The sequence below is a fragment of the Myxococcus guangdongensis genome, from assembly GCF_024198255.1.
Taxonomy (GTDB): domain Bacteria; phylum Myxococcota; class Myxococcia; order Myxococcales; family Myxococcaceae; genus Myxococcus; species Myxococcus guangdongensis.
Genome location: NZ_JAJVKW010000002.1, coordinates 115,344 through 171,502, shown reverse-complemented (window position 1 = coordinate 171,502; position 56,159 = coordinate 115,344). Strand labels below are relative to the sequence as shown.

Sequence of the window (56,159 nt, the reverse complement as noted above, 5' to 3'; positions counted from 1 at the left end):
TGGTGAAGGTGGCGCAGCTCCTGGCGCAGGTGGTGCGGAACTTCTGCGGGGACAGGTCGCCGGAGCCCGAGCGGATGAAGTCGATGGCGTTCTTCGCGTCCTCGGCGGCGATGATGAAGGCGCCGCCCGCGTAGCGCGCGGTGGTGAAGCGCGGGTTGGTGACGGTGTTGTTCAGCGTCACCGCCGTGAAGAAGGGCCGGGCCACCGTGGCGGTGGTGGTGAAGTTCTCGATGGCGGCGTTGGGATACACTCCGCTCGCGGGGAAGGTGGTGCCGTAGTTCACCGGCACCACGGGCTGCTCGGTGTTGTTGGTGACGGTGAAGTCGCAGCCGTCGTTCCACCGGTCGTCATTGGAGGGCGCCGGCGCGGTGTGACGGTTGGTGGGCACGCACCGGTTGGGCGACGCCTTCTGGTCGTTGATGGCCAGGTACACCGTCACCGGGTTGTTGGCGTTGAACTCGCCCGGCTGGTTCGCCTGGAGGATGCGCCACACCAGGCCGTACGCGGACAGCGAGCCGCAGCCCTGCTGGAACGTCGCGTTCTCGGGGATGATGAGCGAGCCGCGACTGAAGGTGACGAGGTCCGCCGCGGACGCGGGGAGCGCCAGCAGGACGGACATCGCGAGCAGCGCGCGACGCAGCGTGAGGGAGGGGGACCGAGCGCTCATGAGGGGGCTCCACCGGGGGGTGAGCTGACCCGAGGCAGGTCAGCGTGGCCACCCGACTGCACACCCTGTGCCCGTCACCGACGCACGCCTGCTCCCAGTGGCGCGCTGGAAACTTCTCCCCGTTCCTGAATGCTCGGGGGACATACGGCTATGAAAACTTTGCGACTCCGCAATCGCTTGCGTAGCCAGGCGCCCAGGAATCCCCGAGCTACCAGTCGCCCTTGCCTCGCAGGGACTTCTTCTCTGACGTGCGCTTCTTTCCTTCGAGTCTGCGTCGCTTCGCACCGGCGGAGGGGCGCGTGGGGCGGCGCACCTTGGGGACGATGGTGAGGGCCTTCAGGCCCTCGCGCAGCCGCTCCAGGGCCACGCCCTTGTTCTGCGTCTGGCTGCGCCGCTCGGTGGCGCTGACGGACAGCTCGGTGGCCGCGTGCGTGAGGCGCACGCCGCTGGCGGTGGTGTTGCGGTGTTGCCCGCCAGGACCGGAGGCGATGAAGTAATCCACCTCGCACGTCTTCAGCAGGGCCTCGTCGTCGAGCGCGAGGGCGTCTCGCGCGGCTTGTCGGCGGGTGGGTGAGGTCGTCGTGGTGGTCATGGCGTCTCTCGAAAGGTAGCCCTCGACGCCGGGGTCTTGCACCGACTGACTCGGCGCCCTCGCGCTCCCGGTCCCATCCCCGCCGCCCCCGTCCTCCAGCCAGCCGGGCGGGCTCTCGAGGTGAGAGGGTGATTGTGTCATTTTGATATGGGTCGAGGGCTTTGAGAGGCGTGCTCGAAGTGATTCCAACGGGTTACGGATTGGCCTGGCGGTTGCTCTAGGGAGTGCCAGACGCGGTAACCCAAGGAGACACGGACATGGCCCTCAAGACCTGGCAGTTGGACGCGGCGCACACGACGGTCGGCTTCATGGTTCGCCACATGGTGGTGGCGAAGGTGCACGGGCGCTTCACGAAGTTCGAGGGGAAGGTCGTGGTGAACGGGGACGACCTGTCGCAGGGCTCGGTGGAGGTGAAGATTGAAGCGGCGAGCATCGACACGGGCGTGGAGCAGCGCGACAACCACCTGCGCTCGCCGGACTTCTTCGACGCGGCGGCGTTCCCCAAGCTCATCTTCCGCAGCAAGCGCGTGCAGGACGCGGGCAAGGGGAACTACCGCGTGGTGGGTGACCTCACGATTCGCGACGTCACGCGCGAGGTGACGCTGGACACGGAGTTCCTGGGCAAGGTGAAGGACCCGTGGGGCAACGAGCGACTGGCCTTCCAGGCGAGCACCAGCATCGAGCGCAAGGACTTCGGGCTCTCGTGGAACCAGGCGCTGGAGGCAGGCGGGCTCCTGGTGGGTGAGCGTGTCGATATCACCCTGGACGTGCAGGCGGTGGCGGCGGCGGCGGAGCAGGCGGCGTGAAGCGGCATGCGGCGGGACGCCCGCTGACCCGCAGGTCCGTGACGGGCGGGCTGGTGGTCGGAGCCTCGGGCCTGGTGGGCGGTGGGCTCCTGTCGCGCCCCGCAACACGGGGCGGGGTTGATGCATCTGAGTTGCAACTCGAAGGGAAAGGGAGGCAGGCGATGATCTACGTTCGGAATGCAGAGGAGAGGGGCCATGCCAACCACGGCTGGCTGGACACGCATCACACGTTCTCGTTCGCGGACTACTACGACGAGGAGTTCATGGGGTTTCGCACGCTGCGGGTCATCAACGAGGACACCGTGGCGCCGCAGCGCGGTTTCGGGATGCACCCGCACCGGGACATGGAGATCATCACCTACGTGCTGGGCGGGAAGGTGGAGCACCGCGACAGCATGGGTACCCAGGCGGTCATCCAGCCGGGTGAGGTGCAGCGGATGAGCGCGGGGACGGGCGTGGTGCACAGCGAGATGAACAACTTCTCGGAGCCGCTGCACATGCTGCAGATCTGGATCCTCCCGAAGGAGAAGAACCTCAAGCCGGGCTACGAGCAGAAGGCGTTCGACGCGAAGGAGCGTCAGGGCCGCTTCCGGGTGGTGGCGTCGCCGGACGGGCGCGAGGGCTCGCTGACGGTGCACCAGGACCTGCTGCTGCACGGCACGCTGTTGGGCAAGGGCGAGTCCGCCGAGTACACGCTCGGGCCGGGGCGTCACGCCTGGGTGCAGGTGGCGCGGGGCTCGGGCACGCTGAACGGCGTGAAGGTGAAGGCGGGTGACGGCGTGGCGGTGTCGTCCGAGGACAAGCTGGTGCTCACCGCCGACGCGCCGGTGGAGGCGCTGCTGTTCGACATGGCCTGAGCGCGCGAGCGCTCGAGTCGCACCCGGGCCGGGTGGCGAGGACCTGCAAGAAGGTCCCTGCTCCCCGGCCCTCGTGCGTCCTGGGGCCTTCAGCGCATGTCGAGCGTGAGGCTCATCCTGGCCGTGCGCCCATCCTCGGCGGTGGCGACCACGGTGACGGCCACGGGGATGCGGGCGACGCTCGTCGTGGTGGCGATGAGGATGTTGGCGGACGCCTGGTCGCCGGCGACGACGACGGGCTGGGCGGTGATTCGCCGCGAGTCGGTCTCCAGGCTGAGCGTCAGCGGACCGGTGAAGCCCTCGGCGCGCGTGATCTGCACGGGCGTGAGCTCCGACTGGCCGACGAAGAGGGTCAGCTGCCGCTGCGCGAGGGCGATGGAGAAGTCGGGCTGGGTGACGGTGGTCGGCAGGACCACGACGTAGAGCTCGGCGCCGGAGGCCATGTCCTTGCCGGAGTCGGTCGCCAACAGCAGCGTGCGCTGGGCGCCGGTGACGGCGATGTCCTGGGCGACGTTGATGGTGACGGTCTGGGTGGTGACGCCCTCGCCCTCGGGGACGACGACCTCGGGCGTCATGGTGATGCCCTCGGGCGCGGACTCCATGTTCACGCGGAGCTCACCGGGTTGGTCGCCCACGCGGTTGAGCGTCAGCTCGAACTGGGTGGACTGGCCGGGCTCGAGGCTCACGGCCCAGGGCATGGTGAACTGGAGCCGGTAGTAGGGCGAGTTGCTGTTGCACGAGGCGGCGAGCAGACAGCCGAGGAGGAGGAGGCTTCGGCGGAGGACGGGCATCATGGGCGTGGTTCTCCCGGGAACGGCTCAGCATGAAACCGCCGCCCCCGTGGAGCAAGCCGCCCGGGTGGACAGCGTGCGCGGAGCGACATCGGCGGCGTGAAGGACGCAGGACATCCCAACGTCCGGGATTCAGGGGCATTCCTCGGCGAAATGTGGGGGTCGTAGACCTTCGGACGGGCCCGTCCGTTGATGGAGGGGAACGCGCGCGCAGCAGCCCCCTTTTCCCACGCAGACCCTTCCTCTGGAGTTCGCCATGGACCTTCCGTCCCTGTCGCGGGCCGTGCTGTCGGCCGCGCTCGCCCTCACCCTGTCTTCCACCCCCGCGCTGGCCGAGTCGCTTCCGAAGGCCGCGGTCACCTCGCCTGCTCCCCAACAGGGCGCCGTGGCTCCCAAGGTCCAGGACGTCGTGGCGCCCAAGGGCCAGGACAAGGTCGACGTGAAGGCGGCCCGGCCTGAAATCGAGGTGGTGTTCGTGCTGGACACCACGGGCTCGATGAGCGGCCTGTTGGAGGGGGCCAAGCAGAAGATCTACTCCATCGCATCGCGCATCGCGCAGGGCCGTCCCACGCCGCACCTGAAGGTCGGCCTGGTGGCGTACCGGGACGTCGGCGATGACTACGTGACGAAGCGCTTCGACCTGAGCGACGACCTGGACACGGTGTTCGCGAACCTGCGCCGCTTCGAGGCCGGTGGTGGGGGTGACACGCCCGAGCACGTGGGGCGCGGGTTGGGCGAGGCGGTGTCGAAGCTGTCGTGGAGCCAGGACCGCTCGGTGATGAAGGCCATCTTCCTGGTGGGGGATGCGCCTCCCGCGGCGCGCAACGACGACTGGGACTTCAAGCACTGGGCGCAGCGGGCGCGGGACAAGCACATCGTGGTGAACACGGTGCGGTGCGGCCTGGATGACGAGACGCAGAAGTCGTGGAAGTTCGTGTCGAAGCTGACGGACGGCACGTACGACTCCATCGACCAGTCCGGCGGCATGGTGGCGGTGGCCACGCCGTACGACGCGGAGCTGTCGAAGGTGAGCGCGGAGCTGGCGTCCAAGACGCTCTACACCGGCAAGGCGGCCGTTCAGGCGAAGAACAAGGAGCGGGCCAAGGCGATGGCGGAGCTGGCGCCGGAGGCCGCGTCGGAGCGCATCAGCTACCTGCGCAAGACGGCGGACAAGGGCTCGAGCGGAGCCGCCGCTCCGAGCAGCGCGCCCGTGGCGGTGGAGGGCGCGGTGGACCTGTTGGTCGCGCCGGATGCGCTCGCCCGGGTGAGCGCCGACGAGCTGCCCGATGAGCTCAAGGGCCTGGATGGCAAGGCGCGCGCGGCGAAGGTGAAGCAGCTGGGCGAGGAGAAGAAGGTCCTGGAGGCGAAGGCGTCCAAGCTGGCCGCGGAGCGCGACGCGTGGCTCGCGAAGAACCGCTCCGAGAAGGAGGACGCCTTCGACGCCAACGTGATGAAGGGCGTCAAGGCCCAGGCCGCGCGCCACGGCGTGACGTACTGAAGTCGAGGGAGGGCGGCCGAAGCGGGGGGCTTCGGCCGCTCTTCCACTACTCGCGCGTCACGGCCTGGAGGATGGCCTCGCGCCGCCGGTCCAACAGGCGCAGGGCCAGCGGGAGCGAGCCCCGGTAGATGAGCAGGTAGAGGACCGCGCACAGGGCGATCATCATCGCGGACTGCCAGGTGGGACCGTCCTTGCCGGCGAGCTTCAACGTCCAGCCGAAGGGCATGCACCCGATGCTGGCCGCGACGATGCCGAGCATCGACGCCGTCAGGGGCACCTTGTCGCGCCGCTTGAGGTTCGCGTGGAACTTCACCGGGAAGTACAGCGACAGGAAGTTGCCCGCGGCCAGCAGGATGGGCAGCACGCCCACCACCGCGGCGAGCGCGCATGCGATGTCCACCCACGCGCCGAAGCCGAAGTAGACCCGGTAGAACAGCGCCACCAGCACCGCCATCCCGAGCGCCGCCGCCGCCTGCACCCGGTTCTTCGCATGCAGCACCTCCGCCAGGTTCAGCGGCGCCGCGAGGAACGCCGCGAAGCCCTGCCCGTCATAGGCGAACGTGTTCTGCGAGAACGTGGACGCAATCACCACCGCGCCATAGATGCACAGGCCGCCCATCAACCACGTGTCCGCTGACGCACCCAGCAGGAACACGAACAAGTCCCGCCCGGAGAGCAGCTTCAGCAGGATGGCCAGGATGAAGGGCACCGACGCGAGCAGCCGCGCGCGCGGGTTTCTCCACAGGTCCAACGCCTCGCGCGTCACCAGCGTGGAGAAGCGCGTGCGCGTGCGCGCGAACGGGTTGCGGTCCTGTGAGTCCTTCGACTGCGGCCCCGCGCGCCCCGCCTGCCGGTGGAAGCGCATGAGCAGCGCGTACGCCACGCCCATGCCCAGCGCCGCGAAGAACAACAGGCCCACCGCCTCCGCCATCGCCACGCGCGGACGGAACCACGCCAGCTGCCCCAGGCCATCCCCGAAGAAGCCCGGAGGCACGCGCCCCAGCGCCACCGCCGCGTTGATGATGAGGCTCATGTCCAGCGCGTCCACGCCCTCGGTGCCCACCGCCGTCAGCCAGGACGTGTCGATGGGCGGGATGAACGACGCGGCCACCAGGAAGGCCAGCAGGCCGCCGCCCATGATCTCCGCGCTGCGCTTCTCCCGCAGCACGTTGATGACGGCGTACAGCGCCACCCGGCTCCACGCGGCGCACAACAGCGCGAACAGCACGTACAGCACCACCGCGAGCCACGGCGCCCACAGCCGGTTGACCGACGCGAAGCCCAGCGCGGCGCCGGTGAGCGGCGCGTAGAACACCAACGCGCGCGGCTCGAAGAGGCTGGCCACCGTGGACGCGATGAGCAGCCGGAACGGCGAGATGGGGAACGCCGCGTAGCGACTCAACTCCGAGTGGTCATCCACGCCCGCGGACAACAGCGGCCACGTCACCCAGACGGAGAAGGTGACGAAGCACAGCAGGTTGAGGATGAAGTACGGCCACACGTCGCTCCGGGCCACCGGGCCCAGCCGCATCAACCCGAAGAAGAACAGGCCGAAGAACACCGCCGGCGCGCTGGACGCGAGGAACGCGCCCACCGCGAGCAGCCGGCTCTTGCCCGGCCCCTGGTTCAGCCCGATGTCGAAGCGCAGCCCCCACAACAACAAGAGGTGCCGGAAGAAGCCCGGGACGGCGGGGCGGCTCATGCCGGCTCCCGCAGCGCGACGACGGGCGCGGGCGCCTCGCCATAGAAGGACAGGCGCGCGTTGCGCGAGGCCGGCACCGCGATGAGCTTCTCGAACACCGCCTCCAACGAGGGACAGTCGTAGCGCGACAGCAGCGACGACACCGTCCCCTGGTCCAGCATCCGCCCGCCCTGGATGATGCCCGCGTGCGTGGCCAGCCGCTCCGCGATTTCCAGCACGTGCGTGGTGAGCAGCAGCGTCACCCCGCGCCGGGACAGCTCGCGCAAGAGCTCCCGGATGACGCCCGCGGCAATCACGTCGATGCCCTCGAAGGGCTCGTCGAGCAGCACCAGCTCCGGCGCGTGGATCAACGCCGCGGCGATGGCGAGCCTGCGCCGCATGCCCTTGGAGTACTCGGCGACGAGCGCGCCCGCCTTGTACGTCAGCTCCGTCAGCTCCAGGAGCTCCGCCGCGCGCGAGGCCGCCTCGTCGCCCCCCAGGCCGTACATGCGCGCGCAGAAGGTGAGGTACTGCCGGCCCGTGAGCCGCTCGAAGAGGCTCAGCTCCTCGGGCACCACGCCCACCCGGCGCTTCACCTCCATGGGCTTGTGCACCGCGTCCACGCCCAGCATGCGGATGGTGCCCGCGTCGGGGCCGTAGACGCCCGTCAAGAGCGCGATGCTGGTGGACTTGCCCGCGCCGTTGGGGCCCAGGTACGCGTAGAAGGCCCCCTTGGGAATCTGGAGGTCCAGGCCGTTGAGCGCGGTGAAGGAACCGAAGCGCTTGACGAGTCCGCGCGCGTCGACGGCCAGTTCATCGGAAGGGGAGGGCGTCATGAAGTGGCGCCATCTCACCCGAGCCGGCACCCCGCCGACAACCCCACCTGGGGCCCGGATGCGTCAGTGCACGAACGTCATCTCCGGCATGCCGACGATCTGCTGCACCGTCTGGCGGACCTTGTCCAGGTCCACCGGCTTGGAGATGTAGCCGGCGGCGCCCACCAGCTCCGCCTCCCACTCGAAGCCGTAGCCGGAGATGATGATGATGGGCAACCCGCGAGCGCGCGGCATCTTCTTCAGCGCGTCGAGCAACCCCCAGCCACTCATCACCGGCATTCGCAGGTCGAGCAGCACGGCGGCGGGCATGTCGCCCTCGAGATGATCCAACGCCTCCCGGCCATTGGCGGCCTGGGCGGTTTGGTAACCCATCTCCTCGAGGGCATCGCAGATGAGCGTGCGGTGACTCGCGTCATCATCGACGACCAGGATGTGGGACATGGCAGGGCCTCAGAGGGGAGCTGCGGCGTCTCTAACCGCGGGATTCTATGGGCGGCAAGATGGGAACGGCTGCGGGATTCCGGAAGGGGGCGCTCGACTTTTCAACAGCCAACCACCCTCGGGGTGCACCCCTCCCGGCCCTGCGTCACTCGTGCCGCTTCTTCGTCACGTCCGCGTCGCCGGGTTCCTGGGAGGAGTCCGTGCGGCGCAGATACGTGTTGTGCGCGTAGCCCTGGCGCGACAGGCGCTGGGACTCGATGGCGTCCGCGACCTTGGTGCACACCTGGCTCAAGAGCCTCAAGGACTCCGCCAGCAACTTCTCGGCGTGGTCCTGGGCGTCGGCGTTCGCGATGGTGGTGCGCTCCTTGCGGAACAGCCCTGGCAACCTCATTCCTCCGAATCTAGGAGACCCCGACGCCTCGCGCCACCGCCCCAACGGGGCCCGGGCGCCGCGCGGGCCTCCAGGCCGGGCGCTGCTCCGCCCCTTAACGGGATTGACCGCCTGGCAAATTTACATTTTTGAGCAGTCACCGCGGACCTCGCTCGCCCGCACCCCCTGACTGTCGTGTAACCCACGGAAATCAAAGGCGCTTAACGAATTTTCAAGAGGGGGGATGACAGCGAGTTAATTGATCCTTACATTGCCCACGTTGCGTTGGACGCAAAGGAGCTGCGCATGGCTTACGACGGCGAGCTGGTGAAGATGCAGAACGGTCGCTGGGCGCGGTTCCAGCGGTGCCAGGTCTACCGCCCGGGCGTGGCGGACGCGGGTGAGACCATGGTGCTCATCGCGGTGGAGCTGGAGGAGCGCTACCAGCTCCTGCTCGACGGAGCGGCGGACTCGCTGGCCCAGTACCGCTACCAGGGCGTGCCCGTGCAGGTCCGGTTGGATCCGGAAGCGCAGGCCATCACCCTCCAGCCCGAAGTGGCTCCGTCCGCACCCGCGGTGCACTGACTCCCACGCTCCTCGTGAGCGCGGCGGAGCGGGTTTGACGGATTCACAACACAAGGGGCCTCGCGATTCACATCGCGGGGCCCTTTGAATTTACAGCCCCCGGCGTGACGCGTCAGCGGCCTTCCAGCCAACGTGAGTACGCCCCGAAGTCGTAGCCGCGTCCCAGGAAGTCGCGCACCAGGTCCGCGGCGTCCTCGGAGCCCCCGGGCGCCAGCACCTTGTCGCGGTATCTCCGGGCCGTCTCCACGTCCATCAGCCCGTGCGCCTCGAACGGGGTGAGCAGGTCCCGCGCGATGACGAGCGACCAGAGGTACGTGTAGTAGAGCGCCGAGTAGTCCCCGTCGAGCTGGGTGAAGGCCAGGTGGGCGTAGGTGCCGTCCACCGCGCGGAAGGGCAGGTAGCGCTCCTGGAGCGCCAGCACGCGCGCGGTGGTGTCGCTGCCACGGGGGTCTCCGTCGTGCAGGTGGAGGCTGACGGCGGCGTAGAAGAGCTGCTGGCGCACCCACAGCCCCTTGCCGAACGAGTCCGCGCGGCGCATGCGCGTGATGAGGTCCTCGGGCAGCGGCGCGCCCGTGTCCACGTGCCGGGCGAAGCGCCGCAGGGTCTCCACGCTCCACGCCCACTCCTCCAGCACCTGGGCGGGCGCCTCCACGAAGTCCACCTCCGTGCGCGTGCCGGACAGCCCCGCCCAGCGCGTGCGGCCTCCCAACAGGTGGTGCAGCAGGTGGCCGAACTCGTGGAAGAAGGTGCGCACCTCGGCGTGCTGCAGGAGCGCGGGGCGCGCGCCGGGGCGGGGGAAGTTGCACGTGAGCACGCCCTCGGGCAGCGCCTTGCCCGCGCGGCCCACGGCGAGGTCCCACTGCGCCGCGTGGGTGTACTTGCCCGGGCGCGGGTGCATGTCCAGGTAGAAGCGGCCCAGGCGCACCGCGCCCTCGTGCACGTCGTAGACCTCCACGTCCGGGTGCCACACGGGCGCGTCGAGCACCCGCCGGTAGGTGAGCCCGAAGAGGCGCGCGGTGAGGTCCAGCACGCCCTGTTTCACGCGCGTGTATTCGAAGTAGGGCCGCAGCTCGCGCGAGTCGAAGCGGAAGCGCTCGGCGCGCACCCGGTCCTCCAAAAAGGCCTGCTCCCAGGGCTCCACGCGCGTGGCCTCGGGCTCGTCGCGGCGCTTGCGCTCCAGCAGCGCGTCGTACTCCTCGCGCACGCGCCCGGTGACGGTGGTGGCCAGCGACTCGATGAAGTCCGCCGCCACGTCCTGGCGCTTCACCATCTTGTCCTCGGCCGCGTACGCCGCCCACGTCGGGTAGCCCAGCAGCGTCGCCAGCGCGTGGCGCGCCTGGAGCATGCGCGCGAGCGTCACCAGGTTGCGCGGGTGGCCCCGGCGCCGGCCCAGCCGCCACAGCGCCTCGCGCGTGGCCGTGTCCCGCGCATACGTCATGAACGGGCCCAGGTCCGACGTGTCCGTGCGCAGCCGCACCCGCCCGTCCGGACCCGGAGGGTGCGCGCGCACGTAGTCCTCCGGCAGGCCCGCGAGCGCCGAGGGCGCCACGTCCAGGTGCCGCACGTCCTCGTGGATGTGCCGGCTGAACTCCTGGCCCAGCAGGATGAGCTCCTCCTGCAGCTGTCGCACGCGCTCCCGCGTGGCCTCGTCGCGGTCCACCCCCGCGCGCTTGAAGCCGCGCAGCACCCGCGCCATCCAGTGCCGCGTCACCGCGTCCTGTCCCGCGAGCGTCAGCCCCGACAGCACGTCGTAGACGCGCCGGTCCAACGAGATGTCCGTGCGAACCCGCTCCACCGCCTGCTCACATCGCTCGGCGGCGGCGCGGAAGGCCGCGTCCGGATGCACGTTGGCGCCGATGCCCGAGCGCCCCACCACGTCATCGAGCAGCGCCATCGCGTCGTCGTATGTGGTGAGCACCGCCTCCTCGGGCGATGCGCGCATGGCCGGCGCCGTCAGCTTCGCCACCGCCGCGCGCGCCGTCTGGATGTCGCGCCGACATGCCTCCATGAACCGCGAGGGGCTGGCGGCGAGCAGCCGCCCCGCGTCCGGCACCAGCACGGCGCCTCGTGCGTCGCCCGCGCGGACAGGGCCCTGCCGGGACGGGCCCGTACAGCCCGCCAGCAGCAGCGCGACGACGATGACGAACCTGAAACGCAAAGGCCCTCCCGAACCAGCAAGTGTGGAAGCGGCTCGCGCCACCTGGGGGCAAACCCGTACCCGCTTTCGCAAAGAGGACGGATGGGAGTCCAGTTTGTTGCAAAATTTCAGTGAAATTGGAGCTATGCGGGCCAGCCCGGGCGGGCCTGGAGTGCCTGCGAGGGCCGCTCAGGGGGTGATTTGGAAGAAGCGGGCGGCGTTGTCGCGCGTGACACGGCGCACGAGGCGCTCGGACAGGCGGGCCTTGGACAGGAGGTTGGTGACGCGGGCCAGGCCGAGGATGTCGCCGGCGCCGTCGCCGGCGTCGGAGTTGAGCACCAGCCGCTCGCTGCCGAGCCTGCGCACGAGGATGACGGCGCGCTCGGCGACGAGCGCCTCCGGGTGCAGCGTCAGCCCGGCCCAGTGGCCCACCTCCAGGATGGTGCGCACGGTGCGCGCGCTGGCGTGGTCCACCAGCACGCGCGAGGGCAGCACGCCGGACTGGCGCAGCAGCGTGAGGATGCGGCGCGTGTGGCGCTCCTTGTCGGTGAGCGGCGTGTGCACCACGACGCGCAGCTTGAGGCGGCGTGCCAGGGCGAGCTGCTCGAGGAAGGCCTCTTCCTCCTCCTCGCCTCCGGCGTGCAGCCCCGTCTCGCCGAGCGCGACGACGCGGCCGCCCTGGAAGTAGTCGGGCAGCGCGGAGAGGACCTCCGACAGCCCGCGCCGGGGGATGCAGCGCGGGTGGACGCCCAGCGCGGCGTACGCGCGGATGCCCAGCTTCTCCAGCCGGGGGAGCTGCCGCTCGACGATGTCGTCGAAGTGGCGCAGCAGCGCCTTGGACGTGGGCTCCGGGAAGTGGTGCGCGACGACGAGCGCCCGCTCCACCCCGAAGAAGCGCATCGACTCGAGGTCCTGGTCGCTCAGGCCCTCGGGGTGCAGGTGCGCGTCGAAGATGGGGAGGGGCTCGGCCACGGCGTCAATCCTGTCCCAGGGAGACACCTTCGTTGCGAGGGTCGCTCGCGGCGAAGCGCAGCCCCGTCTTGGGGTCGACGAAGACGGCCTCCGCGTCGCCCCACTGCTCCACGCGGCGCACCTTGTGGCCCTTGGCCTCCAGCGCCGACAGCGTGGCGGGCTCCAGGCCCCAACGGTCCACCCACAGCTCATCCGGCAGGTACTGGTGATGCACCCGGCCCTCGTTCACCGCGCGCACCACGTCCATGCCGCCGTCCACCACGTTGCTGATGACCTGGATGACGGTGGTGGGGATGGTGGAGCCACCGGGACTGCCCACCGCGAGCATCACCTTCTTCGGGTCCTCCTTGGAGAACACCAGCGTGGGGGACATGGAGGACTGGGGCACCTTGCCGGGGTGTACGGCATTGGGCTCGCCGGTGACGAGGCCGTACGCGTTGGGCACGCCGGGCTGGGCTGCGAAGTCGTCCATCTCGTCGTTGAGCAGCACGCCGGTGCCCTTGGCCACCACGCACGAGCCGAAGCTGTAGTTCACCGTGGTGGTGAGCGCCACCGCGTTGCCCTGCTTGTCGACGATGGAGATGTGCGTGGTGTTCTTGCGCTCCGGCTCCGGCGTCAGCGTGGTGGGCTGGTCCGTCAGCGTGGAGCCCTGCTGCGTGCCCGCCGCCTGGGGCAGCAGCGCCAGGCTGGAGGTGGCCTTCTTCGGGTCGATGGAGCCCGCCAGGTCCGCGATGTGTCCCTGGGAGATGAGCCGCTGGGTGGGCACGTCCGCGAAGTCCGGGTCGCCCAGGTACTTGGCGCGGTCCACGTACGCGCGCCGCAGCGCCTCCACGTACAGGTGCACGCTGTCCGGCTCCCGCCACGTGAAGCCCTGGGGCTTGAGCTGCTCCAGCGCGCCCAAGACTTGGAGCACCGCCACCCCGCCCGCGCTCGGCGGCGGCATGGTGAGGATGCGGTGGCCGCGGTAGCTGCCCTCGAGCGCCTGACGCTCGCGCGTCTTGTACGACGACAGGTCGTCCAGCGTGACGATGCCGCCGCCCGCCTTCACCGTGTCCACGATGCCCTTGGCCACGCCGCCCGCGTAGAAGCCCTTGGCGCCGCTCTTCGACACCGTGGTCAGCGTGCGCGCCAGGTCCGTCTGGCGCACCAGGTGGCCCACCGGGGGGATGACGGCCTCGCCCTGCTCGTTCTTCGTCAGGAAGATGCGGCTGGCCTCCGGGTCCTTGCGCAGGCACTCCAGCCGGCCCTCCGCCATCGCGCGGTAGCGGGGCGTCACCCACAGCCCCTTCTTCGCCGCCTCGATGGCCGGCGCCAGCACCACGGCGCGGGGCAGCGTGCCGTGCTTCTCCAAGAGCTCCAGGTAGCCCGCCACCGCGCCCGGCACCGCGACGCTCAAGACGCCGTCCGTGGACAGCCCCGGCACCACCTTGCCGTCCTTGACGAACATGTCGCGCGTGGCCGCCTTGGGCGCCACCTCGCGGAAGTCCAGCACCCGCGTGGCGCCCGTCTTCGCGTCGTGCACCAGCGCGAACCCGCCGCCGCCCACGCCCGAGTGGTAGGGCCCCACGACGGCCGCCACGAAGGCCGCCGCCACCGCCGCGTCCACCGCGTTGCCGCCGCGCTCGAGCATCTTCAGCGCCGCCTGGCTCGCGGGCGGGTACGCCGTGGCCACCGCGCCACCCCGGTACGGCCGCGCCGCCTGGGCCACGCCCGCCACCAGCATCAGCACCACCAACGCCGCCGCCTCCAGCACCTTCGCGCACGTGCGCGGGGCCTGCTTCTCGAAGCTCGTGTCGTTCACGGAATCCACCCCTCCTCGGGGCGCCATCAATACCTTGTGGCTGGCATTCGTCGCAGGGGATGTGTTACCCGGCGGACACTCACCCACACCTTGGGACCGGGACTCGGGGGCGCCTGAGCGACTACACCTCTCCCGGTATGCACGAACTGTCCGCACCGGACCATGATTTCAACTCGGCAACATTTTTCCTCTTGGATTGTTCCTCCAGAGGGAGCATCCTTCCCCCATCATGAGCCGCGAGTGGGGGAGCACATGAGCGCACCGGTCATCCCAGACAAACAGCCCCGCCCCGGGTCTGTTCCGCCCTCCGGCCGGGTCACGCTCTTCCTCAAGCCCAGCTTCGGCATCACGGTGAAGAGCAACGCGCTCTGTGTCGCCGTGCAGGCAAAGCCCCGACCCGACAACACCTCGGAGACTTCGGAGCTTCGCCCGGTTGACGACTTGAATCCCGGTCCCTAATCCTCCGCCGCATGACAGCTCTGTCGGCGGTGGTGCTGTGTGCGGGCAAGGGCACGCGGATGAAGTCGAAGAAGGCCAAGGTCCTTCACGCCATCCTCGGAAAGCCCCTGTGTGCGTATCCCCTGAAGCGAGCGCTCGAGCTCGGTGCCACGTCGGTGGTGCCAGTGGTGGGCCATCAAGCAGAGAGCGTGGAGAAGGAGGTGCGCGCCCTGTTCCCGCAGGCGCCCCTCACCTTCGCGCTCCAGCGTGAGCAGCGGGGGACGGCGGACGCGGTGCGCTCCGCGGAAGAGGCCCTGAAGGGGTTCTCCGGGCGCGTGCTCATCCTCTACGGAGACGTGCCGTTGCTGCGCAAGGAGACCTTGGCGTCGCTCTTGTCCGCGCACGACGCGGCGGGCGGCGTGCTGGCGATGGTGACGACGGTACTGGAGGACCCCACCGGTTACGGGCGCGTGCTGCGCGAGGGGGGCCGGGTGACGCGGGTGGTGGAGCAGAAGGACGCCAGCCCCGAGCAGCGCGCGGTGAAGGAGTGCAACGCGGGCATCTACTCCGTCGACGCGGCCTTCCTCTGGAAGGCGCTGGCCGAAATCAAGCCGAACAACGCGCAGGGCGAGTACTACCTCACGGACCTGGTGGAGCTGGCCGCGAAGCAGGGGCCGGTGGGCACCGTCGTGGCGGACGCCACCGAGACGGCGGGGGTGAATGACAAGGTGGAGCTGGCGGCGCGGGCCAAGGTGCTCCAGCGGCGCATCAACGACGCGCACATGCGCGCGGGCGTCACGCTGCATGACCCGGACACCGCCTTCATCGAGGAGGACGTGGTGGTGGGCTCGGACACCGAGGTGGGCCCGGGTGTGTCGCTGACCTCGGGCAGCGTCATCGGCGAGGGCGTGGTGATTGGCCCCGGCTGCGTGGTGAGCGCCTCCACCGTGGCGGACGGCTCGGTGCTCAAGCCCTACTCCGTGCTGGAGGAGGCGAAGGTGGGGGTGCGGAACGTCATCGGCCCGTTCGCCCGCCTGCGCCCGGGAACGGAGCTGGCAGAGGACGTGCATCTGGGCAACTTCGTGGAAACGAAGAAGGCGCAGATCGGCAAGGGCAGCAAGGCCAACCACCTGACTTATCTGGGGGACGCCCGGATTGGCGCGGGCTGCAACATCGGCGCGGGCACCATCACCTGTAATTATGACGGGGTGAACAAGAGCCTGACGGAGCTGGGGGACGGGGTCTTCATCGGCTCCGACACACAGCTCGTGGCTCCGGTGCAGGTGGGCGATGGCGCCTATGTTGGTGCGGGCACCACGGTGACGAAAAACGTGCCTCCTGGGAGCCTCGCTGTGTCACGGGCGCCACAGGTGACGAAGGAGGGCTGGGTGGCGGCGAAGAAGGCGCGCCGCACGGCCAAGGGTGGTTGAGACAGGGCGTGGCTCTTGCTTGGGGGGCGGCCTGACAGCCGCTCCCGGAGATGTACGGGTATCCCTCGGTTTGCTCCGGCGGGCGTGGGCGTGAGAGAGAGGTCAGAACATGTGCGGGATTGTTGGTTACGTCGGTGACAAGGAATCGGCTCCCATCCTGGTGTCCGGGCTGAAGAAGCTCGAGTACCGGGGCTATGACTCTGCGGGCGTCGCGGTGGTGAACCGCAACGAGCTCAACGTGGTGCGCGCCACGGGCAAGCTGCGCAACCTGGAGAACCGCGTGGTGGCGGACCAGCCGAAGGGGAACATCGGCATCGGTCACACGCGCTGGGCCACGCACGGGCGTCCCTCGGACGAGAACGCGCACCCGCACACGTACAAGAACGTCGCGGTGGTGCACAACGGCATCATCGAGAACCACCTGGCGCTCAAGGAGCAGCTGCGCGCCAAGGGCCATGTCTTCTCCTCGGAGACGGACACGGAGGTCTTCGCCCACCTCATCTCGGATGAGCTGGAGCAGGGCAAGGATTTGCCGGACGCGGTGCGCGGCGCGATTGAGCAGGTGAAGGGCACGTACGCGCTGGCGGTGGTGAGCGCGTCGGACCCCAACCGCATCGTCGCGACGAAGAACGCGTCGCCCATGGTGCTGGGCCTGAGCGAGGGGCAGAACTTCATCGCCAGCGACGTGCCCGCGGTGCTCGAGCACACGCGCGACATCGTCTACATGGAGGAGGGTGACCTGGCCATCGTCACCGCCGCCAAGGTGGACATCTTCAACCGCCAGGGTCAGGTCGTGAACCGGCCCACGCGCCGCATCGACTGGACGCCGATGATGGCGGAGAAGGGCGGCCACAAGCACTTCATGCACAAGGAGATCTGGGAGCAGCCCCGCGCCGTCGCGGACACGCTGCGCGGCCGGATGCTCCTGTCCGAGGGCGACGTCCACTTCGAGGGCTGGAACCTGACGCCCGAGAAGGTGCGCTCGCTCACGAAGATCACGATTCTGGCCTGCGGCACGTCGTGGCACTCGGGCGTGGCCGGCAAGCACATGATTGAAACGCTGGCGCGGCTGCCCGTCGAGGTGGAGCTGGCGAGCGAGTTCCGCTACCGCGACCCCATCGTCGAGGGCACGCACCTGGCCATCGCCATCAGCCAGTCGGGTGAGACGGCGGACACGCTGGCGGCGTTCAAGGAGGCCAAGGCGCGCGGGGCCACGGCGATGGCCATCTGCAACGTCATTGGCAGCGCGATGACGCGCGAGGCGGAGTTCTCCGTCCTCACGAACGCGGGCCCGGAGATTGGCGTCGCGTCCACGAAGGCGTTCACCACGCAGCTGGTGGCGCTGTACCTGCTGGCGGTGAAGCTGGGCCGCATGCGCGGCACGTTGTCGGTGAAGGCGGCGCAGGAGCACCTGACGCACCTGACCGAGATTCCGAAGATGATCGAGGAAGTGCTCAAGTGCGAGCCCGCCGTGAAGCGGGTGGCGCGTGAGTTCATGAACGCGCAGGACTTCCTCTTCCTCGGCCGTGGTCCCATGCACCCGGTGGCGCTCGAGGGCGCGCTGAAGCTGAAGGAGATTTCGTACATCCACGCGGAGGGCTACGCGGGTGGTGAGATGAAGCACGGCCCGATTGCGCTCATCGACGAGAAGATGCCGGTGGTGGTCATCGCGCCGAAGCAGCCGCACGTGGCCTACGAGAAGATCATCGGCAACGTGGAGGAGGTCCGCGCGCGCGGCGGCAAGGTCATCGCCGTCATCGACGAGGACGACAAGATGGTGGACGGCCTGGCGGACCACGTCATCCGGATTCCGGCGGCGTGCGCGCTGCTGGCGCCGGTGGTGGCCACGATTCCGCTGCAGCTCCTCGCGTACCACGTGGCGGAGATGCGCGGGAACGACGTGGACCAGCCGCGCAACCTGGCCAAGAGCGTGACGGTGGAGTAGCCGTCCCTCGCGGTTCCTGATGCACGCGAAGCCCGGGTTCCCCTGATGGGGGCCCGGGCTTCTGTCGTTCCGAGGGGCGGTCCTCCTCGGTGGGCCGACAGGCTGTCGCCCGGAAGAGGTCGTGGGTACGTCGCGCTTTGATGCCCACCCGCTCGCGTGGATACAGTCACCCGGTGTCGGACGCCACGCGCACCCAGCCTCCCCTGCACCACTCCGAGCAGGAGCCCGGAGACGAGCGTCTGGCGGACCTGGCGCCCTGGACGCCTCCTCCGGCGGAGGAGGGGCTCGGCTTCGAGGAGGTGCCCACGCTCGATGAGGAGCTGGCGGACCTGGCTTCCCAGCCCGAGCCCGAGGAGGCGCAGGGGGTGGGGCAGGGCGCTCCCTCCGTGCCCGTGGAGGCGCGGCTGTCCGCCCGGACGCTGTCCGGGGTCGAGGCGTTTCGGGTCTCGGACCTCGGCCTCGAGCGGGGGCCCGGTGTCGGACCCGCGCATCATGTGGAGGCGCCGCGCCTCGATGCGGCGTCCGCGTCCGAGTCCGTTCGCGTGGCGGCCCTTGGCCCCGATGCGGCGCTGAGCGTCGAGCCCGGCCTCGTGGCGCCCGCCGGCGCCAATGTGGCGCTGAGCGTCGAGCCCCGCCTCGTGGCGCCCGCCAGCGCCGATGCGGAGCGGGTCGCAGAGCCTGTTCTCGTGGCGTCCCCTGGCCCCGATGCGGCGCTCGCCCCCGAATCGGTCCGGGTGACGAGCCGTGACGCCCGCGTGTGGCCCGCGACGCAGCCCGTTCGCGTGGCCGACTCCGAGCTCGAGGCGACGCCCGTGTTCGGGACCCAGGGCCTGGCGGACCTCTCCTCCTGGGCCGCGCCCGCGCCCGCGCTCCTGGGCCGGCCCACGCCTCCGGTGGAGCTGCCCCTGCCGGTCCTCGTCCGGGTGGAGCAGGCCGTGGCCGCGCCCGAGGCCGAGCGCCCCGAGGCCGCTTCCCGGCTCAACGAAGTCCTCGCCCAGCTCGCCCAGGGCGGCGGGGAGCGTCAGGTGGCGGACACCCTGCACCGGCTGCTCGACAGCGGCCGGCTGGAGGGCCTGGTCGACACCCGGGGGCGCTCGTGCCGCGCCGTGGCCGTGGAGTCGCTCCTGGCCCTGGGCTTCCCCTACGCCCTGGAGGTCCAGCCCGAGGACCTCAAGCACCTGCGCTCCAACAACGCCTCCCGCCCCAAGGGCCGCCCCGGCGCGCTCGACTTCGGCCCGGAGGTCCCCGCCCTGGTGCTCGGCGGCGGCCTCTTCGCCCAGATGGTGGAGGAGTTCCTGCGTCCCGGCGTGGTCGAGGGCACGGTGACCTTGCAGGTGGGCCTGAGCGTGCTGGCCATGCTGGCCTTGTGGCTTGCCCCGCCCCGGACTCCCGTGTACCGCCTGGGCCTGGGTTTGTTGGCCCTCGTGTCGGGCTACGGGCTGCTTCTGGCCCTCGGGTCGGCGGGCCATGCCGGGGGGCTGTGGGCAGGTGTGGCAGGCGCCGTGGCCGTCCTCCTGGCTGCCCTCCGCGAGAGCTGACCGGCAGGATTCAACACGGATGTCAGAGGGGTGGACTAGGGTCTACCCATCGCGTACTAAAAGCGCGTTCAGGTGAGCCGGGGTGGCTCGCCAATACAAGGAGCCAAGAGAAATGGCCGTGAATCAGGAGAAGGAAAAGGCGATCGAGCTGGCGATGTCCGCGGTGGAGCGCCAGTTCGGTAAGGGGTCCATCATGCGGCTCGGCAACGACGAGCCGCTGATGCGGGACGTGCAGGCCATTTCGACGGGCTCGATTTCGCTGGATATCGCCCTGGGCGTGGGCGGCGTGCCCAAGGGCCGCATCATCGAGATCTTCGGACCGGAGTCCTCCGGTAAGACGACGCTGTGTCTCCACATCGTCGCCGAGGCGCAGAAGCGCGGCGGCATCTGCGGCTACGTGGACGCCGAGCACGCGCTGGACGTGGGCTACGCGCGCAAGCTGGGCGTGCGCACCGACGACCTGCTCCTGAGCCAGCCGGACACCGGTGAGCAGGCGCTGGAAATCGCGGAGATGCTGGTGCGCTCGGGCGCCATCGACGTGCTGGTGGTGGACTCGGTGGCCGCGCTCGTCCCGAAGGCGGAGCTCGAGGGCGAGATGGGTGACGCGCACATGGGTGTGCAGGCCCGTCTGATGAGCCAGGCCCTGCGCAAGCTCACGGGCACCATCTCCAAGAGCCAGACGTGCGTCATCTTCATCAACCAGATCCGCATGAAGATTGGCGTCATGTTCGGCAACCCCGAGACGACCACGGGCGGCAACGCGCTGAAGTTCTACGCGTCGCAGCGCCTGGACATCCGCCGCATCGGCGCCATCAAGAATGGCGAGAACGTGGTGGGCAGCCGCACCCGCGTGAAGGTGGTGAAGAACAAGGTGGCGCCTCCGTTCAAGGAGGTCGAGTTCGACATCATGTACGGCACGGGCATCTCCCGTGAGGGCGACCTCATCGACCTGGCCTCCAACGACAACATCGTGGAGAAGAGCGGCAGCTGGTTCTCGTTCAACGGCGAGCGCATCGGTCAGGGCCGCGAGAACGCGAAGGACTACCTGCGGGAGCACCCGGAGGTGGCGCGCGACATCGAGACCCGCGTGCTGGAGAAGTACGGCATCGCGAAGGGCGCGCCCCTCTCCGCGGCTCCCGCGGAAGAGGCTCCCGCCGAGGGGACCAGCGAGAAGCGTCAGCGCGTGAAGGCCGTGAAGTAACGCCTTCCCACGGTGGGCTTCGACAGACGGGGTCGTCCTCCTTCGTGGGGGCGGCCCCGTCGTCGTGTCGGGCCCATGCATGCGGGGCGAACGGGTGGCCCCTCGCGCCGAGTGCTGACACGACGCGTTGTGTCCGGCGCGTGGCGGGGATGTTGCCGGAGTGATGGACGAGGGCCGTAGACTCCCGGGCGTTTCGTTTCACCCGTGCTTTCCCCTGGGAGTGCCACCTTGTTCGACCGTCTGAATCGTCGCAGCTTCCTTCAGGCCGTGGTCGCCGTCGCGGCGAGTACCTCATTCGGGTGCTCGGATGATGACGACACGAAGAAGCCCACCGCCGATGCGAAGTACTTCCCGCAGTCGGTCTGCTCGGGAGACCCGAGGCCGGACAGCGTCATCCTGTGGGTGCGCGCGTTGGACCCGGACAGCGCGGGCGCGGACGCCCCGGTGCGGCTGGAGGTGTCCACCGGCGCGGAGTTCAGCGACTTCGTGTTCCGGGGTGACTTCACGGCGCTGGCGGCGAACGACCACGCGCTCAAGGTCAAGGTGACGCGGCTGTCGGCGCGCACCACGTACTACTACCGCTTCGTGCTGACGAAGAACGGGACGGAGTACACGACGGCGACGGGGCGCACCCGCACGGCGCCGGCGGCCGGGGCGGACGTGCCGGTGAAGTTCGCCTTCGCCAGCTGCCAGGACTACATCGGCCGTTACTACAACGCGTGGCAGCGGCTGCTGCAGCTGGACGAAGACCTGGACTTCGTCGTGTTCCTCGGCGACTACATCTACGAGACGACGGGGGACAAGTCCTTCCAGTCGGGCAACACCGAGCGGCGCGTGGTGTTCAGCGAGCAGGACAAGGCGCTGCAGCTGGGCTCGGGTGAGTCGACGTATTACGCGGCCAACGCGCTGTCGAACTACCGCGACCTCTACAAGACGCTGCGCACCGACAAGGTCATCCAGCAGGTGCACGAGCGCTACCCGTTCATCATCATCTGGGACGACCACGAGTTCTCCGACGACAGCTGGGGCTCCAACGCGACGTACCTGGACGGGCGCGCGGCGGAGAATCAAATCGAGCGCAAGCGCAACTCGGAGCGCGCCTTCTTCGAGTACATCCCGCTGGACAACACGGCCTCGGCGGAGGGCGCCATCGACGTGGCGAGCGCGCCGGTGTATCCGAACACGCGCGTCTACCGGGACTTCGACTTCGGCAAGCACCTGAAGCTGGCGGTGTCCGACTACCGCACCTACCGCCCGGACCACCTCATCCCCGAGGACGCGTACCCGGGCAAGGTGGCGGTGGAGGCGTCGGTGCTGGCGTTGGCGCTGCCGACGCTGCCGGCGCCGGTGCAGGCGCTGCTCCAGTCGGAGACGTTCGCGTACACGAACCTCGACGCGCCGGAGAACGCGATGCAGAAGGCGGTGCTCCAGGGCGCGTACGTGCAGCAGGCGGTGGCGGCGGGCCTCAACCCGGCGCAGGCCGATGCGAAGGCCCAGGTGTGGGTGTCCGGGCAGGTGTCGCTCTTCTACGCCAACCAGGTGCTGGCGGCGGTGAACGCGGCGCGCGAGGCGGCGGGGCAGCCTGCGATTCCGCTGCTCGCCGTGGCGGGCACGCTCCGGGGGCTCGCGTACGTGCACCTGGGCAAGGGCTCGCTCTTCAACATCCAGGGCTCGCGCTACATCGTGGTGAAGCCCATCTACGACTTGTTCTCCGCCCTGCGCTACGCCACCTCGGCCGGGTTGAGCGAGGACGCGCTGGGCGCGACGCAGCAGGCGTGGCTGCAGAACCAGCTGAAGGCGGCGAACACCTGGAAGATTGTCGTCAGCTCCGTGTCGATGACGTCCATGGTGTTCGACCTGTCGGCGAAGGCGGACATCCCGGACCCGACGCTGCGCCAGGTCTTCTACTTCAACGCGGACCAGTGGGACGGCTTCCCCGCGAAGAAGCAGGAGCTGCTGGGGTTCATCGCGCAGAACCAGGTGAAGAACGCGATGTTCATCTCCGGCGACATCCACGCGTCGTTCGCGTCGGTGGAGGGCGGGGTGCCCGCGCTGACGGCGCCCGCGATTACGTCCGGCTCCATCAAGGAGCTGGCGGGACTGGCTGTCATCGGCGCGGGCTACGGCCCGGGCAGCGCCGTCTACAAGTACGTCGTCACGGAGCTCAACGAGTCGCTGCTCGCGGGCAACCCCGGCATGCGCTACGTGAATGGTGACGCGCACGGCTTCGTGGTGCTGGAGGTGAAGGGCGACGAGGCCCTGGCCGCCTTCCACCTCATCCCCAGCACCGAGGTGACCAAGGACTACTCGGTCCGCGGCGCCACGGAGCTGCAGGCGCAGTTCACCCGCGTGGACTTCCGCGTGCAGCACGGGACCGTGACCAAGCTCTGAGCCCGCGGGCTGCGAAGCGCTCCCTCGCTCACGCGTGGGAGGACGGGGGCCGCGCCGGGAGCCATGGGACGGCTCCCGATGGCGGCCCTCGCCGCTTTGGTGGGATTGGAAAATTTCCTAGGGACTGGTGTTTTCCGTGAATTAGCCTCGAGGTCTCCGTGTCGTCGTCCGGCACGGAGAGACACCTGGCGGGTTCACCTGGAAAGGAAGGCAGCACGATGAGCGCTCAGTCCCCGAAGAAGAAGCTGACCCTGAAGAAGGAGACGCTCCGCACGCTCGAGACGGTGGAGCCGTCGCTGTTGGAGGGGGTCGTCGGTGGTGCCGGCCTCGGGCTGGAGAACGCCGTCACGCTGACGGCCACGCATGACTCCAACCGCCTCACGCTGAAGACGCGCTGATGTCCGAAGGGGCTCGCTGGGAGCGCTGCTCCCTGGCGGGCCAGGAGGACGGCCGCACGTGGGTGGCGCGCCGTCCCTTCCGGAAGGTGTCATGCGTGGTGGAACCTGTCGTCGCCGGGGTCTGGCCGGACGTTCGTTGTTCGCGCCCCGGGTTGAGCGGCGCACCCAGGATGACGTGCAGAGCGCGGTGGACGGCGCGCCTCCCGCGCTGGGTCGCACCACGCATCTGACGGTCAACCGCATCGTCCGGTAGGCCTCGCGCGGGGACGAGTCCCGCTCGCTGGAACGGGTTAGAAGTCCGGGCATGGTGACTGGTGTCGTGGCCTCGGACCTGTTGCTCGTTCCGGCGCATCCCGAGCACGTGGACTTCTGGTTGGCGCTGCGCGCCGAGGCCGGGGCCCGGCGCTACGTGGACACGGAGGACGACTCGCGGGAGGTGCTGGTCAAGCGCATCCTGGAGGCAGGCACGCTGGGGGAGCCCCGCGCGAAGGGGTTTCGCTGGTTCGTGCGACTGGGGGACGCGTGGGTGGGCACGGTGTCCGCGCGGGATGTGTCCCGGGAGCACGGGCGCCTGCAGATTGGCTACATGATGGCGGAGGCGTACCACGGGCGCGGGCTGGGCTCGCGCGCGGTGGGGATGATGTTGGAGCGCCTGTTCACGCTGCCGTTCCTGCACCGGGTGTGGCTGACGACGCTGTCGGAGAACCTGGGCTCCCAGGGCGTGGCGCGCAAGCTGGGCTTCTCGCTGGAGGGGACGATGCGGGGGCAGTGTGTGCTGCGGGGGGAGCGCAAGGACCAGCAATTCTGGGGAATGTCGCGCAGTGACTGGGAGGCGCGCCAGCGCGGGTGACGCGCGCTGGGAGCCGTGTGGGGGGCGGGTTATAGAAGCGGCGTCATGCACGCCTACGCCGCTGAGCTGTCACAGGAACTGGGGCTGAAGCCCGAGCAGGTGGACCGCACCCTGGCGCTGAACGCCGAAGGAGCCACCGTCCCCTTCATCGCGCGCTATCGCAAGGAGGTCACCGGAGGACTGGATGAGGTGCAGATCCAGACCATCCTCGACCGGGCCGGCGAGCGCGCCGAATTGGACTCGCGCCGCGAGACGATTCTGCGGTCCGTGGAGGAGCAGGGGAAGCTGACACCGGAGCTGGCGAAGGCGCTGAAGGCGGCGAAGACGCGCACCGAGCTGGAGGACCTCTACCTGCCGTACCGGCCCAAGCGCCGCACGCGCGCGGCGATTGCGCGGGAGCGCGGGCTGGAGCCGCTGGCGGACCTCTTGTGGAAGCAGGACGGGCGCAAGGGCGAGGACGCGGACGCGAAGGTGCGGCCGTTCGTCAACGCGGAGAAGGAGGTGCCGGACCTGGCGGCGGCGCTGGCGGGGGCTCGGGACATCTGCGCGGAGCGGATGAGCGAGGACGCGGGGCTGCGCCGCCAGTCGCGCGAGGTGTGCGCGAAGCGGGGCACGCTGCGCTCGGACGTGGTGCCGGCGAAGAAGGGCGAGCCGACCAAGTTCGAGAACTACTACGGCCACGAGGAGCCGCTGTCGCAGGCCCCGTCCCACCGCGTGCTGGCGCTGCTCCGCGGTGAGGAGGAGGGCGTGTTGAAGGTGCGGCTGAACATGCCGGACGACGAGGTGAAGGGGCTGCTCGCGGGCCGGGTGGTGACGAAGCCGCAGGCGCTGTTCGCCTCGGAGCTGCGCGCGGCGGTGGAGGATGGGTGGGAGCGGCTGATGGGGCCGTCGCTGGAGTCGGAGCTGCGCGCGGAGCTGAAGGAGCGCGCGGACAAGGGGGCCATCGGTGTCTTCGGGGAGAACCTGCGGCACCTGCTGTTGACGGCGCCGGCGGGGGCTCGGGCGGTGCTGGCGTTGGACCCGGGGCTGCGCACGGGCATCAAGCTGGCGATGCTGGACAACACGGGGAGCGTGGCGGAGACGCTGACGCTCTACTCGGAGCGCAGCGCGGACGAGCGCGTGCGGGCGGCGAAGCTGTTGTCCGCGGTGGTGCAGAAGCACAAGCCGGAGCTCATCGCGGTGGGCAACGGGACGGGCAGTCGCGAGGCGGAGACCTTCGTTCGCGACACGCTGAAGGCGCTGGGCGCGCAGGTGCCGGTGGTGTCGGTGAGCGAGCAGGGCGCGTCCATCTACTCGGCGTCGGAGGTGGCGCGGGACGAGTTCCCGGAGATGGACGTCAGCCTGCGCGGCGCGGTGTCGATTGGCCGGCGCTTGCAGGACCCGCTGGCGGAGCTGGTGAAGATCGACCCGAAGAGCATCGGCGTGGGGCAGTACCAGCACGACGTGGACCAGGGACTGTTGAAGAAGAAGCTGGGCGAGGTGGTGGACTCGTGCGTGAACGCGGTGGGCGTGGATGTGAACACCGCGTCGCCGCAGCTGCTCGAGCACGTGTCCGGCGTGGGGCCGTCACTGGCGAAGAAGCTGGTGGCGCACCGGGCGTCGAAGGGGCGCTTCACCACGCGGCGGGAGCTGTTGAAGGTGAGCGGGCTGGGGCCCAAGACGTTCGAGCAGGCGGCGGGCTTCCTGCGTGTGCGAGGGCCCGAGCCGCTGGACGCGAGCGCGGTGCACCCGGAGCGGTACGCGGTGGTCGAGCGCATGGCGAAGGATTTGGGCGTGGAGGTGGGGGCGCTGGTGGGCAACGCGTCGCTGGTGCGGAAGATCGACGCGAAGAAGTACCTGGGCCCGGACCTGGGCGAGATGACGTTGAAGGACATCCTGGCGGAGCTGGAGAAGCCGAGCAGGGATCCGCGTGGAGACTTCTCGGCGCCGACGATGCGTGAGGATTTGCGCACGCTCGAAGACGTGAAGGAGGGGATGGTGTTGCAGGGGGTGGTGACGAACGTCACGGCCTTCGGCGCGTTCGTGGACGTGGGCGTGCACCAGGATGGTTTGGTGCATGTGTCGCAGATCTCCACGAAGTTCGTGAAGGACCCGTCCGAGGTGGTGAAGGTCGGGGACCGTCTGACGGTGCGCGTGCTCAGCGTGGACTTGCAGCGCAAGCGCCTGGCGCTGTCGGTGCGCGCGGCGCAGGAGGGCGGAGCGGCGCAGCCTTCGGGCAGGCCCGCGGTGGGTGGGGCTTCGGGCGCGGGACGGATGACGGACCGGGGTGGGGCGGGGGCTGCGCCTCGGCCCGGTGGTGGCGCGAGCGCGGGAGGCAAGGGTGCTTCAGGCGCCCGGCCTGGAGGTCCACAGGGCTCGGGTTCGTCGTCAGGCGGGCAGCGGCCGGGTGGTGGCGACAAGAAGGGCCCCGAGCCGTTCAACAACCCGTTCGCGAAGCTCAAGCGCTAGGGGTGTTGCGGGGGGTGATGCGGGGTTGCCACGAGGAGCTATCGCGGCAAACCACGTCACCCCCTGGACCGTTTCACTCGATTCACCGGGACACTTCCTCGCCTCGCGGCATTGGTTGGAGAGTGTGGGGGGATGAGACCACCTTCGGGCGGCAGTTGACCGAAGGAGTGGATGCATGCAGTGGAAGACCGGTGGTGTGCTGGCGTGGTTGGGTTTGGCGGCGTGTGGTGGTGGGGTTCCTGCGGATGAAGCCCAGGTGCCCGCCCCCGAGCAGGAGCAGCCCGCGGCGGATGTGAGCGCGCAGGCGTGCTCCGTGGGCGTCGCGGCGCGGGTGAAGATCGTCCAGAGCGCGGCGGTGCAGGGAGCGAACCTCGGCACGTTCACGCCCCTGTCGGACATGGTCGACGTGCAGGGGACGCTCTATTTCACCACCCAGGCGACGGCTGGCATCACCCTGTGGCGCAGCAACGGGACGGACGTGGGCACCGTGCCGGTGAAGACGTTCCAGGGGCTCACGGCCGCGGTGTCGGGCCTGACGGCGGCGGGGAGCAAGGTGTTCTTCAAGGCCTTCGATGTGGCGTCGGGCCTGGAGCTCTGGGTCAGCGACGGCACGGCCGCGGGCACCAAGCTCGTCAAGGACCTGACCCCCGGCCTGGATGGCTCCACGCTGCTCAACGCCGCGGAGGTCAACGGCCAGCTCCTCTTCTATCGGCTCACGTCGGCGCTCAAGACGGAGCTGTGGCGCACGGATGGCACGGGCCTGGGCACCATCAAGCTGGGCGAGTTCGACGGCCTGTCGGGGCTGGTGTCCAGCCTGGTCATGAAGGTGAACAGCAAGCTGCTCTTCGTCCAGTCCCTGGCCTCGGGCACCGGCCTGTGGGGCTCCGATGGGACTCCCGGCGGGACGGTGCAGCTGCTCAAGCTGGACAACAGCGCGGCGCACCTCGAGCAGGTGGTCCAGTCCGGCTCGCAGGCGGTGTTCCTCCTCAAGGACGGCCTGCTCCACGAAATCTGGAAGACGGATGGCACGCCGGGCGGGACGGTCCGCCTGGATTCGCTCGGGTCCGCCGTGCAACTGCTCGGCATCGTGGGCTCCAACGTCCACCTGGCCACGCTGGACCCCCTGACGAACCAGCTCCGCGTGGTGCGCATGTCCCTCGTGACGGGCGCCCGGTCCACCATCGCCACCATCTCCAACCCCGTCGGCACCGTGGCGCCGACGATTCAGCGGACCGTCACCGTCGGCAGCCAGGTCCTCTTCTCCGTGGCGCACGGAGGCCTGACGCCCATCCCCGAGCAGGTGGCCCTGTGGGTGACCAACGGCACCGCCGAGGGGACCCGTCAGCTCTTCCAGCCCCTGCTGCGCAGCGACCTGTTCACCTCGCCGCTGTTCTCCACGGGGGAGGGCAAGCTGCTCTTCATCAATGGCAACACGCTCGACCCCTGGTTCGCGGACCTCGCCACGGGGGCGGCGGGCCGGCTGACCAGCCTGCCCGCGAGCGTCCTGCCCAAGGTGGGCGACTTTGTCCGCTCCGGCAACCGCGTCTACTTCAGCGCGCTGGATGAGACCGGCCTCCACCAGCTCTGGTCGGTGGCCGCGAACTTCTCCTGCCCGGCGGGCCTGCAGGCCGAGTAGCCCTCACACCACCGCTCCGACCGTGGACGCGCGTCACGTCGACGCGCCGTCCCGGTTCCGGCCCTCGAGAGCGGACGACATCTCCCACACGGGCCCGCGCCCTGCCATCCCCGGTGGCAGGGCGTCATCGGGTTGCGAAGTTTGGTTCATGCGCGTTAACTATGTCGCGAGATGAACCATCAGCTCGGCAGCCTGCTCGAAGCGTTCTTGAGTGACGTCTCCCACCCTCGCGGCCGGGTGCTCTCGCTCCTGTCGGAGCAGGGCGTCACGGCCGACCAGGGCATCCTGCTGCGCTGCGTCCAGGCGCAGCCGGGCATGCCCTTGTCGAGCCTCGCGGAGCGGCTGGGCCTGTCCCTGCCCTCGGTGAGTCAGATGGCCGAGCGTCTGGTGAAGCTCGGCTACGTGACGCGGCGGGAGGACCCGGAGGACCGCCGACGCAAGTCGCTCGCGGTGACTCCGAAGGCCTTCCGTTTCCTCACCGCGTTCCGGAAGGTGCGCGCCGAGGAGCTCACCCTGGGCACCGCGCGCCTCTCAGCGCCGACGCGGCGGCGACTGGTGTCCGCGCTCGAGGCCGCCCTGGAAGAACTCCAAGGAGAACCGTCATGATGCAGCTGGACCACCTGGCCGTGGACGCGCGCGACGTCGACGCGTCGTCCTGGTTCCTCGCGCGGATTCTGGGCGCGAAGGCCCCTGTCCCCGAGGGCGCCGATGACGACATGCGGCGCATCGACCTGGACCACGGGTGCTTCGTCCTGTTCTCACACGCGTCCGAGCCGCGCTTCTCGCACGTGGCCTTCCGCGTCGACCCAGCGCGGTTCACCCAGGTCGTGGCGCGGCTCCAGGAAGCGCGCGTGCCCTTCGGCAACGAGCCCTTCGACACGGCGAACGGGCAGACCCAGGACCCGCTCGGTGGCGCGGGCCGCGTGTACTTCCAGGACGGCAATGGCCACCTGTGGGAGGTGACGTGCTGAGCGCCACCCCCCGCCACCGACTCGTGGCGGGGCGCGACGTCTGTCGATGCGCCGTGATTCAAGGACTGACGGCTAGTAGCCCCAGCAGGCGCCGTTGTGACCGCTGTAGCCCATGGACCGGCAGAACGCGAAGGCCGCCGAGGCGCAGTTGCCATAGCCCACCACGGAGACGTGGCCGACGACGTACCAGTAATTGATGGTGTCGTTGCACTCGGCCAGACAGTAGTTGTTGCCATCATACCCGCTACACGAGGCGAACGCGCTGACCCGGCCGTCCTCGGAGGACGTGTCGGGCGCGACCTGCTCCTCGGCGGGCGGCGTGATGGGCTCCGTCGTGCCACCCTCATCCATACCGCCACCGCAAGCCGTTGCGACCACTGCGAACATCGTCAGAAGGGTGAGCTTCGCGAGATGCATGATGGGTCCTGTCTGTCTTCGAGTGTCCCGGCGAATGGCAGACATTCGCGGGGAACGCCAGGGATGGGCGCGCAACCCTTGTATGGGAAGTCCATCCGGCCAGGGTATGAGCTGTGTCTGGATTGCCGCCTGCTTCACAGACACCGCGAGATAAACGCGGGATTCCAATCAATCCCTGGTGGATTCCCACGGGGCCGCGGAGACCCCGTGGGCGTCCCACCCCGTCAATCGAGCGGGAACTCCCGCGCTTCCTCGGTGAGCCGCTGGATGCGCGCGAGCCTGCGCGCGTAGCGGTCCGTGCCGTTGCGCGTGTCGAACCGCGTGGCGATGGCCTGGGCCTGCTGACGCATCCACGCGTGCAGCGCCTTCACCTCGTAGCCGCCGTCCGCGCGGTGCTCGGGGAAGGACTTCGTCAGTCGCAGGCTCACCACGTCCCGGTCTCCCGCCGCCAGCACGCGCTCCAGCAGGAACGTGGCCGCGACCAGGAAGATGAACCGGTCATTGTAGCTGCCGTGGTCCAGCGTCCACTCCAGGTGCTTCTCCAGCACCGTCAGCCCCCGCGCCAGGTTGCCCGTGAGCGTCAGGAACTCCAGGTGGTCTCCCACCGTGGCCAGGAAGTCGCGGTTCTTCGCCGTCAGCGCGTAGCCGCGCTTGTGCAGCTCCGCCGCGCGCTCCAGCTCTCCCAGCTTGAACAGGGGATAGAGCAGCGTGCCCAGCGTCAGGTGCGGAATCTCCGCGCACTTCACCCGCCCGTCCAGGATGGGCTTGGCCTTGCGCAGCGCCTGCTCCCACTCGCCCTTCTCCACGTGGTGGTCCAGCTCGTCGTCGAGCTCACACGCGCGGCAGTCCGTCAGGTGATCTCTCGGCGCCGCGAGCCACGCGTCCCACAGCCGGTCCACCTCCGCCACGTCGTCGCCCATGTCCCGAGCGGCCTGGTAGCGCAGCTTCAACACCGAGCGCTTGCCCGCGTCCACCTTGATGAAGCACTGCTCGATGTCGTCCAGCGCGTCGACAATCTGCTTCCGGGAGATGTGCGGGAACTCCTTGATGCGCCCCACCACCCACTTCTGCTTCCAGAGCATCGCCTCCGGGTCGAAGCGCTCCGGGTCCTTCTTCTGCTGTCCCCGGCACCACGCGAAGGCGACGAGCGCCTTGTCCGGATAGCCGCCGAAGGTCGCCGCGTCGATGAGGTCGTCGCGCAGCTCGTAGCCCAGCTGCACGTCGCCGTGGGAGTCGGCCATCCGCACCGCTTCCTCCAACAGCCGCACCTTGCTCTCGCTGGAGCGCTGCCGGCTCGCCCTGTCCCAGAGCGCCTGGGCCTCCTCGCGCCAGTCCGTCGACATCAGTGCAGCCCTCCCGCGCTCCCGCCTCCGTCACCCTCGCCGCCACCCCCCGTGCCCAGCTGCGCGGAGATGAGCCCCAACAATCCCTGGTTCAGCAGCGTCATCTCCTGCGCGTTCAGCGGGTGCTGCCCGAGCAGCAACGCCTGCACGTAGAGCATCTCCACCGACAGCTTCATCATGTTCCGGTCCGACACCGCCGCCAGCCGCCGCACCACCGGATTGTGCAGGTTGAAGCACAACTGCACCGGCTCGCCGCCCGCGGCCGCCATGACGCCCTCCAGCACGCTGGCGTACAAGTCATCGGACTCGTCGCGGGCCCGCTCCGCGTCGCGCCGGAACGAGCCCTCCTCGTCCGAGCTGTAGAGCGTGGGCACCTCGGCCGGGAAGAACTTCTTCACCGCCACGCCGCAGTGGAACGGCGCCAGCACCTGCTCGGCCGTGCGCAACAGCGGGAACACCGCGTCGCGCTCGTCCATCGTCAGCTCCTCGAAGCTCTGCGGCAAATCCGACGACGAGAACGGCTCCACCTGCGCGTCCTGAATCACGTGCGGCAGCTTCTCCAGCAGCGCCGCGTCGTGCGTGTAGGCCGCGTTGATGATGCACAGCCCCTGCGCTCCCGCCACCCGCGCCACCTGCCGGAAGCCATCCAGCGTGGACGTGTAGCGCACCACCGGATACGCGCGGCGGTACTCCGAGAGCGTCGTCACGCCCAGCGAGGTCTCGAACGGCAGCCAGCCGATGACCAGCCGGTAGAAGTCGTCGTCGTCCAGCGCGAGCGCCTTGACGCTCAACCCGTGCAGGCCGATGAGCCGCTGGAGCGCGCGCGGGTCCTCGTGCGCCAGGTCCATCAGGTACTTGCGCAGCCCCTGGCCCAGCGCCACGCGGGCCTGGGCGAGCGAGTCGTCCTCGTAGAACGACTCCCGGCTGGCGGTGGGCCTCAGCGCGTTGGCGTTCACCACGCACTTCACGAAGAAGGCCCACTCCGGCAGCAGGTTCTCCGCGCTCTCCGACAGCAGCATGTGCTTCAGGTACACGCGGTGCTTCTGCTTCGCGTTGAAGTGTGGCGACGCGGGCAGCACGAAGGCCACCCCGTCCACGTCTCCGGCCTGGGAGCGCAGCGGGATGCAGTCGATGAACTCCGTCTCGAAGACCTCGCGCCCGTAGTCGAGCAGCGCCTTGCGACGCTCGGCCGCGCTCGCGTACTCGCGGCGCCACGGGGGACCGTCCGCGTCCAGCCGCTCCACCTGGCCGTCCACCGACAGCTGGATGGGGAAGGGGAGCAGGCCCCCGTAGTGCCGCGCCAGCTGGCGCACGCGCTCCGACGCGAACCACTCCACCATGTCCGCGCGGGCCACCAGGAAGACCTGCGTGCCCGGCTTGTCCAGGGGATGCGCCGACTCCTGGACCGCGTAGGTGCCGTCGTGCCGGCCGCGCCACTCCAACGTCCGCCCGTCCCCGCGTGCCGAACGCGTCACGAGGAGCAGCTCGTCGCACACCATGAAGCACGACAGGAGGCCGATGCCGAACTGGCCGATGAAGTCCTTGCGGCGGGCCTCTAGGGCCTCGCGCTTGGAGGACTCTCCGATGGTGGCCAGGAATCGGTGGATTTCCTCTTCCGTCAGGCCCACCCCGTCATCGCTGAAGACCAGGGTGGGGGGGCCTCCGTCCTGCTTCTCCACCAGTTCCAGACGCACGGTGCCGGTGTGGGAGGGCTCCAGGTGCTGGCGGGCCCGGATGGCGTCGGTGGCGTTCTGGAGCAGCTCGCGGAGGTAGACGCCCGGGGAGCTGTACAGATGGTGGGACAGGAGGTCGATGACCCCACGGAGGCTGACTTGGAATCGGTGGTCCACGCTGGGTCCACCATCCTTCCCGGAGCCCGTCATGTCGACCGTTCTTTCGAGATTGCGGCCTTCGAGCCGCCGGGGCATCTGTCCGCCCTGGGGCAGGCGATGTGCGCTGGCCCTTGATTGGCCGCCTGGACAGTGCCAAGCGGCGGCCCGGCCGGGGCGTGCCCTCGTGGCAACCCGGCGACACGTCGAGACTTTCGACCCGAGAGAGGACAACCATGCGGAACGAGCTCAGGGCAGTCGCGGTGGGTGCGCTGTTGACCTTTGGTGGCGCGGCCGTGGCGCAGGACGCCGCCACGCCCCCGGCGGCCCCGGCCCCGAAGAAGGCGGAAGGCGCGAAGCCCGCGACTCCGGCGGGCAAGGGCAAGGTGGAGGTGACGTGGTGGGGCCACGCGGCCTTCGTGGTGCGCACCCCGGGCGGGGCGGTGATTGCCATCGACCCGTGGCTCACCAACCCCAAGGCGCCCAAGGACGCCCCGCAGCCGGAGGCGCTGGACGCCATCCTGCTCACCCACGGCCACTTCGACCACGTGGGCGAGGCCAAGGCGCTGGCGCAGAAGACGGGCGCCAAGGTGTTCGGCTCGTTCGAGCTGGTGAACCAGCTGGGCCTGCCGGAGACGCAGGCGGTGGGCGCCAACGCGGGCGGGACGTTCCAGGTGAAGGACGTCACGTTCCACCTGGTGGAGGCGGTGCACTCCAGCAGCTACCAGGCGGACCCCAAGGGCACCGCGCAGTACGCGGGCGCGCCGCTGGGCTACGTGCTGAAGGTCGACAAGGGGCCCACGCTGTACCACGCGGGTGACACGGGGGCGTTCGAGTCCATGTCGCTCATCGCCACCCAGTTCAAGCCCACGGTGGCGATGCTGCCCATCGGCGGGCACTTCACGATGGGGCCCGCGGAGGCGGCGCAGGCGGCGCGGCTGCTGAAGGTGCAGAGCATCGTCCCGATGCACTTCGGCACCTTCCCGCTCCTGCAGGGCACGCCCGACGCGCTGCGTGGCGAGCTGAAGAAGACGCGCCCGGGCACGAAGGTGTTGGAGCTGGAGCCGGGCAAGTCCACGGCGCTGTAGGCCTGGGTTTCCGTCCGGGGTGGGACTCTTCCGAAGCCGTAGAAGTCTGGGTTCTGGAGGGGCTGACTCCGGGCGGTCAAATCGCCCGAAGGCCGGGTGGCGTCTGGAAGGGCCCCTGGGTTACATCCGGCGGACCGTCTCCAGGTGTCTGTCGGCGGGTCCGGGGGTGTTCCGGTGTTGGATTTCAGCAAGGCGGGGTGGTTGACCCCGCTCCTCAACGAAGCGGTCGCGGCCCATCTGGGCTCGCCCGCTCCGGAGGAGAGCGCCTTGCGGTTGGGGCCGGGGCGCGCTCGGGCTCGGGCGTATCTGCGGCGCACGCTGCGCGCCAGCGGGTTGTTGTACGGCACTCCGGCGGACGCGCCCACGGCGCTGGACGCGATGCCGGACACCGAGTTCCAGGCGCAGGCGCTGGAGCATCAGCTCTTCCACGCCGTGCTGCGGACGCTGGCGGAGCTGGCGCTGGAGCTGGCGCGGCAGGTGGGCGCGCCCGAGGGGCGCCGGGTGGAGCAGCTGCTGGTGCTCTTCTGCGTGCTGGGTGGGGAGCTGGTGTTGGCGGAGGTGCTGGCGGAGCAGCTCGCCCAGGGCAAGCCGGTGACGAAGCGGCAGGTGGCCAAGGTGGAGGTGGCGCTGCGCAAGCGCGAGCCCACGTTGGCGGGCGACCCGGTGTACGGGTTGGTGCTGCACAACGGCGCGCAGTACGCGGACGCGCAGCTGTTCTGTCGGCAGGCCATCGACTACTTCGCGAGCGGGCGCTTGTCGCGGGAGCAGACGCGGCGGCGGTTGGACTTCGCGTCGAAGCAGAAGGCGCTGCTGGTGGAGGTGTTGACGGGGCTGGCGTGCGTGGACCGGTTGCCGGGGACTCCCGCGCGGCGGGCCATCCTCAAGCAGGTGGAGGACCTGAAGCTGCCGGCGGCGATGGCGTCCGAGCTGCGGGCGGCGGTGAAGCAGTGCTTCGAGCGGCGGCGCTCGGTGCGGGACGTGGTGCGCCAGGTGCGCAGCGTGGACATGCGCCACTTCCTGTTGGAGCAGACGCTGCTGGCGGCGCTGGTGGATGGGCGGCGCACGCGGCGGGAGCGGGCCTTCATCGACACGCTGGCGGACGCGCTGCAGGTGCCGAAGGCGGAGCTGCACCGGCTGGAGCTGGAGATGGCGGAGTTCTACGCGCGTCATCGCTCCATCGTGGATGTCTTCACGGTGCGGGACGCGGCCAGCGCCATGGGGGACGACATGGTGGCCGGCATGCAGGAGACGCTGGAGAAGAACTTCTACCGGCTGATGCAGGAGGTCCGCGAGACGGGGGACCTGGCGGTGCTGGTGGCGAAGGTGGCGCGGCGTCAGAAGCTGACGGAGGACGAGCGGCAGCGCATGCGCGCGCAGCTCATCGACGTGGCGAAGGCGATTCCCGCGCTGGCCATCTTCGCGGCGCCCGGTGGGTTGCTGCTGTTGGCGGCGCTGGCCAAGTTGCTGCCGTTCAGTCTGTTGCCCAGCGCGTTCCAGGATGACGGCGTGCCCGACGTGCTCCCCGACGACGCCGAGGACTTCGTCCCGGAGCGCGAGGCGGGGTGAGGCGGGAGGTCGGCCGCTTGGATGTCGGCCTGCCCTGGCTCCTGGCGTGAAGGCGCTGCCATCGGCGCGGACGGTCCCCAGCTTCAGTGGGCGGACCGGGCCCGCAGGGCGCCCATTCCCCGCGGGAGGAAAGCCGATGCGCGTCCATCAGCGTGATGTGGAGGTCGGCGTCGCCGGACGCCTGCTCGCGGGGTTCCTCTGCGTGCCCGAGCGGGCGAGCGGCCTGGTGATGCTCGTGGGGGATGAGGAGCTGGCGAAGGACTCCCCCGTGCGCGAGGTGCTGCACGCGGCGGGGCTCGCGACGTTGGGGCTCGACTGGCGCACCGCGGACGAGGAGCAGGCGGAGGACTGGACGGTGCGCGAGGGCGCGCATGTGGAGCTCATCGCGCATCGGCTGGAGGTGGCGCGCGATTGGTTGCAGCGTGACGACGTGTTGTCGCTGTTGCCCGTGGGGTTCCTGGGGATGGGATTGGGCGCGGCCGCGGTGTTGGTGGCGGCGGCGCATCAGCCTCGAGGTGTGCAGGCGGTCGTCACGTTGGGGGGACGGCCGGACAAGGCGGGCTCGGTGGTGGCGGAGGTGAGCGTGCCCACGCTGGTGCTCGGGGCGGGGGAGGACGCGGACCGGGCGATGCTCGCGCGGCGGGTGTTCGATGGCTTGGCGCCGGGGATGCGCAAGGGGCTCCAGCTGGTGGAGGGCGCGAGCCGGAGGTTCGAGGAGTCGGAGCCACGGGCGCGCGCGGCGCGGATGGCGGCGGCGTGGTTCTCGGATTGTTTCCGCGCGGTCGCGGGGCCCGGGGTCGTCGAGTGGAACGCGGGGGCGGTGTGACGTGAACGGAGAGTGCGACGAACCGTGCGGAGCCCACCCGCACGGTGCGCTCGCATCGCCGTGGCTTATCGATGCCTCCGTTGAGGGGCGATGGTGCTCGGCGCCTCGCATGGCGAGCACTGTGAGCAGGCGTTACTCCGGTGATGTGGCGTGGAGGGAGAAGGGCGTGATGAGGGAGTCGCGAGTTCCATGAATGTGTTCCGGCGCCACTTGGAGTCGTTCGTCCGGGTGGAGCCCGTGCGTCCCGCGCTCGGAGCGGGGTTGCGCGCGGCGCTCGCCGTGGGCCTGCCCATGGTGGTCGCCGCCACCCAGCATCTGCCCGCCGTGACGTGGGTGGGCATGGCCGGCCTCTTCGTCACGCTCGTGGACCGCGGCGGTCCCTACCGCGCCAGGGCCGTCACCATGGGCGCGATGACGCTCCTGGGGGCGGTGATGGGGCTCGTCTCCGCGCTGCAGCTCCCCGACTGGGCGGATGTCCTGCTCACCCTCGTCTGGGTGACGGCGTGCGGCTTCGCGCGCTCCTATGGTGACACCCCCGGACTGATGGGCGTGGTGCTCGCCAACTACACGGTCGTCTCACTGGCGCTGCCCGCGCAGGGCCTCTCCGACGCGCTGTCCCGCTCCGGGTTGTTCATCCTCGGGGGTCTGTGGGCGATGATGCTCGCGCTGGTGCTCTGGCCGCTGCGCCCCTATCGACCCGCGCGCCTCGCCATCTCCCGCTGCTACCGCGCGTTGGCCTCTCGCGCCGAGGAGGTCGGACGCTGGCCACTCGATGGCCCGCCTCCACCCGCCAACCTCGTGGAGGTGGTCGACTGGGAGTCCCGCGTGCGCATGTCCCTCGAGGACGCGCGAAGCGTGCTGGCCTCCACCCGCCGCACCCGCGCGGGCGAGAGCAACCGGGGCGAGCACCTGCTCGTGTTGCTCGAAGGCGCGGACGCGCTGCTCGCGATGTTGGTCGCGCTGCCGGAGACGCTGGAACTCGCGCCCCGAGAGCCTCGCTTCCATGCCCTGCGCGCGGAGATTCAGCGAGCGCTCGCGGACCACTCGCGAGACCTCCTGCACATCGCCCGCGCGCTGGAACAGGAGAAGCGCGACGTGGAGCCCTCGGTCTGGAGCACGGACCGCGTCCGGCGCGCGCTCGCATCCCTCGTCACCGAGGCAGACCTGCCCGACTCCGCGCGCGCCGCGTACTCGCATGCGGAGACCCTGCTGGTCCGTCTGCGCGAATACTCGGAGGCCCTGCTGGAGGTCGCCAACCACCTGGAGGACGGTGGCCCCGTCGAGTCCGACCTGCCCATGGGACCACCTCCCGCGTCGGCGCGAAGCCGTCCCTTGCTCGAGCCCCTGCGCGACAACTGGAGCACCGACTCCGTCATCTTCCGCCACGCCATTCGCCTGGGCATCACCGCCGCGCTCGCCACCGCGCTCGTGCGGGGCCTCGGCTTGAATCACGGTTACTGGGTCATCATCACCGTCATCGTCGTGCTCCAGCCCTACTCGGGGATGACCTTCGAGCGCGGTGTGCAGCGCGCGGCGGGCACGCTGCTCGGCGGCGCGCTGGCGGCGGGATTGGTGGCGCTCGTGAGAGACCCCGTGGTGCTGCTCGGCGCCATCATGGCGTTCTTCGCCGTGGCCATCGCCGTGAAGCCCATGAGCCTCGCGGCCTTCCAGGTGCTGCTCGCGCCCGCGCTGGTGCTGCTCGCGGAGATTCAGACCGGGGACTGGGAGCTCGCCGGAGTGCGCGTCATCAACACGCTGCTCGGCGGCGTGCTGGCATTGGTGGGCGCGTGGCTCTTGTGGCCCAGCCCCGAGCACTCACGCTTCCCGGAGGAGGTCGCCAACGCACTGCGCGCCGACCGCGACTATCTCTTGAGCGTGGCCTCCGCGCGCTCGGACGAGGAGCCCCAGGTGCGCGAGGCGCGGCGAAAGCTGGGCCTCCAGTTGCTGTCCGCGGAGGCCTCCTTCCAGCGGCTGCTCTCCGAGTGGCGCGGCTCCTCGCGACAGCTCGAACCCGCGATGGCGCTGCTCGCGTATGCCCGGCGCTTCGGCTCGGCCGTGACGGCGCTGGCCGCCAGTCGGCAGGGGCGCAAGGACCTGGCGCCCGTCATCGGCTACGCGGGCAATGTGCTCGAGGACCTGGCGCTCGCCGTGGAGCACCGCCGCGCGCCGTCTCCGCTGCCCCGGTCCGCGGCGCAGGAGAGCCTGGACGTGCTCTCCCGCACCCAGATGGACCGGCTGGTGCGTCAGCTCACCGTGCTCCACAAGGCCACGGTGCGCGCGGCGCCCCAGCTCACGGGGTGAGCCTTCGACTCAGGTCCGCTCGATGCGCGCCAGCAGTCGACGCAGGTCCTCGTTGACGCTGGCGTAATGCGTGACGCCCTGCTCGGCCTGGAGCTGCTTGCGCAGGTCCGGCAGCGACGTCTCGCGGACCTTCTTCGCCGCGTCCTGCGAGCCATCCACCAGCCACCCCATGGCGAGGATGAGCGCCAGGCGCACCTCGGTGTCGCGCTCGGTCAGCTTCGCGGCGAGCGCCGGCGCGTGCTCCGCCGAGCCCGCGCGCCCCACCTCCAGCGCGGCGCGCTCCAGCATCGGCTTGGTCGCCTTGTCCATGCGCTGCACCCAGCAGCCCGCGTTGCCCGTGCACGCCTGTCCCGCCTCCAACAACGCCGCGTGCGCGGTGATTGCGTCCGCGCGCTTCTTGCCCAGCCCCGCCGCGTCCTCGCAGCCTTCCTCCTGCGTGGCCTTGCAGTCGGCCGCGGTGCGCGCGGGCTCGCCGGTGGCCAGCTTCTGGAGGAGGGGCTGCTCACGCGCGTCACCCAACATCGCCAGCCCCTTCACCGCCACCTCGCGCGCGTACCAGTCGCCGGTGCTCGCGGCCTTCTCCAGCGAGGGCAGCGCGTCGCGACCGCCCAGCCGCACCAGCGCCTTCACGTACGCGTCGCGCACCGTCGGGTCCGTCTCCAGCACCAGCGTCGTCAGCGGCTTCACCGCCTCCGTCGCCCGCAGGCGGCCCAGCGCGTCCGCCGCCTGCATCCGCACCAACGACTGAATCTGCACGTCCGAGTGCGAGAACGACAGCAGCTTGAGCAGCGGCTCCACCGCGCGCTTCTCGCGCAGGTCACCGAGCACCGTCGCCGCCTTCATCGGGTAGCTGGCCGGGTTGACGCCGTTCGTCTTCGCCCACGCGAGCAGCTCCGCGTCACGCCCCTCCAGCGCGGGCAGCAGCGCGTCCGCCGCGGGCTGGCCCAGCTGGAACAGCGCGAAGCTGCTCTCCACGTAGAAGGACTTGCCCTTGCGCTCCTTGGTCAGCATCCGGATGAGCGCCGGCGCCGCGCGCCCGTCACCGATGTGGCCCAGCGCCTCGATGGCCTTCTTGTTGAGGAATGGCTCCACGCCCTCGTCCGTGGCCAGGACGATGAGAGGCTCCACCGCCTCCTTCGCCTTCATGCTCCCCAGGACCTGGATGGCCTCGATGCGCGCGTACGTGTCCTTGGCCCTCAGCAGCGGCACCAGCGCGGGCACGGCGCGCACGTCGCCGATGGCGCCCAGCGCCGTCACCATCGCCTTGTTCGCCAGCTGCGAGGACATGTCACCCGCCGCCGGGTCGATGGCCGCCGACAGCGCCTCCACCGACGAGGCGTGGTGCACGTCGCCAATCGCGCGAGCCAGCGCCGCCTTCACCTCGGGCTTGCGCTCCTGCGAGAGCGCCTCGTGCAGCATGGGCAGGAAGCTCTCGTTGACCTTGGTCTTCGTCCGCATCGCCTCGATGAGGCGCACGCGGTCCTCGGCTCGCCGCGTCTGTTGGAGCGTCCCCGCCCAGTAGTCGGGCGTGTTCGGATCCGACTTACAGGCGACAAAACAGAGAACGGCGGCAACACACCACGCTGCGAGGGGGCGGCTCATCGAGGCTCCTGGGCGTCGTCTGCGGGGTTGTCCTGTCGGGAGTCGTAAACCTCCTGTCACGAAGGAAGCAAACCACCCAGGTCACCTGGGGTACGCTGGTCAACGACATGTCCGACGACACTCACAAGGCGACGCGCCCGAGCTACACCCGACGGACCTACCTGCTCGACCGCGAATTCCAGCTCAAGTACATCCTTCTGCTGGCTGGCATCGGTGCGGGCAGCGTGGCGGTGTTCGGAGCCCTGACGCATCGGCTCCATGCCACCTCGGTGGACACAGGTGTGGGCGCGGGTGACTCCATCCTGTGGCTCACCGTGTTGGGCTCGGTCGGGTTGGGGGCGCTGCTGGGCCTGTTCGGCCTGCTCTTCACCCATCGGGTGGCGGGCCCCGTCCACGTGATGAGCCTGTATGTCGCCGCGCTGGCCGCCGGGCGCTATCCCCGGCTGCGGCCCCTGCGCAAGAAGGACGAACTGAAGCGCTTCTTCGACCGTTTCAGCGAGGCGGTGGACCGCATCCGCCAGCGCGAGGCGGACGAGGCGCACGCCCTGGAGGGCGCCCTGGCCGCGTTGAAGCCGGTGGCCACCACCCCCGAGGCGCGCGAGGCGCTGGAAACCCTGTCCGCGCTGTGCACGCGCAAGCGTCAAGCAGTGGACAATCCCACCGCGAGCACCTTCAAGTCCGTGGCTTGAAGCCTGCCCCGAGGAGAGCCCGAACCACATGAGCAGACCCCGCATCGTCTTCATGGGCACGCCGGATTTCGCCGTGTCCTCGCTCGAAGCCTGTTTCGATTTGGGCGACGTCGTCGCCGTCGTCACCCAGCCGGACAAGCCCAAGGGGCGCGGCAACACGGTGACGGCGCCGCCGGTGAAGGAGCTGGCCGTCGCGCGCGGCGTGCCCGTGTTCCAGCCCGCCAAGCTGCGCACGCCTCCGTTCGTCGAGGAGCTGCGCCGCTTCTCTCCGGACATCTGCGTGGTGACGGCCTATGGCCGCATCCTCCCCAAGGACATCCTGGACCTGCCGCCCAAGGGCTGCGTCAACGTGCACGGCTCGCTGTTGCCGCGCTTCCGGGGCGCCGCGCCCATCCAGTGGTCCATCGCGCATGGGGACACGGAGACGGGCGTGTCGCTGATGGTGATGGACGAGGGGCTGGACACCGGCCCCGTGCTCGCGATGAAGCGTTTGCCCATCGGCCCCGAGGACACGAGCGCCACCCTGTACCCGAAGCTGGCCGCGCTGGGCGGCGAGGTGCTGCGCGAGTTCCTGCCGGCGTACCTGAGCGGGGCGCTGAAGCCGGTGCCCCAGCCCTCGGAGGGCATGGTGCTGGCGCCCATCATCGAGAAGGAGGAGGGGAAGCTGGACTTCACCCGTCCCGCCATCGCGCTGGAGCGGCGGCTGCGCGCCTTCACCCCGTGGCCCGGGGCGTTCACCTCGATGGGCGGCAAGCTGGTGAAGGTGCACCGCGTGAAGGTGGCGGACGGGAAGGGCGCGCCGGGCACGGTGTTGTCCGCGGGCGCGGAGGGCATCGAGGTGGCGTGTGGCGAGGGCTCGCTCGTGCTGCTGGACATCCAGTTGGAAGGCAAGCGGGTGATGAAGGCGGCGGAGTTCCTCACGGGCCACAAGCTGGCCGTGGGCAGCCAGCCGTTCGGCACCTAGTCGATGGCCACGACGAGACGGACTCTTTCGAGTACAGGCGCATGGGTATGAGACTGCTGGTGTTGCACGGGCCGAACCTGAACCTGCTGGGCGTACGCGAGGGCGGGCGCGGGCTCTCGGACCTGGATGCCGCGCTGAAGGCGCGCGCGAAGTCGCTGGGGATGGAGCTGACGCTCCTCCAGTCCAACCACGAGGGCGTGCTGTTGGACGCGCTCGCCGCCCATCGCGAGAAGGTGGACGGCATCCTCGTCAATCCGGCGGGCCTGTTCGGCTCGTACGCGCTCAAGGAGGGCCTGGAGCTGGTGGGGCTGCCCGCCATCGAGGTCATGCTGCGGCCGCCCGCGCGCGAGTCCGTGGTGGCCGAGGCGTGTGTCCTCCAGGTGCACGGGGCTGGCGGCTTCGAGCCTTACCTGGAGGCGCTGGAGACCTTCGCCAGCGGCGTCTTCACGCCCGGGAGCGCCGGGACGAGCACGTCCGCCGACGACGAGGACGACGACATCATCCGGTCCCCGAGGAAGTCGAAGGCCGCTCCCGCGAAGGCGCTGGCGCTCGCCCCGGGCAAGACGCTGGGGCGCAAGTCCTCCTCGGACGCGGCCGCCGCTCCGGAGCCCAAGGGCGGCAAGATGCTGGGCCGCAAGCCGTCCACGTCGAAGGACGCCGCGCCCGAGCCGAAGGGCGGCAAGTCGCTGTCGCTGGGGCGGGGAGCGAAGTCCGCCTCGGTGACGACGGACCTGCTCACCCGGGCGCTGGTGCACCAGAAGGTCTCCGAGCGGCTCGCGGGCCGGCTCACCGCCGCGGAGCTGGCCTCCTGGTCGCGCTCCCGCTATGAGGCCCTCCAGCGCGGACTGCCCGCGGAGCAAGGCCAGCGGGCCCTGCTCGAGGAGCAACTCCAGCGCCTCACGCTGTCCCACCTTCCCGCGACGCGGCTCTCCGATGAGCAGCTCGTGGACCTGATGACCCGGCTCGACGAAGGATGAATCCCCGCGCACTCGCCATCCTCGTGCTGGCGCGCGTCCGCGCAACGGACGCCTACCTCAACGTGGTGCTGGACACGATGCTGTCCGAGTCACCGCCCAAGGACCCGCGCGACGCGGGCCTCGCCACGGAGCTCACCTACGGCACCACCCGCCGACAGCTCGCGCTCGACTACGCCATCACCCGCTTCGCCGACCGCAAGCTGGACGCCATGGAGGACCGCGTGCTCGCGGCCCTGCGCATCGGCGCGTATCAAATCTTCCACACCCGCGTGCCCGCGCGCGCGGCGGTGGCGGAGACGGTGCAGGCGCTCAAGGAGGTCGGCCTCACCCGCGCGGCGGGCTTCACCAACGCCATCCTGCGCAAGCTCGCGGAGCTGCCCGCCCCGCCCTTGCCCTCGCCGTCCGACGTGGCCCACCACCTGTCCGTGCGCGAGAGCCATCCGCAGTGGCTGGTGGAGCGCTGGCTGCGCCAGTTCGGCCGCGAGCGCGCCGAGGCCATGCTGGTGGCCGACAACCAGTCCCCGCCCGTCGTCATCCGCGCCAACACCGCGAAGGTGACGCGCGACGCGCTGCTCACCCAGCTGCAGGAGGTGGGCGTGGAGGCGAAGGCCGCCACCCTGTCGCCCGTGGGCATCATCCTGCCGCCGGTGGGCCGGGTGGAGGACGTGTACGGCTATTCGGAGGGCCTGTGGCAGGTGCAGGACGAGGCCGCCCAGCTCGTCGGCGTGTACGGCGCCATCCCCGCGTCCGCGCGCGTGCTGGACGCGTGCGCCGCGCCCGGCGGCAAGTCCTGTCACCTGGCGCAGGAGCACGACGTCGTCGCGGTGGACCTGCACGCCCACAAGCTGCGCAAGATTGACGGCGAGGCGAAGCGCCTGGGGCTCACGTCGCGCTTGAAGGCCTACGCGCACGACGCCGCGGAGCCGTTCCCGGAGGCCTGGGGCGAGTTCCACGCGATGCTGGTGGACGCGCCGTGCTCGGGGCTGGGCACGCTGCGGCGTCACCCGGAGCTGCGCTACCGCCGCAAGGAGGAGGACCTCTCGCGGCTGGCCACGCTGCAGCGGCGCATCCTCGAGAACTGCCAGGAGTCGGTGCCCGCGGGCGGACTGCTCGTCTACGCGGTGTGCACCATGGAGCCGCAGGAGGGGCAGGACCAGGTGGAGATGTTCCTGCGCAGCCACCCGGAGTGGACGGCGGAGCCGCCCGTGTTGCCGGGCCTCAAGCTGCCGCTCACCCAGGCCTACTTGAGGACCCTGCCGGGACCGGAGGGCTTCGACGGGTTCTTCGCCGCGCGCCTCCGGAAGCTCTACTGAGCCGCGCTACGCGTCCTCGGTGACGGGCAGGTTGGCGGCGGCCTTGAACGCCTCCAATACCGCCGCCGAGGCGCGGTCCAGGTACTTGCCCTTGCGGATGAGCAGGCCGATGGGCCGCGACACGGGCCCCTCCGCGAAGGGCTTGGCCACCAGCGAGCCGCCCTTCACCTCGCCCTGCGCCGTGGACACCGGCAGGATGGCCACGCCCAGGCCCATCTCCACCGCCCGCTTGATGGTCTCCACGTTGTCCATCTCCATCACCGGGTTGATGTCGATGTTCTTCTCGCGGAAGAGCCGGTCCAACGCCTTGCGCGTGGGCGCCTCGCGGTCGAACGCGATGAAGGGCACGCCCGACAGCGCGGTGAGGCTCACCTTCGCCTTGGAGGCGAACGCGTGGCCCGGCGCGCAGACGACGGCCAGCTTGTCGTCGCGGAAGGGCAGGATGTCCACGCCCGCGCGCGGCTGCGGATACGCGACGATCCCAATCTCCGCCGCGCCCAGGATGACGTCGTCGTACACCTGGTCGTTGCGGCGGTAGTTCAGCCGCATGTTGACCTTGGGGTGCGCCTTGAGCAGCTGCTTCTGCACCGCGTTGAGCTCGTGCAGACCCACCGAGTAGATGGTGGACACGGTGCTCGTGCCGGCCACCTCCGTCGCCTGCTCGCGAATCTCCTGCTCCACCTCCGCGAAGCGGGCGAGAATCTCCTTGCAGCCCCGGAACAGCCGCTCACCCGCCGGCGTCGGCGTCACCTGCCGGGCGCTGCGCGACAGGAGCTTCTGCTCGTACCGGTTCTCCAACGCGCGAATCTGCTGGCTCACCGCCGACTGCGTGACGTGGTTGAGCTGCGCCGCTCGCGAGAAAGAGCCGGTCTCCACCACATCACAGAACATTTTCAGGGACTCGAGCTGCATGGCCGCTCCCTACTCCCGAACCTAATGGCCTGGCCACTATTAATTAGTCAGCCTACGTCACACCGCCAAATGAACTAACCCTCCAAGTCGGCCGGCTGTCGGGCGAAAGAAGGACGAGGGCCCTGGAGGGCCGTTGCTCAGGGCGCGGCGGGTGGGACGGGCGGGCGACGACGCACCAGGACGAAGAGCGCGCTGCCCAGGGCGACGAGGGCGCCGCCCGCGAGGCTCTGGAAGCGGCCCAGCTCGTGCGTGGCCTGCTGGAGCAGCTCGCACTCGGGTCCGGACAGCCCCGCGCACTCCAGCGTGCCGAACAAGCCCCGCAGGCCCGCGGCGAAGAGGCCCAGGCCGCCGAGGAGCAGACCCCCGGCCAGGCCCAGGGCGGCGGCGCGCGGCAGCGAGGGCTTGGGGGGCGGCGGCGGAGCGGAGGGCATGGTGGGTGGGTAGCTATAGCCGCGAGCGGCGGGCGGGCTCAACGGGCGAGGGGCAGGCCGCGTATGCTCGCGCACCATGCGAATCCTCTACGGGGTCGTCGGCGAAGGCATGGGCCATGCGACGCGCTCGCGCGTGCTGCTCGAGGAGCTCACGAAGAAGCACGAGGTCCACATCGTCGTCTCCGGACGGGCCCAGGACTACCTGGCCAAGCGCTTCCAGAACGTGCACGGCATCTGGGGGCTGACGCTGGCGTACGAAGGCAACTCGGTGAAGAAGTGGCAGACAGTGCTGCAGAACCTCACCGGCGCGGTGAAGGGCTGGCCGCAGAACGTGCGCCAGTACTTCGAGCTGGTGGACGACTTCAAGCCCGACGTCGTCGTCAGCGACTTCGAGACCTTCAGCTACCTGTTCGCGCGCACCCACCGGCTGCCCGTCATCAGCGTGGACAACATGCAGGTCATCAACCGCTGTCAGCACGAGCCGTCGCTCCTGGCCGGGTACGAGGACAGCTTCGAGACCTCGCGCGCCATCGTGAAGGCGAAGCTGCCGGGCGCCTTCCACTACCTGGTGACGACGTTCTTCTACCCGCCGACGCGCAAGCGCCGCACCACGCTGGCCCCGTCGATTCTCCGGCCTGAAATCATCGAGGCGAAGTCGGAGCCCGGCGAGCACCTGCTCGTGTACCAGACGTCCACCACCAACACCGCGCTGCCGGACATCCTCAAGGCCGCGGGCATCCCCTGCCGCGTGTACGGGCTGCGAAGGGACCTCACCGAGGACCTGGTGGACGGCAACCTCACGTACCGGCCCTTCAGCGAGAAGGGCTTCATCGACGATTTGCGCACCGCGCGCGGAGTCGTCGCCAGCGGCGGCTTCACGCTGATGAGCGAGGCCGTCTACCTGCGCAAGCCCGTGCTGAGCATCCCGCTGGAGGGCCAGTTCGAGCAGGTCATCAACGCCCTGTATCTGGAGAAGCTGGGGTACGGGATGTACGTGAAGACGCTGACGGTGGACGCGCTCAAGGAGTTCCTGTCGCGCGTGCCGCGCTGCCAGCAGGCGCTCCAGGGCTACGCGCAGGAGGGCAACACGAAGATGCTCGCGGCGCTCGAGGAGCAGCTCGCCCTGGCGTACGAGCACCGGGGCCACTGGGCCATGGAGATGGCGCAGGACTGACGCCCGCCGCCCCTGTCAGTGCAGGGGCACGTCGCGCTCGTTGTTGCGCTCCGCCGCGCGGCGAGACAGCTCGGTGAGCCAGGAGCGGGTGAGGGGCGTCTCGCTGTCGACGCCCCGGTGGGCATCCTGGCTGCTGCTCTGCGGCAGCAGCCGGTTGGCCCACGCGAGCAGGGCGGCGGTGAGTCCGGGCGCGAGCGCGCGGCCCACCGCGCCCAGCTTCGCGGCCGCGCCCACCAGCACCTCCGCGTCGTCCCGACGGCAGCCGTCCAGAATCAGGCGCGCGGAGCGCTCGGCGCTCACGGAGACGCCGGGCAGTGAGTCGCTGATGGAGAACCACGCGTACTCCGCCTCGTGCTGGCCCTTGAAGCGCGCGTTGAGCGGGCTGCCGGTGCGCATGAGGCCCGGGCACACGGTGGTGACGAGGATGCCGTCCTGGCGCAGCTCCGCGCGCAGTCCATCCGACAGGCCCACCAGCGCGAACTTGCTGGCGGAGTAGGGCAGCAGGTGCGGCACGCTGAGCTTGCCGCCCACGGAGGCGATGTTGACGATGCGCCCCTCGCGCCGCTGCTTCATCGCGGGCAGCACGGCGAGCGTCGTGTACAGGGGGCCCCACAGGTGCGTGTCCACCGCGTCCTGGAAGTCCTCCACCGTCATGGACTCCATCGGCCCCACTTGAATGGTGCCCGCGTTGTTGATGAGCACGTCCACCGCGCCCCAGTGCTCCAGCACCGCGCTCACCATCGCCTCCACCTGCACCGAGTCCCGCACGTCGCACGGCAGCGCGAGCACCTCGCCGCCCTCGCGCTCCAGCTCCTCCAGGGCCCGCTCCAGCGACTGCGTGTCCCGGCCGCACAGGGCCACGCGCGCGCCCTCGCGCACCAGCTGCCGACAGAGCACCAGCCCCAGGCCGCGCGAGCCTCCGGTGACGAGCACCGTGCGCCCCTCGAACGAATAGCGCGGACGCTTGAGCAGCCCGCGCAGCCCCAGCGCCGCGCCGATGCCGGCCGCCGCCAGCGTGCCAGGGGTGAAGCGTGACGCCCTTCTGCTCTTGCGCGAGCCAGCCATGTGACCTCCGGGAAGTCTTCAGGGCGCGGGAGCCGCGGCCGAGGTGTCGTACTGGGTGAAGCGCTCGAGCAGCGGGCGCACGCGGCGGGCCGCGTCCTTGCCGCACAGGTGGTGGCGCAGCCGTCCGTCCGCGTCGAAGACGAGCCACGCGGGCGTCTGCTTCACGCCGTACGCCTGGGCCATGGAGCCGTCATCCACGGCGATGGGGTAGATGAGCCCGTGCTCGCGCGCGAAGGCCTCCACCGCGTTGGTGTCGCGCAGCTCGCGGGCCGAGTGGGTGATGTCCACGCCGATGACCTTGAGCCCGCGCGGACCGAACTCCGCGAGGAAGCGCCGCAGGGACGAGAAGTCGTTGGCGTCCGCGTCCTCGGCCAGGGAGAAGAAGTGGAGGAGCACCGGCAGCTCGTCCAGCTCCGAGACGTGGACGGGCGCGTTGATCCACCCGCCATCCGGGTCCAGCAGGGTGAGGGGAATGTCATGCGTGGGCATACAGGCTCCCGCGAAAGGGGCTGGGACTGAAGGGACGCTCTTCAAGCTATGCATCCGCCGGCGCCCACCCGGACCGGCGCGTCGTCCGCCTGCCTGGAGGAGAACGTCCCGAGCGGCTGTCGCTGGACGGCGGGCCCCCCGAGAGGGCAGACAGTCGCTCTCATGCGCATCCCCGATTTCAAGCTGGAGCGGTACTTCGCGCGCTGGGAGTTCGCCGCGCCCTACACGCTGTGCTCCTCCGACATCGAGGGCTGGAAGATGAAGGAGCTGCTGGCGCTCGCCGATTCGGACGCGCTGGGGCGATGGGAGGCGCTCACGCTCGGCTACACGGAGGCCCCGGGGCTGCCCGTGCTGCGCGACGAAATCGCCGCGCTCTACCCGGGCCTGTCTGCCGACGAGGTGCTCACCTTCGCGGGCGCCGAGGAGGCGGTGTTCATCCTGATGAACGTGCTGCTGGGCCCAGGCGACCACGCCGTCGTCACCTGGCCGGGCTACCAGTCGCTGTACGAGGTGGCGCGCGCCACCGGCGCGGACGTGACGCTGCTGCCCCTGCGCGAGGAGGACGGCTGGGCGTTGGACGTGGAGGCGCTTGGCCGCGCGCTCACGCCGCGCACGAAGCTGGTGGTGGTGAACTTCCCCCACAACCCCACCGGCGCGCTGCCGGACCGGGCCACGTTCCAGGCGCTGTGCGCGCTGTGCGACGAGCGCGGCATCCACCTGCTCTCCGACGAGGTGTATCGGCTGCTGGAGCACGACGCGTCGGCGCGGCTCCCCGCCGCCGTGTCGTTGTCGCCGCGCGCCTTCAGCCTGGGCGTCATGTCCAAGGCCTTCGGCCTCGCGGGGCTGCGCGTGGGGTGGCTCGCCTGCCGCGACGTGGACGTGCTGCGCCGGTGCATGGCGTACAAGGACTACACGACCATCTGCAACAGCGCCCCCAGCGAGGTGCTGTCGCTCATCGCCCTGCGCGCGAAGGAGCGCGTGCTGGCGCGAAGCCGCGCGCTGCTCGCCTCGAACCTGGCCCTGCTGGACGCGTTCTTCGCGCGCCACGCGGACACGTTCCACTGGGTGCGTCCACGCGCCGGCAGCGTGGCCTTCCCGAAGCTGCTCCGCGACGAGCCCGTGGCCCGGTTCACCGACGCGCTCGTCCAGCGCGAGGGCGTGCTGCTGCTCCCCGGAGACGTCTATGACTTCCCCGGCAATCACTTCCGCCTGGGCCTGGGCCGCGCCAGCCTGCCGGAGGCCCTGTCACGGCTGGAGCGCTTCGTCTCCGACACCCGGTGAGACAACTCACCCATGTGACAGGGGTCGACGCGGCGCGTCAGGTTTTGCGCCCGGTTCACGGTTTCCGTGTTCTCGACCTTTTACACCCCGAGACTCTAGAGTGGACGCTCCCCTGTCCGGTTCCCCACCCGACGGGCAGCTCCCCCACTCCGAGCCGGAGGCGTTCCACGATGAAGAAGCTGATGGGTACGGCGGTTGCCGCAGCAACGCTGTTGTTCGGTACGCAGGCTTTCGCGACCGACTACACGCTGTGGATTCACGGACGTAACGGTGGAACCACGCAGGCGGGCAACTACGCCGACTTCAGCTACTGGGGGCCGGCTGGCACCGCGGCGGGCGTGAACAAGAAGGCGGTGAACTGGAACGGCAAGGAGCGCATCGGCGGGCAGAACGCGCGCATCCGCGACGCGCTCGACTGTTTCTGCACGGGCAACAACTGGTGCTACATCGCCGCGCACAGCGCCGGTGACTTGCAGATCGGCTATGCGCTCGCGCTGTATGGGACGAGCCAGCGCGCCAAGAAGAACGCGTCGCCCAACGCGAGCGGCGTGTGTGGCAACACGGATGGCACCACGCAGACGGGTTGGAACATCCGCTCGGTGCGCGTGGCGTCCGGCGCTGGCGGTGGCAGCGAGCTGGCGGACCTGGGCGAGTGGGCGGTGAGTGAGCCGCTGGTGAGTGACCTGGTCACCACCACGGCGCGCGCCATGTACAACCACAACGTCACGGCGGGCGTGAAGTTCTACATGTACGCGGCGGCCAAGGGCACGCTGTACTCGGGGTTCCTGCCGGGGCAGGACGACGAGGCGGTGGCGTACCACTCGACGGGCGGCGTGTCGGGCAGCGCCGGCAGCTCGCTGTGCAACCCCGGTGACTGGTTCTGCGGCGGCACGCTGTCCACGGGCGAGGGCAAGACGAGCAACGGCCTGGCCAAGTGGAGCAACCACGACGTGAAGCTGCGGGACGACGGCGAGGCGTTCAATCACTACGCCAACGGGACCTGGGGCGGCATCGTCGCCAAGGTTCGCGAGGCCGTCGTGGCGGAAGCGAAGTAGGGCCGTCGCCGCGAAGCGCGCATGATGCCCACCCGCCCTGAGTCCGCTCGTGTCTCCCATCCGCGCCGTCTCGGGTGGGCCTTCGTGGTGATTCCCCTGATGCTGGGAGGGGTGGTGTGGTGGCGATGGAGCGCGAAGTCGGCAGAGGCGCGGGCTGTGGCGCCCGCCTCCTCGGGCGCCGCCTGGAGGGGCTCGCAGGCCGGGCCCTCGTCCAGGACGGAGCGCATCGGTGATGGCGTGGACCTGGCGCAGGGGCCGTCTCCGGATGCGCAGGGCACGCCCGTGTCGGTGGTGAACCTGGAGCAGCGCGAGCGCCTGGCCCGGCGGGACCTGTGGGCGGAGCGGCTGGAGCGGGCGAAGGAGACGCTGGCGTCGTACGTGGCCTCCACGCGTTATCCGCCGCAGTCCCGCTCCATCCGTGAGCACCCGGACCAGGTGGTGCTCGCCGAGCCGGAGCGCACGCGTCCGCTGAGCCGTGAGAACACCGACGTGCAGCTGCGGCTCAAGCAGGACCGGGTGTTCGCGGTGGGCGACGAGGTGGTGCTCTTCTCCGTCGCGTGTGAGGACGCGCAACGCGCGCCCAGGCCCTGCGAGGTGTTGGCCGCCACCGCGCGCGAGGCCGACCACATGCCGGGCGCGGGGGGCATGCCCGCGGTGCCGGTGGCCTTCACGGACGACGGCGCGGCGGGTGACGCGCTCGCGGGGGATGGCGTCTTCACGGGGCGCTTCCAGCCGTCGAAGCAGGGCTTCCCGCTGTACTCGGGCACGCTGCGCGTGGACGTGCAGGTGCGCTCGGGGCGCGCGGAGGGAACGGCGTTCCTGGACATCCTCTACACGCCGACGCCGCCCGCGGTCCTCACGGGCAAGGTGCGCGACGTGGTGGAGGATGGCTCGCTGTCCTTGTACCTGGGCATCGAGGTGCGCAAGGCGGGGCGGTACGTCGTCGCCGGTCGTCTGGATGACGAGAGCGGCCAGCCCTTCGCGCACGTGTCCTTCAACGAGGAGCTGAAGGAGGGCGCGCGGGAGGTGAAGCTGAGTGTCTTCGGCAAGCTGGTGCTCGACGACGCGCCCACGTTCCCGCTGCAGCTGCGCGACGTGGAGGGCTTCCTGCTCAAGGAGTCCGGAGACCCGGACCGCGAGCTGATGGCCACCCAGCGCGGCTACCTCCACACCACCAAGGTGTATCCGTCCTCGGTGTTCTCCCCCGCGGAGTGGCAGGGCGAGCAGCGCCTGCGCTACATCGACGAGTACCAGCGTCAGGTGGACGAGGCCCAGCAGCAGTACGACTCCACCTTCGCGGGGCCGGACGACAAGCGGCCTTGAGGTGCGTCACCCGGCCGCGCGTCAGGTCGCGGTCGGCTGAGGGGGGCGCTCGGCGTCGGAGGGCTCGCCCGGGAGGTCTGCCTGGGCCACGTCGGGCTCGACGAAGACGGTCTGCTCGGTGAGCGACGCCACCTGCTGGGAGAGCGCCTCGGCCGAGGCCTCGGTGACGACGCCCGGTGAGGAGAACGAATCGAGCGACGTCGCCGTGTCGACGGGCTGCGCGTCCGGTTGCAGCTCCACCGCCTCCGCCACCACGTCCACGCCCTGCGCGCTCATCGCCGCGCTGACCGGCACGCTGGCCGCCGCCGGGTTCGCCGCGAGCGAGCCCATGACCCCCGCGAGCGCCGCGTCCGCCGGGCCGATGTCCTCCGGCACCATGTCGCCCAAGTCGTTCAGGTCCGCGAGGAACTCGTTCGGCCCCGCCGGACGCACCGACTCGTCCATCCACTCGGCGGCCGCGGACTGGGCCATGGAGGGGCCCTCCAGCGCGCGCCCCGCATCCAAGCCATCCGCGCCGCCCACCGAGTCCTCGAACGCATCCATGTGCAGGTCGAGCGCCGGGTGCACCGGCCCCCACGCGTTGCCCGGCGGGTCCAGCATGGAGAGCAGATCCTCCGGCGCATCCACGCTGGGCGAGGACGTGTCCAGGTTCTGCAGCTCCCACGCGGCCTCGTCTGGCGACAGGATGTCCGAGGCGTCCGGCACGTTGGCGCCGCCACGACGGGACGACGGCCCCGCCGCGTTGCCCGAATCACGGGGCGCGCCCAGCGAGGAGGGCAGCTGCGAGCCCAGGCGCTGCGCGTAGCGGGGCGCGGCGGACTCGAAGGAGCTCTCCCCGGAGAAGACGCGCAGGGCGGCGTGCTCCAGCTCGCGCGACTCGCCGGGCTCCACGTCGTCGGAGCCCAGCGTGGCGAAGAGCGCGTCGGCGCCGTCGGCGCCGTCCACCTGGAAGTCGCTCTCGTCGGAGAACCCCCGGCGCACCTTCTCCACGGCCTCGAGCGACTCGCTGGGCTTCGTGGGCGCCACGGAGCCCACGTCCGCGTCCAGCGACGTGCGCCGCAGGGACGACAGGATGCTCGAGGACAGTCGGCGGATGGATGTCATCTTTCACCTCCCGGGACGCACGACGGCTGCATCCGTATTGTCGGGGCTCCCACGGAGAAGTTGCCAGGGGGCGGGGGGAGTGGACCCATCACCTGTGGGGTGGACCCCCCTCGGGCTGGTCAACAATCGCGAGCCTCGGGCGCTTGCAACGTCCGCCATCGAACGAGTGCGGGGCGCGCGCCGAGGTCCCCTGGCACTCAGGTCCCAGCCGTCACACAAATGGAGGTATCCGTAGTGGGTGCCCACCTGGGGATGGGCGCTGGCCTCCCGCTTGCTGGGGGAGGGCCCGAGGAGGCGGTGTCATGCTGCGTTTCGAGAGCGCGGGACAGACCCATATCGGTCGCCGGCCCCACAACGAGGACTCCTACTGTGTCCTGCCGGAGCTGGGGTTGTACGTGGTGGCGGACGGGCTGGGTGGGCAGGAAGGTGGCGAGGTCGCCAGTCGCTGTGTGGTGGACACCTTCGCGGGCCTGGGCCAGCGATGGGAGCGGGAGCACGAGGCGGCGTGGCCCGAGGTGGCCGACCCCCGGCGCACCCGCGAGGAGAACCTGTTGGCGGCGTGCTCACAGCTCGCCCAGGCCAACCTGCGGGCCCAGCGGGTGGGCCGCCTGGCGGAGATGGCCTCCACGGTGGTGGCGCTCGCGGTGGGGCCAGACGGCGCGGCGGTGGTGCACGTCGGCGACAGCCGCCTGTACCGCTTGCGGGGTGGCCAGCTGGAGCCGCTCACCCGGGACCACTCGTTCATCGAGGAGCTGCGCGACGTGGGCATGGAGCCTCCGGGCGGCGCCTCCAACTGGCGGCACCTCATCACCCGGGCGCTGGGCACCGACAACGCGGAGCCCACGCTCCAGCGGCTCCACGCCCAGCCCGGCGACGTGTTCCTGCTGTGCTCGGATGGGCTCTACGAGCCGTTGGGGATGGAGGGCCTGACTCGCAGGCTGTGTCTGGCCTCGGCGCGTGAGGTCTGCGACGCGCTGGTGGCGGATGCCTTCGAGGCGGGGGGCAAGGACAACATCACCGCCGTCGTCCTGCGCGTGGCCGACGCGTGAGAACACGTCAGTGAAGGTGGGAGGGTCAACCTGGGGATCCCGGGTCATCCTCGCCTTACTGCGAAATCCCCGGATGTTGCGGTAGGGTGGGCCCTCCCGGTGGCGCTCCCATCGGGGCCTTTCCCCCTCTCGTCCGACATCGCAGCGCATGACGCACAGCCTCGCCGCTCGTCTGACCGCCGCCATCACGCTGGTCATCCTGGTTCTCACCGCGCTGTGCGTGACGTTCACGGGCGTCGTGCTGCGCTCCCGGATGGACGCGGAGCTGGCGCATTCCCTCCTCCAGGACGAGTCGGCCTGGAGCCGACTGGTGGCCCAGGAGGGCCGCACGTTGCGGGTCCTCTTGCGCAGCGCCGCGGCGAACGCCCGGCTGCGGGAGCTGTTGTCCGGCGCCACGGTGGATGCCGCCGCGCTCCAGGCCTTCGCCAAGGAGCAGCAGGCGCTGGTGTCGGTGGAGCTCTTGCTCATCACCCGGCCCGAGGGGGAGCTCCTCGCGGGCTCGTATGCGGGCGCGCTGCCCGCGCTGGCGGGGCTGGTGAAGTCCGGCGCGCCGGGCGTGCTCTTCGTGGGCGAGACGCCGTACTGGGCGGTGTCGCGGCCGGTGGAGGTGGAGGGGCGCGGCGTGGGGCACCTGGTGCTCGGGAGCCGGTTCGACGACGCGCCGCTGAAGGATTTGCGCAACCAGCGGGGGGTGGAGCTGGTGCTGCATGCGGGCTCGCGGTTGGTGGCGCGCTCGGTGGACACGGTGTCGCCGGAGGCGTTGCTGGCGGCGGCGGACGAGGCGGAGGGGGAGGGGCGGGTGGAGGTGGAGGACTTGAGCTTCCGCGTGGCGCGTCAGCCGGTGGGTGCGGGGCTGGAGTTGTTGCTCGCGCGGGACGAGAGCACGGAGGCGTCACGCTTCACCACGGCGGTGGTGCTCATCGTCGGGTTGGGGTTGTTCACGGCGCTGGCGGCCGGCGGCGTCATCTTCCTGTTGGTGCGGCGGATGACGGGCCCCTTGCGGGAGCTGACGGCGGCGGCGGCGCGGGTGGTGGCGGAGGGGGACTTCCGGGGCACGTTGGAGGTGCACTCGCGGGATGAGATTGGTCAGCTGGCGTCGTCCTTCGCGGAGATGATGGTGCAGCTGCGCTCGCTGCTGATGGCGCTGAAGGGCTCGGCGGAGCAGCTGGAGGCCGCGGCGTCGCAGCTCACCGAGTCCGCGACGGTGCAGAACGAGGCGGTGTCCCAGCAGGCGGTGGCGCTGCACGAGACGCAGCTGGCGGCGCAGCAGCTCCAGGAGAGCTCGCGCGCGGCGGCCAAGCGGGTGGAGACGATTCAGCGCGAGGCGGAGAAGGCGAGCGGCTTCGGACAGGCGGGCGAGGCGGCGGTGTCCGGCAGCGTGGGTGGGCTCACGCACATCCGCTCGCACGTGGAGCAGATCGGCCGCACCATCTCCGAGCTGCATCAGCGCACGCGGCTGGTGGGCGACATCACCCGCACGGTGAAGGACCTGGCGGACCAGTCCAACGTGCTGGCGCTCAACGCGTCCATCGAGGCGGCGCGCAGCGGGGACCAGGGCCGGGCGTTCTCCGTGGTGGCGCGCAACATGCGCTCGCTGGCGGACCAGTCCGCGGGCGCGACGACGCGCGTGCAGGGCATCCTGGGCGACATCGGCCGGGCCATCTCGGACGCGGTGCGCATCAGCGAGGGTGGCGCGCGCGAGGTGGAGGGGGGCCTGGAGCAGGTGCGCGCGGCGGGAGAGAGCCTGCGCTCGCTGGCGGGCATCATCCAGAGCAATGGCCAGACGGTGAAGAGCATCTCGGACGCCGTGCGGCAGCAGGACGCGGGCATCGCGGAGCTGTTCGCCGCGCTGAGCTCCATGGCGGACGTGGCGGATCAGATTGTCGACCGCATGGCGGAGAGCGAGCAGGCCGCCATCCAACTCTCCGCCGCCTCGGGCGAGCTCTCCGCCATCGTCGGCCGCTACCAGATTTGAGCGGCCTGTTGGATGGGGCGAGGGGCTCGTCCCTGTCGCCCGCTCGGTGCGTCGAGGCGTGAGGCCGCCGACATGGGGCGCGTGGGTGAGCCTCGGGCTGCTCGAC

At 70.2% G+C, this 56,159-nt stretch carries 49 protein-coding genes (1 of these 49 only partly in view); 30 read left to right on the top strand and 19 right to left on the bottom strand.

The window, feature by feature from the left end; translation table 11 throughout:
• Positions 1–667 carry the 5' portion of a pilus assembly protein gene (locus LXT21_RS05610; protein WP_254037054.1) on the bottom strand. The gene continues 3,572 nt to the left of window position 1, outside the view, so the window shows 667 of its 4,239 coding nt (coding positions 1–667); the start codon lies at positions 665–667; its stop codon lies off the left edge, out of view.
• 208 nt (positions 668–875) lie between these two features.
• Positions 876–1,259: a peptide chain release factor family protein gene (locus tag LXT21_RS05605; RefSeq protein ID WP_254037053.1), complete on the bottom strand. Its 384-nt coding sequence runs from the start codon at positions 1,257–1,259 to the stop codon at positions 876–878.
• Positions 1,260–1,516: 257 nt separating this feature from the next.
• On the opposite strand from LXT21_RS05605, the gene LXT21_RS05600 reads away from it, so the two are divergent.
• Both LXT21_RS05600 and LXT21_RS05595 read left to right on the top strand, forming a co-directional pair.
• Positions 1,517–2,065, top strand: coding sequence for a YceI family protein (locus tag LXT21_RS05600; RefSeq protein WP_254037052.1), 549 nt, complete (start codon positions 1,517–1,519; stop codon positions 2,063–2,065).
• Positions 2,066–2,226: 161 nt separating this feature from the next.
• On the top strand, positions 2,227–2,922 hold the full coding sequence (locus tag LXT21_RS05595) for a pirin family protein (RefSeq protein ID WP_254037051.1): 696 nt from the start codon (positions 2,227–2,229) through the stop codon (positions 2,920–2,922).
• A gap of 89 nt (positions 2,923–3,011) precedes the next feature.
• Here LXT21_RS05595 and LXT21_RS05590 read toward each other — a convergent pair whose 3' ends face one another.
• The gene (locus LXT21_RS05590) at positions 3,012–3,716 is read right to left on the bottom strand and encodes a hypothetical protein (RefSeq protein WP_254037050.1); all 705 of its coding nucleotides are present in this window, start codon (positions 3,714–3,716) and stop codon (positions 3,012–3,014) included.
• A gap of 253 nt (positions 3,717–3,969) precedes the next feature.
• On the opposite strand from LXT21_RS05590, the gene LXT21_RS05585 reads away from it, so the two are divergent.
• Complete coding sequence (locus tag LXT21_RS05585; RefSeq protein ID WP_254037049.1) at positions 3,970–5,211, top strand: vWA domain-containing protein; 1,242 nt, start codon at positions 3,970–3,972, stop codon at positions 5,209–5,211.
• A 46-nt stretch (positions 5,212–5,257) separates the two neighbouring features.
• On the opposite strand, the gene LXT21_RS05580 is transcribed toward LXT21_RS05585, so the two are convergent.
• From LXT21_RS05580 to LXT21_RS05565, 4 genes are all read right to left on the bottom strand, one after another.
• A complete protein-coding gene (locus LXT21_RS05580; protein ID WP_254037048.1) occupies positions 5,258–6,913 on the bottom strand; it encodes a hypothetical protein in 1,656 nt (551 codons plus the stop codon).
• Positions 6,910–7,728 (bottom strand): ABC transporter ATP-binding protein, encoded by an 819-nt coding sequence (locus LXT21_RS05575; RefSeq protein WP_254037047.1) that lies wholly within the window; start codon positions 7,726–7,728, stop codon positions 6,910–6,912. The genes LXT21_RS05580 and LXT21_RS05575 overlap by 4 nt, the downstream gene beginning before the upstream one ends.
• A 63-nt stretch (positions 7,729–7,791) precedes the next feature.
• Positions 7,792–8,169 (bottom strand): response regulator, encoded by a 378-nt coding sequence (locus LXT21_RS05570; RefSeq protein WP_046711476.1) that lies wholly within the window; start codon positions 8,167–8,169, stop codon positions 7,792–7,794.
• A gap of 145 nt (positions 8,170–8,314) precedes the next feature.
• Positions 8,315–8,560, bottom strand: coding sequence for a hypothetical protein (locus LXT21_RS05565; RefSeq protein ID WP_254037046.1), 246 nt, complete (start codon positions 8,558–8,560; stop codon positions 8,315–8,317).
• A 285-nt stretch (positions 8,561–8,845) separates the two neighbouring features.
• Between LXT21_RS05565 and LXT21_RS05560 the strand changes: the two genes are divergently transcribed.
• Positions 8,846–9,124 (top strand): hypothetical protein, encoded by a 279-nt coding sequence (locus LXT21_RS05560; RefSeq protein ID WP_254037045.1) that lies wholly within the window; start codon positions 8,846–8,848, stop codon positions 9,122–9,124.
• 112 nt (positions 9,125–9,236) lie between these two features.
• On the opposite strand, the gene LXT21_RS05555 is transcribed toward LXT21_RS05560, so the two are convergent.
• The 3 genes from LXT21_RS05555 to ggt all read right to left on the bottom strand — a co-directional run bounded on the left by LXT21_RS05555 (position 9,237) and on the right by ggt (position 14,061).
• Positions 9,237–11,132, bottom strand: coding sequence for a M3 family metallopeptidase (locus tag LXT21_RS05555; protein ID WP_407666973.1), 1,896 nt, complete (start codon positions 11,130–11,132; stop codon positions 9,237–9,239).
• 318 nt (positions 11,133–11,450) lie between these two features.
• Entirely contained in the window at positions 11,451–12,233 is a 783-nt protein-coding gene (locus tag LXT21_RS05550) for a TatD family hydrolase (RefSeq protein WP_254037043.1), read from the bottom strand.
• A 4-nt stretch (positions 12,234–12,237) separates the two neighbouring features.
• Positions 12,238–14,061, bottom strand: coding sequence for a gamma-glutamyltransferase (gene ggt, locus LXT21_RS05545; RefSeq protein ID WP_407666966.1), 1,824 nt, complete (start codon positions 14,059–14,061; stop codon positions 12,238–12,240).
• Between the two features lie 431 nt (positions 14,062–14,492).
• Here ggt and glmU point away from each other — a divergent pair, with 431 nt between their 5' ends.
• From glmU to LXT21_RS05485, 12 genes are all read left to right on the top strand, one after another.
• Entirely contained in the window at positions 14,493–15,902 is a 1,410-nt protein-coding gene (gene glmU / locus LXT21_RS05540; protein ID WP_254037753.1) for a bifunctional UDP-N-acetylglucosamine diphosphorylase/glucosamine-1-phosphate N-acetyltransferase GlmU, read from the top strand.
• A gap of 109 nt (positions 15,903–16,011) precedes the next feature.
• Positions 16,012–17,847 carry a glutamine--fructose-6-phosphate transaminase (isomerizing) gene (gene glmS, locus LXT21_RS05535; RefSeq protein WP_254037041.1) on the top strand — a complete coding sequence of 612 codons (1,836 nt, stop codon included), beginning with the start codon at positions 16,012–16,014 and terminating at the stop codon, positions 17,845–17,847.
• A 173-nt stretch (positions 17,848–18,020) separates the two neighbouring features.
• Positions 18,021–19,385, top strand: a complete 1,365-nt coding sequence (locus LXT21_RS05530; RefSeq protein WP_254037040.1) for a hypothetical protein — start codon at positions 18,021–18,023, stop codon at positions 19,383–19,385.
• Positions 19,386–19,497: 112 nt separating this feature from the next.
• Positions 19,498–20,586: a recombinase RecA gene (gene recA, locus LXT21_RS05525; protein ID WP_254037039.1), complete on the top strand. Its 1,089-nt coding sequence runs from the start codon at positions 19,498–19,500 to the stop codon at positions 20,584–20,586.
• 228 nt (positions 20,587–20,814) lie between these two features.
• Positions 20,815–22,977: an alkaline phosphatase D family protein gene (locus LXT21_RS05520; RefSeq protein ID WP_254037038.1), complete on the top strand. Its 2,163-nt coding sequence runs from the start codon at positions 20,815–20,817 to the stop codon at positions 22,975–22,977.
• Between the two features lie 218 nt (positions 22,978–23,195).
• Positions 23,196–23,375 carry a hypothetical protein gene (locus tag LXT21_RS05515; RefSeq protein WP_254037037.1) on the top strand — a complete coding sequence of 60 codons (180 nt, stop codon included), beginning with the start codon at positions 23,196–23,198 and terminating at the stop codon, positions 23,373–23,375.
• 91 nt (positions 23,376–23,466) lie between these two features.
• Positions 23,467–23,628, top strand: a complete 162-nt coding sequence (locus LXT21_RS05510; protein ID WP_254037036.1) for a hypothetical protein — start codon at positions 23,467–23,469, stop codon at positions 23,626–23,628.
• A gap of 51 nt (positions 23,629–23,679) precedes the next feature.
• The gene (locus LXT21_RS05505) at positions 23,680–24,225 is read left to right on the top strand and encodes a GNAT family N-acetyltransferase (protein WP_254037035.1); all 546 of its coding nucleotides are present in this window, start codon (positions 23,680–23,682) and stop codon (positions 24,223–24,225) included.
• Between the two features lie 45 nt (positions 24,226–24,270).
• Positions 24,271–26,673: a Tex family protein gene (locus tag LXT21_RS05500; RefSeq protein WP_254037034.1), complete on the top strand. Its 2,403-nt coding sequence runs from the start codon at positions 24,271–24,273 to the stop codon at positions 26,671–26,673.
• Positions 26,674–26,848: 175 nt separating this feature from the next.
• Positions 26,849–28,309 (top strand): hypothetical protein, encoded by a 1,461-nt coding sequence (locus tag LXT21_RS05495; protein ID WP_254037033.1) that lies wholly within the window; start codon positions 26,849–26,851, stop codon positions 28,307–28,309.
• A 171-nt stretch (positions 28,310–28,480) separates the two neighbouring features.
• Positions 28,481–28,915, top strand: coding sequence for a MarR family winged helix-turn-helix transcriptional regulator (locus tag LXT21_RS05490; RefSeq protein ID WP_254037032.1), 435 nt, complete (start codon positions 28,481–28,483; stop codon positions 28,913–28,915).
• Positions 28,912–29,280: a VOC family protein gene (locus tag LXT21_RS05485; protein ID WP_254037031.1), complete on the top strand. Its 369-nt coding sequence runs from the start codon at positions 28,912–28,914 to the stop codon at positions 29,278–29,280. Before LXT21_RS05490 ends, LXT21_RS05485 begins: the two co-directional genes overlap by 4 nt.
• Positions 29,281–29,352: 72 nt before the next feature.
• Here the strand turns inward: LXT21_RS05485 and LXT21_RS05480 are convergent, their stop codons facing one another.
• The 3 genes from LXT21_RS05480 to LXT21_RS05470 form a co-directional block, all read right to left on the bottom strand.
• Complete coding sequence (locus tag LXT21_RS05480) at positions 29,353–29,631, bottom strand: hypothetical protein (protein WP_254037030.1); 279 nt, start codon at positions 29,629–29,631, stop codon at positions 29,353–29,355.
• 290 nt (positions 29,632–29,921) lie between these two features.
• Entirely contained in the window at positions 29,922–31,040 is a 1,119-nt protein-coding gene (locus LXT21_RS05475) for a hypothetical protein (protein WP_254037029.1), read from the bottom strand.
• A complete protein-coding gene (locus tag LXT21_RS05470; protein WP_254037028.1) occupies positions 31,040–32,890 on the bottom strand; it encodes an HSP90 family protein in 1,851 nt (616 codons plus the stop codon). Before LXT21_RS05470 ends, LXT21_RS05475 begins: the two co-directional genes overlap by 1 nt.
• A gap of 215 nt (positions 32,891–33,105) precedes the next feature.
• On the opposite strand from LXT21_RS05470, the gene LXT21_RS05465 reads away from it, so the two are divergent.
• The 4 genes from LXT21_RS05465 to LXT21_RS05450 all read left to right on the top strand — a co-directional run bounded on the left by LXT21_RS05465 (position 33,106) and on the right by LXT21_RS05450 (position 38,650).
• A complete protein-coding gene (locus LXT21_RS05465) occupies positions 33,106–33,957 on the top strand; it encodes a metal-dependent hydrolase (RefSeq protein WP_254037027.1) in 852 nt (283 codons plus the stop codon).
• Positions 33,958–34,158: 201 nt separating this feature from the next.
• Positions 34,159–35,523, top strand: a complete 1,365-nt coding sequence (locus LXT21_RS05460; protein WP_254037026.1) for a TerB family tellurite resistance protein — start codon at positions 34,159–34,161, stop codon at positions 35,521–35,523.
• Between the two features lie 136 nt (positions 35,524–35,659).
• On the top strand, positions 35,660–36,349 hold the full coding sequence (locus LXT21_RS05455) for a dienelactone hydrolase family protein (protein WP_254037025.1): 690 nt from the start codon (positions 35,660–35,662) through the stop codon (positions 36,347–36,349).
• Positions 36,350–36,538: 189 nt separating this feature from the next.
• Entirely contained in the window at positions 36,539–38,650 is a 2,112-nt protein-coding gene (locus LXT21_RS05450) for an FUSC family protein (RefSeq protein WP_254037024.1), read from the top strand.
• Positions 38,651–38,659: 9 nt separating this feature from the next.
• On the opposite strand, the gene LXT21_RS05445 is transcribed toward LXT21_RS05450, so the two are convergent.
• Positions 38,660–40,252 carry a HEAT repeat domain-containing protein gene (locus tag LXT21_RS05445; protein WP_254037023.1) on the bottom strand — a complete coding sequence of 531 codons (1,593 nt, stop codon included), beginning with the start codon at positions 40,250–40,252 and terminating at the stop codon, positions 38,660–38,662.
• Between the two features lie 107 nt (positions 40,253–40,359).
• Between LXT21_RS05445 and LXT21_RS05440 the strand changes: the two genes are divergently transcribed.
• The 4 genes from LXT21_RS05440 to rsmB are packed head-to-tail and all read left to right on the top strand — an operon-like array spanning position 40,360 to position 44,195.
• Positions 40,360–40,941: a signal protein gene (locus LXT21_RS05440; RefSeq protein ID WP_254037022.1), complete on the top strand. Its 582-nt coding sequence runs from the start codon at positions 40,360–40,362 to the stop codon at positions 40,939–40,941.
• A 28-nt stretch (positions 40,942–40,969) separates the two neighbouring features.
• Complete coding sequence (gene fmt / locus LXT21_RS05435) at positions 40,970–41,905, top strand: methionyl-tRNA formyltransferase (protein ID WP_254037021.1); 936 nt, start codon at positions 40,970–40,972, stop codon at positions 41,903–41,905.
• A gap of 41 nt (positions 41,906–41,946) precedes the next feature.
• On the top strand, positions 41,947–42,882 hold the full coding sequence (locus LXT21_RS05430; protein WP_323394115.1) for a type II 3-dehydroquinate dehydratase: 936 nt from the start codon (positions 41,947–41,949) through the stop codon (positions 42,880–42,882).
• Positions 42,879–44,195: a 16S rRNA (cytosine(967)-C(5))-methyltransferase RsmB gene (gene rsmB / locus LXT21_RS05425; RefSeq protein ID WP_254037020.1), complete on the top strand. Its 1,317-nt coding sequence runs from the start codon at positions 42,879–42,881 to the stop codon at positions 44,193–44,195. The genes LXT21_RS05430 and rsmB overlap by 4 nt, the downstream gene beginning before the upstream one ends.
• A 6-nt stretch (positions 44,196–44,201) precedes the next feature.
• On the opposite strand, the gene LXT21_RS05420 is transcribed toward rsmB, so the two are convergent.
• Positions 44,202–45,107 (bottom strand): LysR family transcriptional regulator, encoded by a 906-nt coding sequence (locus tag LXT21_RS05420; RefSeq protein ID WP_254037019.1) that lies wholly within the window; start codon positions 45,105–45,107, stop codon positions 44,202–44,204.
• A gap of 137 nt (positions 45,108–45,244) precedes the next feature.
• Positions 45,245–45,616, bottom strand: a complete 372-nt coding sequence (locus LXT21_RS05415; RefSeq protein WP_254037018.1) for a hypothetical protein — start codon at positions 45,614–45,616, stop codon at positions 45,245–45,247.
• Here LXT21_RS05415 and LXT21_RS05410 point away from each other — a divergent pair.
• A complete protein-coding gene (locus LXT21_RS05410) occupies positions 45,615–46,712 on the top strand; it encodes an MJ1255/VC2487 family glycosyltransferase (protein ID WP_254037017.1) in 1,098 nt (365 codons plus the stop codon). The two genes, LXT21_RS05415 and LXT21_RS05410, sit on opposite strands and share 2 nt — an antisense overlap.
• Before the next feature lie 15 nt (positions 46,713–46,727).
• Here the strand turns inward: LXT21_RS05410 and LXT21_RS05405 are convergent, their stop codons facing one another.
• Together LXT21_RS05405 and LXT21_RS05400 are read right to left on the bottom strand one after the other, a co-directional pair.
• Positions 46,728–47,777, bottom strand: a complete 1,050-nt coding sequence (locus LXT21_RS05405; RefSeq protein WP_254037016.1) for an SDR family NAD(P)-dependent oxidoreductase — start codon at positions 47,775–47,777, stop codon at positions 46,728–46,730.
• Positions 47,778–47,795: 18 nt separating this feature from the next.
• The gene (locus tag LXT21_RS05400; RefSeq protein ID WP_254037015.1) at positions 47,796–48,266 is read right to left on the bottom strand and encodes a peroxiredoxin family protein; all 471 of its coding nucleotides are present in this window, start codon (positions 48,264–48,266) and stop codon (positions 47,796–47,798) included.
• A gap of 162 nt (positions 48,267–48,428) precedes the next feature.
• Here LXT21_RS05400 and LXT21_RS05395 point away from each other — a divergent pair, with 162 nt between their 5' ends.
• The 3 genes from LXT21_RS05395 to LXT21_RS05385 all read left to right on the top strand — a co-directional run bounded on the left by LXT21_RS05395 (position 48,429) and on the right by LXT21_RS05385 (position 51,925).
• Positions 48,429–49,547 (top strand): aminotransferase class I/II-fold pyridoxal phosphate-dependent enzyme, encoded by a 1,119-nt coding sequence (locus LXT21_RS05395; RefSeq protein ID WP_254037014.1) that lies wholly within the window; start codon positions 48,429–48,431, stop codon positions 49,545–49,547.
• Positions 49,548–49,717: 170 nt separating this feature from the next.
• A complete protein-coding gene (locus tag LXT21_RS05390) occupies positions 49,718–50,602 on the top strand; it encodes a hypothetical protein (RefSeq protein WP_254037013.1) in 885 nt (294 codons plus the stop codon).
• 21 nt (positions 50,603–50,623) lie between these two features.
• Positions 50,624–51,925: a choice-of-anchor X domain-containing protein gene (locus LXT21_RS05385; RefSeq protein ID WP_254037012.1), complete on the top strand. Its 1,302-nt coding sequence runs from the start codon at positions 50,624–50,626 to the stop codon at positions 51,923–51,925.
• Positions 51,926–51,946: 21 nt separating this feature from the next.
• Here the strand turns inward: LXT21_RS05385 and LXT21_RS05380 are convergent, their stop codons facing one another.
• Complete coding sequence (locus tag LXT21_RS05380) at positions 51,947–53,029, bottom strand: hypothetical protein (protein WP_254037011.1); 1,083 nt, start codon at positions 53,027–53,029, stop codon at positions 51,947–51,949.
• A gap of 302 nt (positions 53,030–53,331) precedes the next feature.
• Between LXT21_RS05380 and LXT21_RS05375 the strand changes: the two genes are divergently transcribed.
• On the top strand, positions 53,332–54,078 hold the full coding sequence (locus LXT21_RS05375; RefSeq protein WP_254037010.1) for a PP2C family protein-serine/threonine phosphatase: 747 nt from the start codon (positions 53,332–53,334) through the stop codon (positions 54,076–54,078).
• Between the two features lie 148 nt (positions 54,079–54,226).
• A complete protein-coding gene (locus tag LXT21_RS05370; RefSeq protein ID WP_254037009.1) occupies positions 54,227–56,053 on the top strand; it encodes a methyl-accepting chemotaxis protein in 1,827 nt (608 codons plus the stop codon).
• Positions 56,054–56,159 lie beyond the last annotated feature (106 nt).

What these genes read in the sequence shown, in the direction of transcription:
- LXT21_RS05605 (WP_254037053.1), bottom strand. Translation starts at nt 1,259, where the DNA reads ATGACCACCACGACGACCTCACCCACCCGCCGACAAGCCGCGCGAGAC.
- LXT21_RS05600 (WP_254037052.1), top strand. Translation starts at nt 1,517, where the DNA reads ATGGCCCTCAAGACCTGGCAGTTGGACGCGGCGCACACGACGGTCGGC.
- LXT21_RS05595 (WP_254037051.1), top strand. Translation starts at nt 2,227, where the DNA reads ATGATCTACGTTCGGAATGCAGAGGAGAGGGGCCATGCCAACCACGGC.
- LXT21_RS05590 (WP_254037050.1), bottom strand. Translation starts at nt 3,716, where the DNA reads ATGATGCCCGTCCTCCGCCGAAGCCTCCTCCTCCTCGGCTGTCTGCTC.
- LXT21_RS05585 (WP_254037049.1), top strand. Translation starts at nt 3,970, where the DNA reads ATGGACCTTCCGTCCCTGTCGCGGGCCGTGCTGTCGGCCGCGCTCGCC.
- LXT21_RS05580 (WP_254037048.1), bottom strand. Translation starts at nt 6,913, where the DNA reads ATGAGCCGCCCCGCCGTCCCGGGCTTCTTCCGGCACCTCTTGTTGTTG.
- LXT21_RS05575 (WP_254037047.1), bottom strand. Translation starts at nt 7,728, where the DNA reads ATGACGCCCTCCCCTTCCGATGAACTGGCCGTCGACGCGCGCGGACTC.
- LXT21_RS05570 (WP_046711476.1), bottom strand. Translation starts at nt 8,169, where the DNA reads ATGTCCCACATCCTGGTCGTCGATGATGACGCGAGTCACCGCACGCTC.
- LXT21_RS05565 (WP_254037046.1), bottom strand. Translation starts at nt 8,560, where the DNA reads ATGAGGTTGCCAGGGCTGTTCCGCAAGGAGCGCACCACCATCGCGAAC.
- LXT21_RS05560 (WP_254037045.1), top strand. Translation starts at nt 8,846, where the DNA reads ATGGCTTACGACGGCGAGCTGGTGAAGATGCAGAACGGTCGCTGGGCG.
- LXT21_RS05555 (WP_407666973.1), bottom strand. Translation starts at nt 11,132, where the DNA reads ATGGAGGCATGTCGGCGCGACATCCAGACGGCGCGCGCGGCGGTGGCG.
- ggt (WP_407666966.1), bottom strand. Translation starts at nt 14,061, where the DNA reads ATGGCGCCCCGAGGAGGGGTGGATTCCGTGAACGACACGAGCTTCGAG.
- glmS (WP_254037041.1), top strand. Translation starts at nt 16,012, where the DNA reads ATGTGCGGGATTGTTGGTTACGTCGGTGACAAGGAATCGGCTCCCATC.
- recA (WP_254037039.1), top strand. Translation starts at nt 19,498, where the DNA reads ATGGCCGTGAATCAGGAGAAGGAAAAGGCGATCGAGCTGGCGATGTCC.
- LXT21_RS05515 (WP_254037037.1), top strand. Translation starts at nt 23,196, where the DNA reads ATGAGCGCTCAGTCCCCGAAGAAGAAGCTGACCCTGAAGAAGGAGACG.
- LXT21_RS05510 (WP_254037036.1), top strand. Translation starts at nt 23,467, where the DNA reads ATGCGTGGTGGAACCTGTCGTCGCCGGGGTCTGGCCGGACGTTCGTTG.
- LXT21_RS05505 (WP_254037035.1), top strand. Translation starts at nt 23,680, where the DNA reads ATGGTGACTGGTGTCGTGGCCTCGGACCTGTTGCTCGTTCCGGCGCAT.
- LXT21_RS05500 (WP_254037034.1), top strand. Translation starts at nt 24,271, where the DNA reads ATGCACGCCTACGCCGCTGAGCTGTCACAGGAACTGGGGCTGAAGCCC.
- LXT21_RS05495 (WP_254037033.1), top strand. Translation starts at nt 26,849, where the DNA reads ATGCAGTGGAAGACCGGTGGTGTGCTGGCGTGGTTGGGTTTGGCGGCG.
- LXT21_RS05490 (WP_254037032.1), top strand. Translation starts at nt 28,481, where the DNA reads ATGAACCATCAGCTCGGCAGCCTGCTCGAAGCGTTCTTGAGTGACGTC.
- LXT21_RS05485 (WP_254037031.1), top strand. Translation starts at nt 28,912, where the DNA reads ATGATGCAGCTGGACCACCTGGCCGTGGACGCGCGCGACGTCGACGCG.
- LXT21_RS05480 (WP_254037030.1), bottom strand. Translation starts at nt 29,631, where the DNA reads ATGGATGAGGGTGGCACGACGGAGCCCATCACGCCGCCCGCCGAGGAG.
- LXT21_RS05475 (WP_254037029.1), bottom strand. Translation starts at nt 31,040, where the DNA reads ATGTCGACGGACTGGCGCGAGGAGGCCCAGGCGCTCTGGGACAGGGCG.
- LXT21_RS05465 (WP_254037027.1), top strand. Translation starts at nt 33,106, where the DNA reads ATGCGGAACGAGCTCAGGGCAGTCGCGGTGGGTGCGCTGTTGACCTTT.
- LXT21_RS05455 (WP_254037025.1), top strand. Translation starts at nt 35,660, where the DNA reads ATGCGCGTCCATCAGCGTGATGTGGAGGTCGGCGTCGCCGGACGCCTG.
- LXT21_RS05450 (WP_254037024.1), top strand. Translation starts at nt 36,539, where the DNA reads ATGAATGTGTTCCGGCGCCACTTGGAGTCGTTCGTCCGGGTGGAGCCC.
- LXT21_RS05445 (WP_254037023.1), bottom strand. Translation starts at nt 40,252, where the DNA reads ATGAGCCGCCCCCTCGCAGCGTGGTGTGTTGCCGCCGTTCTCTGTTTT.
- LXT21_RS05440 (WP_254037022.1), top strand. Translation starts at nt 40,360, where the DNA reads ATGTCCGACGACACTCACAAGGCGACGCGCCCGAGCTACACCCGACGG.
- fmt (WP_254037021.1), top strand. Translation starts at nt 40,970, where the DNA reads ATGAGCAGACCCCGCATCGTCTTCATGGGCACGCCGGATTTCGCCGTG.
- LXT21_RS05430 (WP_323394115.1), top strand. Translation starts at nt 41,947, where the DNA reads ATGGGTATGAGACTGCTGGTGTTGCACGGGCCGAACCTGAACCTGCTG.
- rsmB (WP_254037020.1), top strand. Translation starts at nt 42,879, where the DNA reads ATGAATCCCCGCGCACTCGCCATCCTCGTGCTGGCGCGCGTCCGCGCA.
- LXT21_RS05420 (WP_254037019.1), bottom strand. Translation starts at nt 45,107, where the DNA reads ATGCAGCTCGAGTCCCTGAAAATGTTCTGTGATGTGGTGGAGACCGGC.
- LXT21_RS05410 (WP_254037017.1), top strand. Translation starts at nt 45,615, where the DNA reads ATGCGAATCCTCTACGGGGTCGTCGGCGAAGGCATGGGCCATGCGACG.
- LXT21_RS05415 (WP_254037018.1), bottom strand. Translation starts at nt 45,616, where the DNA reads ATGGTGCGCGAGCATACGCGGCCTGCCCCTCGCCCGTTGAGCCCGCCC.
- LXT21_RS05405 (WP_254037016.1), bottom strand. Translation starts at nt 47,777, where the DNA reads ATGGCTGGCTCGCGCAAGAGCAGAAGGGCGTCACGCTTCACCCCTGGC.
- LXT21_RS05400 (WP_254037015.1), bottom strand. Translation starts at nt 48,266, where the DNA reads ATGCCCACGCATGACATTCCCCTCACCCTGCTGGACCCGGATGGCGGG.
- LXT21_RS05395 (WP_254037014.1), top strand. Translation starts at nt 48,429, where the DNA reads ATGCGCATCCCCGATTTCAAGCTGGAGCGGTACTTCGCGCGCTGGGAG.
- LXT21_RS05390 (WP_254037013.1), top strand. Translation starts at nt 49,718, where the DNA reads ATGAAGAAGCTGATGGGTACGGCGGTTGCCGCAGCAACGCTGTTGTTC.
- LXT21_RS05385 (WP_254037012.1), top strand. Translation starts at nt 50,624, where the DNA reads ATGATGCCCACCCGCCCTGAGTCCGCTCGTGTCTCCCATCCGCGCCGT.
- LXT21_RS05380 (WP_254037011.1), bottom strand. Translation starts at nt 53,029, where the DNA reads ATGACATCCATCCGCCGACTGTCCTCGAGCATCCTGTCGTCCCTGCGG.
- LXT21_RS05375 (WP_254037010.1), top strand. Translation starts at nt 53,332, where the DNA reads ATGCTGCGTTTCGAGAGCGCGGGACAGACCCATATCGGTCGCCGGCCC.
- LXT21_RS05370 (WP_254037009.1), top strand. Translation starts at nt 54,227, where the DNA reads ATGACGCACAGCCTCGCCGCTCGTCTGACCGCCGCCATCACGCTGGTC.